Source organism: Comamonas trifloxystrobinivorans, assembly GCF_043359985.1.
GTDB classification, from domain to species: Bacteria; Pseudomonadota; Gammaproteobacteria; order Burkholderiales; family Burkholderiaceae_C; genus Comamonas; species Comamonas trifloxystrobinivorans.
Map to the genome: position 1 here is coordinate 230,687 of NZ_JBHZGV010000001.1, position 56,110 is coordinate 286,796.

51 protein-coding genes and 1 pseudogene (1 of these 52 only partly in view) are annotated in these 56,110 nt (G+C 62.1%); 28 read left to right on the forward strand and 24 right to left on the reverse strand.

Annotated elements, in window-relative coordinates:
- Positions 1 to 223, reverse strand: the beginning of a protein-coding gene (locus tag ACFIQF_RS00955; protein ID WP_393939305.1) for an SDR family NAD(P)-dependent oxidoreductase. It extends 695 nt beyond the left edge of the window; 223 of the gene's 918 nt are visible here — the first part of the coding sequence; the start codon lies at positions 221 to 223; its stop codon lies off the left edge, out of view.
- 243 nt (positions 224 to 466) lie between these two features.
- Positions 467 to 610, reverse strand: a complete 144-nt coding sequence (locus ACFIQF_RS00960) for a hypothetical protein (protein ID WP_393939307.1) — start codon at positions 608 to 610, stop codon at positions 467 to 469.
- 11 nt (positions 611 to 621) lie between these two features.
- Between ACFIQF_RS00960 and ACFIQF_RS00965 the strand changes: the two genes are divergently transcribed.
- From ACFIQF_RS00965 to tolA, 9 genes are all read left to right on the forward strand, one after another.
- Positions 622 to 912, forward strand: coding sequence for a 2Fe-2S iron-sulfur cluster-binding protein (locus tag ACFIQF_RS00965; RefSeq protein WP_393939309.1), 291 nt, complete (start codon positions 622 to 624; stop codon positions 910 to 912).
- Between the two features lie 216 nt (positions 913 to 1,128).
- Positions 1,129 to 2,250, forward strand: coding sequence for a bifunctional 3,4-dihydroxy-2-butanone-4-phosphate synthase/GTP cyclohydrolase II (gene ribBA / locus ACFIQF_RS00970; RefSeq protein WP_393939310.1), 1,122 nt, complete (start codon positions 1,129 to 1,131; stop codon positions 2,248 to 2,250).
- A 3-nt stretch (positions 2,251 to 2,253) separates the two neighbouring features.
- A complete protein-coding gene (ribH, locus tag ACFIQF_RS00975) occupies positions 2,254 to 2,715 on the forward strand; it encodes a 6,7-dimethyl-8-ribityllumazine synthase (protein ID WP_393939312.1) in 462 nt (153 codons plus the stop codon).
- Entirely contained in the window at positions 2,712 to 3,251 is a 540-nt protein-coding gene (nusB, locus tag ACFIQF_RS00980) for a transcription antitermination factor NusB (protein ID WP_393939314.1), read from the forward strand. Before ribH ends, nusB begins: the two co-directional genes overlap by 4 nt.
- A 138-nt stretch (positions 3,252 to 3,389) precedes the next feature.
- The gene (locus tag ACFIQF_RS00985) at positions 3,390 to 4,574 is read left to right on the forward strand and encodes a pyridoxal phosphate-dependent aminotransferase (RefSeq protein ID WP_393939316.1); all 1,185 of its coding nucleotides are present in this window, start codon (positions 3,390 to 3,392) and stop codon (positions 4,572 to 4,574) included.
- A gap of 21 nt (positions 4,575 to 4,595) precedes the next feature.
- Positions 4,596 to 5,009 (forward strand): tol-pal system-associated acyl-CoA thioesterase, encoded by a 414-nt coding sequence (ybgC, locus tag ACFIQF_RS00990; RefSeq protein WP_393939511.1) that lies wholly within the window; start codon positions 4,596 to 4,598, stop codon positions 5,007 to 5,009.
- On the forward strand, positions 5,006 to 5,707 hold the full coding sequence (tolQ, locus tag ACFIQF_RS00995) for a protein TolQ (RefSeq protein ID WP_393939318.1): 702 nt from the start codon (positions 5,006 to 5,008) through the stop codon (positions 5,705 to 5,707). The genes ybgC and tolQ overlap by 4 nt, the downstream gene beginning before the upstream one ends.
- 18 nt (positions 5,708 to 5,725) lie before the next feature.
- On the forward strand, positions 5,726 to 6,160 hold the full coding sequence (locus tag ACFIQF_RS01000; RefSeq protein WP_393939320.1) for an ExbD/TolR family protein: 435 nt from the start codon (positions 5,726 to 5,728) through the stop codon (positions 6,158 to 6,160).
- 11 nt (positions 6,161 to 6,171) lie between these two features.
- Positions 6,172 to 7,458, forward strand: coding sequence for a cell envelope integrity protein TolA (gene tolA, locus ACFIQF_RS01005; protein ID WP_393939321.1), 1,287 nt, complete (start codon positions 6,172 to 6,174; stop codon positions 7,456 to 7,458).
- A gap of 162 nt (positions 7,459 to 7,620) precedes the next feature.
- On the opposite strand, the gene ACFIQF_RS01010 is transcribed toward tolA, so the two are convergent.
- A complete protein-coding gene (locus ACFIQF_RS01010; RefSeq protein WP_393939322.1) occupies positions 7,621 to 8,373 on the reverse strand; it encodes a sulfite exporter TauE/SafE family protein in 753 nt (250 codons plus the stop codon).
- Between the two features lie 263 nt (positions 8,374 to 8,636).
- On the opposite strand from ACFIQF_RS01010, the gene ACFIQF_RS01015 reads away from it, so the two are divergent.
- Both ACFIQF_RS01015 and ACFIQF_RS01020 read left to right on the forward strand, forming a co-directional pair.
- Positions 8,637 to 9,539 (forward strand): LysR family transcriptional regulator, encoded by a 903-nt coding sequence (locus ACFIQF_RS01015; RefSeq protein WP_393939323.1) that lies wholly within the window; start codon positions 8,637 to 8,639, stop codon positions 9,537 to 9,539.
- Positions 9,540 to 9,601: 62 nt separating this feature from the next.
- The gene (locus tag ACFIQF_RS01020) at positions 9,602 to 10,315 is read left to right on the forward strand and encodes a DNA/RNA non-specific endonuclease (protein WP_393939325.1); all 714 of its coding nucleotides are present in this window, start codon (positions 9,602 to 9,604) and stop codon (positions 10,313 to 10,315) included.
- Positions 10,316 to 10,397: 82 nt separating this feature from the next.
- Here ACFIQF_RS01020 and ACFIQF_RS01025 read toward each other — a convergent pair whose 3' ends face one another.
- The 3 genes from ACFIQF_RS01025 to ACFIQF_RS01035 all read right to left on the reverse strand — a co-directional run bounded on the left by ACFIQF_RS01025 (position 10,398) and on the right by ACFIQF_RS01035 (position 14,380).
- A complete protein-coding gene (locus tag ACFIQF_RS01025; protein ID WP_393939327.1) occupies positions 10,398 to 11,546 on the reverse strand; it encodes a CaiB/BaiF CoA transferase family protein in 1,149 nt (382 codons plus the stop codon).
- Between the two features lie 25 nt (positions 11,547 to 11,571).
- Positions 11,572 to 12,558, reverse strand: a complete 987-nt coding sequence (locus tag ACFIQF_RS01030; protein WP_393939328.1) for a Bug family tripartite tricarboxylate transporter substrate binding protein — start codon at positions 12,556 to 12,558, stop codon at positions 11,572 to 11,574.
- A gap of 118 nt (positions 12,559 to 12,676) precedes the next feature.
- Positions 12,677 to 14,380: an acyl-CoA dehydrogenase family protein gene (locus tag ACFIQF_RS01035; RefSeq protein WP_393939330.1), complete on the reverse strand. Its 1,704-nt coding sequence runs from the start codon at positions 14,378 to 14,380 to the stop codon at positions 12,677 to 12,679.
- 200 nt (positions 14,381 to 14,580) lie between these two features.
- Here ACFIQF_RS01035 and ACFIQF_RS01040 point away from each other — a divergent pair, with 200 nt between their 5' ends.
- Complete coding sequence (locus ACFIQF_RS01040; protein WP_393939331.1) at positions 14,581 to 15,495, forward strand: LysR family transcriptional regulator; 915 nt, start codon at positions 14,581 to 14,583, stop codon at positions 15,493 to 15,495.
- A gap of 27 nt (positions 15,496 to 15,522) precedes the next feature.
- Here the strand turns inward: ACFIQF_RS01040 and ACFIQF_RS01045 are convergent, their stop codons facing one another.
- From ACFIQF_RS01045 to ACFIQF_RS01075, 7 genes are all read right to left on the reverse strand, one after another.
- A complete protein-coding gene (locus tag ACFIQF_RS01045) occupies positions 15,523 to 16,338 on the reverse strand; it encodes a nucleotidyltransferase domain-containing protein (RefSeq protein WP_393939333.1) in 816 nt (271 codons plus the stop codon).
- A 16-nt stretch (positions 16,339 to 16,354) separates the two neighbouring features.
- Positions 16,355 to 16,981 (reverse strand): hypothetical protein, encoded by a 627-nt coding sequence (locus ACFIQF_RS01050; protein WP_393939335.1) that lies wholly within the window; start codon positions 16,979 to 16,981, stop codon positions 16,355 to 16,357.
- Between the two features lie 199 nt (positions 16,982 to 17,180).
- Positions 17,181 to 19,766, reverse strand: coding sequence for a bifunctional aconitate hydratase 2/2-methylisocitrate dehydratase (acnB, locus tag ACFIQF_RS01055; protein ID WP_393939336.1), 2,586 nt, complete (start codon positions 19,764 to 19,766; stop codon positions 17,181 to 17,183).
- Positions 19,767 to 19,837: 71 nt separating this feature from the next.
- Positions 19,838 to 20,449 (reverse strand): hypothetical protein, encoded by a 612-nt coding sequence (locus ACFIQF_RS01060; RefSeq protein WP_393939338.1) that lies wholly within the window; start codon positions 20,447 to 20,449, stop codon positions 19,838 to 19,840.
- 53 nt (positions 20,450 to 20,502) lie between these two features.
- Entirely contained in the window at positions 20,503 to 21,489 is a 987-nt protein-coding gene (locus ACFIQF_RS01065; RefSeq protein WP_393939339.1) for an HpcH/HpaI aldolase/citrate lyase family protein, read from the reverse strand.
- An 8-nt stretch (positions 21,490 to 21,497) separates the two neighbouring features.
- The gene (gene tam / locus ACFIQF_RS01070) at positions 21,498 to 22,286 is read right to left on the reverse strand and encodes a trans-aconitate 2-methyltransferase (protein ID WP_393939341.1); all 789 of its coding nucleotides are present in this window, start codon (positions 22,284 to 22,286) and stop codon (positions 21,498 to 21,500) included.
- Positions 22,287 to 22,304: 18 nt separating this feature from the next.
- Positions 22,305 to 23,291 carry a malate dehydrogenase gene (locus ACFIQF_RS01075; protein ID WP_393939343.1) on the reverse strand — a complete coding sequence of 329 codons (987 nt, stop codon included), beginning with the start codon at positions 23,289 to 23,291 and terminating at the stop codon, positions 22,305 to 22,307.
- Between the two features lie 270 nt (positions 23,292 to 23,561).
- Here ACFIQF_RS01075 and ACFIQF_RS01080 point away from each other — a divergent pair, with 270 nt between their 5' ends.
- The 8 genes and pseudogenes from ACFIQF_RS01080 to ACFIQF_RS01115 all read left to right on the forward strand — a co-directional run.
- Positions 23,562 to 24,356, forward strand: coding sequence for a GntR family transcriptional regulator (locus ACFIQF_RS01080; protein WP_393939344.1), 795 nt, complete (start codon positions 23,562 to 23,564; stop codon positions 24,354 to 24,356).
- Positions 24,357 to 24,492: 136 nt separating this feature from the next.
- Positions 24,493 to 24,927, forward strand: a complete 435-nt coding sequence (gene sdhC, locus ACFIQF_RS01085) for a succinate dehydrogenase, cytochrome b556 subunit (protein WP_393939346.1) — start codon at positions 24,493 to 24,495, stop codon at positions 24,925 to 24,927.
- Positions 24,928 to 24,968: 41 nt separating this feature from the next.
- On the forward strand, positions 24,969 to 25,334 hold the full coding sequence (sdhD, locus tag ACFIQF_RS01090; protein WP_393939348.1) for a succinate dehydrogenase, hydrophobic membrane anchor protein: 366 nt from the start codon (positions 24,969 to 24,971) through the stop codon (positions 25,332 to 25,334).
- Between the two features lie 22 nt (positions 25,335 to 25,356).
- Positions 25,357 to 27,162 (forward strand): succinate dehydrogenase flavoprotein subunit, encoded by a 1,806-nt coding sequence (sdhA, locus tag ACFIQF_RS01095; protein WP_393939350.1) that lies wholly within the window; start codon positions 25,357 to 25,359, stop codon positions 27,160 to 27,162.
- Between the two features lie 29 nt (positions 27,163 to 27,191).
- Positions 27,192 to 27,896: a succinate dehydrogenase iron-sulfur subunit gene (locus ACFIQF_RS01100; protein WP_393939352.1), complete on the forward strand. Its 705-nt coding sequence runs from the start codon at positions 27,192 to 27,194 to the stop codon at positions 27,894 to 27,896.
- Positions 27,897 to 27,912: 16 nt separating this feature from the next.
- The gene (locus ACFIQF_RS01105) at positions 27,913 to 28,206 is read left to right on the forward strand and encodes a succinate dehydrogenase assembly factor 2 (RefSeq protein WP_393939354.1); all 294 of its coding nucleotides are present in this window, start codon (positions 27,913 to 27,915) and stop codon (positions 28,204 to 28,206) included.
- Positions 28,207 to 28,224: 18 nt separating this feature from the next.
- The gene (locus ACFIQF_RS01110; protein WP_393939356.1) at positions 28,225 to 29,535 is read left to right on the forward strand and encodes a citrate synthase; all 1,311 of its coding nucleotides are present in this window, start codon (positions 28,225 to 28,227) and stop codon (positions 29,533 to 29,535) included.
- A 116-nt stretch (positions 29,536 to 29,651) separates the two neighbouring features.
- Positions 29,652 to 31,409, forward strand: a pseudogene (locus ACFIQF_RS01115) (phosphoethanolamine transferase); the annotation flags it as partial.
- Between the two features lie 70 nt (positions 31,410 to 31,479).
- On the opposite strand, the gene ACFIQF_RS01120 reads toward ACFIQF_RS01115, so the two are convergent.
- Complete coding sequence (locus tag ACFIQF_RS01120) at positions 31,480 to 32,667, reverse strand: PA0069 family radical SAM protein (protein ID WP_393939358.1); 1,188 nt, start codon at positions 32,665 to 32,667, stop codon at positions 31,480 to 31,482.
- Positions 32,668 to 32,925: 258 nt separating this feature from the next.
- On the opposite strand from ACFIQF_RS01120, the gene rnk reads away from it, so the two are divergent.
- Positions 32,926 to 33,339: a nucleoside diphosphate kinase regulator gene (rnk, locus tag ACFIQF_RS01125; RefSeq protein ID WP_393939359.1), complete on the forward strand. Its 414-nt coding sequence runs from the start codon at positions 32,926 to 32,928 to the stop codon at positions 33,337 to 33,339.
- Between the two features lie 82 nt (positions 33,340 to 33,421).
- Here rnk and ACFIQF_RS01130 read toward each other — a convergent pair whose 3' ends face one another.
- Positions 33,422 to 34,570, reverse strand: coding sequence for an acyltransferase family protein (locus ACFIQF_RS01130; protein WP_393939361.1), 1,149 nt, complete (start codon positions 34,568 to 34,570; stop codon positions 33,422 to 33,424).
- A 267-nt stretch (positions 34,571 to 34,837) separates the two neighbouring features.
- Between ACFIQF_RS01130 and ACFIQF_RS01135 the strand changes: the two genes are divergently transcribed.
- Complete coding sequence (locus ACFIQF_RS01135) at positions 34,838 to 35,434, forward strand: GbsR/MarR family transcriptional regulator (RefSeq protein WP_393939363.1); 597 nt, start codon at positions 34,838 to 34,840, stop codon at positions 35,432 to 35,434.
- A gap of 6 nt (positions 35,435 to 35,440) precedes the next feature.
- Here the strand turns inward: ACFIQF_RS01135 and ACFIQF_RS01140 are convergent, their stop codons facing one another.
- The 7 genes from ACFIQF_RS01140 to ACFIQF_RS01170 all read right to left on the reverse strand — a co-directional run bounded on the left by ACFIQF_RS01140 (position 35,441) and on the right by ACFIQF_RS01170 (position 43,575).
- Positions 35,441 to 36,052 carry a hypothetical protein gene (locus tag ACFIQF_RS01140; protein ID WP_393939364.1) on the reverse strand — a complete coding sequence of 204 codons (612 nt, stop codon included), beginning with the start codon at positions 36,050 to 36,052 and terminating at the stop codon, positions 35,441 to 35,443.
- Positions 36,053 to 36,175: 123 nt separating this feature from the next.
- Positions 36,176 to 37,162, reverse strand: coding sequence for an NAD(P)H-dependent flavin oxidoreductase (locus ACFIQF_RS01145; protein WP_393939365.1), 987 nt, complete (start codon positions 37,160 to 37,162; stop codon positions 36,176 to 36,178).
- A gap of 101 nt (positions 37,163 to 37,263) precedes the next feature.
- A complete protein-coding gene (locus ACFIQF_RS01150) occupies positions 37,264 to 39,057 on the reverse strand; it encodes an acyl-CoA dehydrogenase (RefSeq protein WP_393939366.1) in 1,794 nt (597 codons plus the stop codon).
- Between the two features lie 55 nt (positions 39,058 to 39,112).
- Complete coding sequence (locus ACFIQF_RS01155) at positions 39,113 to 40,258, reverse strand: ABC transporter substrate-binding protein (protein WP_393939367.1); 1,146 nt, start codon at positions 40,256 to 40,258, stop codon at positions 39,113 to 39,115.
- Between the two features lie 131 nt (positions 40,259 to 40,389).
- Positions 40,390 to 41,322 carry an electron transfer flavoprotein subunit alpha/FixB family protein gene (locus tag ACFIQF_RS01160; RefSeq protein WP_393939368.1) on the reverse strand — a complete coding sequence of 311 codons (933 nt, stop codon included), beginning with the start codon at positions 41,320 to 41,322 and terminating at the stop codon, positions 40,390 to 40,392.
- A gap of 31 nt (positions 41,323 to 41,353) precedes the next feature.
- On the reverse strand, positions 41,354 to 42,103 hold the full coding sequence (locus ACFIQF_RS01165) for an electron transfer flavoprotein subunit beta/FixA family protein (RefSeq protein WP_393939369.1): 750 nt from the start codon (positions 42,101 to 42,103) through the stop codon (positions 41,354 to 41,356).
- Positions 42,104 to 42,237: 134 nt separating this feature from the next.
- Positions 42,238 to 43,575: a mechanosensitive ion channel family protein gene (locus tag ACFIQF_RS01170; protein ID WP_393939370.1), complete on the reverse strand. Its 1,338-nt coding sequence runs from the start codon at positions 43,573 to 43,575 to the stop codon at positions 42,238 to 42,240.
- Between the two features lie 859 nt (positions 43,576 to 44,434).
- Between ACFIQF_RS01170 and ACFIQF_RS01175 the strand changes: the two genes are divergently transcribed.
- On the forward strand, positions 44,435 to 46,033 hold the full coding sequence (locus ACFIQF_RS01175; RefSeq protein WP_393939371.1) for a hypothetical protein: 1,599 nt from the start codon (positions 44,435 to 44,437) through the stop codon (positions 46,031 to 46,033).
- A gap of 145 nt (positions 46,034 to 46,178) precedes the next feature.
- Here the strand turns inward: ACFIQF_RS01175 and ACFIQF_RS01180 are convergent, their stop codons facing one another.
- Both ACFIQF_RS01180 and ACFIQF_RS01185 read right to left on the reverse strand, forming a co-directional pair.
- A complete protein-coding gene (locus ACFIQF_RS01180; protein WP_393939373.1) occupies positions 46,179 to 47,300 on the reverse strand; it encodes a helix-turn-helix transcriptional regulator in 1,122 nt (373 codons plus the stop codon).
- Positions 47,301 to 47,305: 5 nt separating this feature from the next.
- On the reverse strand, positions 47,306 to 48,448 hold the full coding sequence (locus ACFIQF_RS01185; RefSeq protein WP_393939374.1) for a helix-turn-helix transcriptional regulator: 1,143 nt from the start codon (positions 48,446 to 48,448) through the stop codon (positions 47,306 to 47,308).
- Between the two features lie 315 nt (positions 48,449 to 48,763).
- On the opposite strand from ACFIQF_RS01185, the gene ACFIQF_RS01190 reads away from it, so the two are divergent.
- From ACFIQF_RS01190 to ACFIQF_RS01210, 5 genes are all read left to right on the forward strand, one after another.
- A complete protein-coding gene (locus tag ACFIQF_RS01190) occupies positions 48,764 to 49,207 on the forward strand; it encodes a hypothetical protein (protein WP_393939376.1) in 444 nt (147 codons plus the stop codon).
- Positions 49,208 to 49,319: 112 nt separating this feature from the next.
- Positions 49,320 to 50,648, forward strand: coding sequence for a tRNA (N6-isopentenyl adenosine(37)-C2)-methylthiotransferase MiaB (miaB, locus tag ACFIQF_RS01195; protein WP_393939378.1), 1,329 nt, complete (start codon positions 49,320 to 49,322; stop codon positions 50,646 to 50,648).
- A gap of 784 nt (positions 50,649 to 51,432) precedes the next feature.
- A complete protein-coding gene (locus ACFIQF_RS01200) occupies positions 51,433 to 53,781 on the forward strand; it encodes a hypothetical protein (RefSeq protein ID WP_393939379.1) in 2,349 nt (782 codons plus the stop codon).
- A 4-nt stretch (positions 53,782 to 53,785) separates the two neighbouring features.
- The gene (locus ACFIQF_RS01205; RefSeq protein WP_393939380.1) at positions 53,786 to 54,916 is read left to right on the forward strand and encodes a hypothetical protein; all 1,131 of its coding nucleotides are present in this window, start codon (positions 53,786 to 53,788) and stop codon (positions 54,914 to 54,916) included.
- On the forward strand, positions 54,913 to 55,587 hold the full coding sequence (locus ACFIQF_RS01210) for a DUF1266 domain-containing protein (RefSeq protein WP_393939381.1): 675 nt from the start codon (positions 54,913 to 54,915) through the stop codon (positions 55,585 to 55,587). The genes ACFIQF_RS01205 and ACFIQF_RS01210 overlap by 4 nt, the downstream gene beginning before the upstream one ends.
- The last annotated feature ends 523 nt before the right edge of the window (positions 55,588 to 56,110 follow it).

Below are 56,110 nucleotides of genomic sequence, written 5' to 3' on the forward strand. Positions count from 1 at the left end.
CGGTCACCGAAGCATGGTTGGCCATGGCGGTGCCGCCTGCGGCCACAATCTCTTGCACCACTTGCTCAGCGGCAGACGAGTTGCCCCGGCCATCGACCGCGCCACCCGGATCATTGACCACTACTTTGGCACCGCGCCGCGCCAGCGCCAGTGCATGCTCGCGGCCCAGGCCGCCGCCTGCTCCCGTGACGATAGCCACCCGATCGCTGAAGTCCAGTCCCATAGCTTTGCACCTCTTGGCTGCGGGGCCCTCGCCCCTTGTTATTGAACAGCTCTATCAACTGAGCTGTAATGCAGCCGCACTGTACGGCAGCAGACCAGCGCAGTCCGCCGCTTGGGCGACAGGCGCAGCACACCGGCGCCGGCTCGCGCTGTTGCCCACCTAGGGTTATCCCGAAATTTGATGAACAACCATGTGGATAAGTGGAGGTTCGGCCCGATTTCAACCGCTAAGCCCATGTTTTTATTACCAGCGTGTTACATTGCCCGCAATTTCAGCAAACGCTGCGATTTCCAGGCCTTCAGGCCGATTGAGCACGCCCAGCATACGCCAGGCGCTATTATTTTTACTTGTTTGATAGACGGTGACCGCGCCCTTGGCGGCGGCCACCGCCCAAAACCATGCCCATCACCCCAGAGCTCTACAACGCACAGATCGACAACGAAGACATCCAGGTGGACGCCTGGGCCGACACGCCCTTGCTGCAGTCGCTGGAGGAAGGCGGTGTGAACTGGCCCAGCAGCTGCCGCAATGGCACCTGCCGCACCTGCGTGGGGCGCCTGAAATCGGGCTCGGTGCACTATGAGATTGAATGGCCGGGTTTGAGCCCCGAGGACAAGGAAGCGGGCTGCATCCTGCCCTGCGTGGCCTACCCCGACGGCAACGTGGTGCTGCTGCGCGGCGAGTATTGATAGCGCGCGCGCAGCGTCACCGCGGTCTGGCTGCGCTTTTTTGCCGCTTTTGCCAAGCGTCAAGCCTGGCCCTATCCGGCTCTCAAGAATGGCCAACTGCCCGCAAACCAGAGGCAGCTGGTCTAAAATTGGGGTTTTTACTGCCTGGCGGCCGCCACCCTGGCCTGCCCGGTGATGTAACGGCATACCCGCCACCTAGTTCTTTAAAGGCAATTCATGAGCAGCACCTTGTCCCCTGCACCGATCTCTCCGGTGGAGGAAATCGTTGCCGAAATGCGCGCTGGGCGCATGGTCATCCTGGTCGACGAAGAAGACCGCGAGAACGAGGGCGATCTGGTGCTGGCCTCGGACCATGTCACGCCCGAGGCCATCAACTTCATGGCCAAGTATGGCCGTGGCCTGATCTGCCTGACCCTGACCCGCGAGCGCTGCGAACGCCTGGAGCTGCGCCAGATGACGGCGCGCAACGGCGCCCCGCTGTCTACCGCATTCACTGTTTCCATCGAAGCCGCCGAAGGCGTGACCACCGGCATCTCCGCCGCTGACCGCGCCCGCACCGTGCAAGCGGCCGTCGCCCCGCACGCCAAGGCCAACGACTTGGTGCAACCCGGCCACGTCTTCCCGCTGCAAGCGGTAGACGGCGGCGTGCTCATGCGCGCCGGCCACACCGAAGCCGGTTGCGACCTGGCCCGCATGGCTGGTTGCTCGCCCTCGTCGGTGATCTGCGAGGTGATGAAGGACGACGGCACCATGGCCCGCCTGCCCGATCTGCAGTTGTTCTGCGCCGAGCACGGCATCAAGATCGGCACCATCGCCGATCTGATCGAATACCGCAGCCGCCACGAAACCCTGGTTGAGCGCATCAGCAGCCGCAGCCTGCAAACCGCGCAAGGCGAGTTCACCGCCCACCTGTACCAAGACCGCGCCAGCCACGCTGTACACATGGCCCTGGTCAAAGGCCCGATCACGGCCGAGGCCGACGTGCCGGTGCGCGTGCACGAGCCGCTGTCGGTGATGGACCTGCTGGAAACCGGCCGCTCCATGCACAGCTGGACGCTGGACGCCAGCCTCGCCTACCTGCAAAAGCAAGCCTGCGGCGTAGCCGTGCTGCTCAACTGCAATGAAAGCGCCGACCAACTGGTGAGCCAGTTCGACGGCAAGGCCCGCGCCGCCCAGGCCCCCGAGCGCGGCCGCATGGACCTGCGCACCTACGGCATTGGCGCACAGATTCTGCGCGACTGCGGCGTGCAGAAAATGCGCCTGCTGGGCACCCCGCGCCGTCTGCCGAGCATGGCAGGTTTCGGCCTCGAAATCACCGGATACATCAGCAAGGAATAAGCCATGTTTGGAGCAGAAAAAGGCAGCGCCACCCACCTCGACGGCAGCAAGCTGGCCATCGGTATCGTGCAGGCGCGCTTCAATGAAAGCATCACCAACACGCTCGCCCAGGCTTGCCTGCAAGAGTTGGCGGCCATGGGCGTGCAGCCCGAGAACATCCGCCACGTCAAAGTGCCTGGCGCGCTGGAAGTGCCCGTGGCCCTGCAGGCCATGGCCGAGTCGGAAGACTACGACGCACTGATCGCGCTGGGCTGCATCATCCGTGGCGAAACCTACCACTTTGAGCTGGTGGCCAACGAATCGGGCGCCGGCGTGACGCGAGTCGCGCTGGACTTCCAGATTCCGATCGCCAATGCCATCATCACCACCGAAAACGAAGAACAGGCCATCGCCCGCCAGACGGAAAAAGGGCGCGATGCCGCCATCGTCGCTGTCGAGATGGCCAATCTGCTAGAAACACTATGACCGACCAAGACTCCAGCGAATCCAGCAGCCCCAAGCAGCGCCCACCGCGCCAGTCCCGCAAGGGCCTGACCTCCACCGGCGCGCGCAAGGCGGCTTCCAAATCCAACCGCAGCCGCTCCCGTGAGTTTGCTCTGCAAGCGCTCTACCAGCACCTGGTCAGCGGCAACAGCGCCAGCGACATCGACAGCTTCACCCGCGACCTGTCGGGCTTTCACAAAGCCGATGCCGCTCACTACGACGCCTTGCTGCACGGCTGCATCGAGAGCGCCGAAGCGCTGAACGCCCAGATCACGCCCCACCTCGACCGCAGCATGGCCGAAATCTCGCCGATCGAGCATGCCTGCATGTGGATCGGTGTGTACGAGTTCCAGAACTGCCTCGACGTGCCTTGGCGCGTGGTCATCAACGAGAGCATTGAGCTGGCCAAAGAATTTGGCGGCACCGACGGCTTCAAGTATGTGAACGCCGTGCTCAACGCCCTGGCGCCCCAGTTGCGCGCCGCCGAAGTGGCCGCCGACCGCAGCAACGCCGCCTGAGCCCTGCCCGAACCGATGCCCCGCACTGCGCCGGCATCGGTTTCTTGTATTGCCGTTTGCTAAGCAGATATTTTTTGACCGCCCCTGGCACTTGCAGCCCAAGCGCCAGCGCGTAGTTTGAGTTGGGATAGAGAGACCATGAAGATTGCCAGCCGTGCCGAGCGTATTGAGCCGTTTTATGTGATGGAAGTGGCCAAGGCCGCCCAGTCACTGGCAGCCCAAGTGGCGGGCACGGCCGACCCGATGATCTTTCTGAACATTGGCGAGCCCGATTTCACCGCCCCGCCGCTGGTGCAGCAAGCCGCCAACCAGGCCATTGCCAGCGGCCAGACCCAGTACACGCCGGCTTTGGGCCTGATGCCTTTGCGCCAGGCCCTGTCCGACTGGTACGCCCAGCGCTTTGGTGTGGACGTGCCGGCCAGCCGCATCGTCATCACCGCAGGCGCTTCGGCGGCTTTGCAACTGGTGTGCCTGGCGCTCATCAACGCGGGCGACGAAGTGTTGATGCCCGACCCCAGCTACCCTTGCAACCGCCACTTTGTGAGCGCTGCCGAGGGCAACGCGGTGCTGCTGCCCACCACGGCGCAAGAGCGTTTTCAGCTCAGCGCCGAGAAAGTGCAAGCCGCCTGGGGCGAAAAAACGCGCGGCGTGCTGCTGGCTTCGCCCAGCAACCCCACGGGCAGTTCGATTGCACCCGACGAGCTGCGCAAGATCCACAACGTGGTCAAAGCGCACGACGGCGTGACCATCGTCGACGAAATCTACCTGGGCCTGTCTTACGACGAAACCTATGGCCAGACGGCGTTGGCGATTGACGAGAACATCATCTCGATCAACAGCTTCAGCAAGTACTTCAACATGACCGGCTGGCGCCTGGGCTGGGCCGTGGTGCCCGAAGCGCTGGTGCCTGCCATCGAGCGTCTGGCACAAAACCTGTTCATCTGCGCCAGTACCATCAGCCAGCACGCAGCGCTGGCCTGCTTTGCGCCCGAGAGCATTGCCGAATACGAACGCCGCCGCGCCGAGTTCAAGGCCCGGCGCGACTATTTCATCCCCGCGCTCGAAGCGCTGGGCATGCCCGTGCCGGTAACGCCCGACGGTGCTTTCTACGCTTGGGCCGATTGCACGCAGGCGGCACAAAAACTGGGTGTGCAAGGCAGCTGGGACTTTGCCTACGCCGTAATGGAGCGCGCCCACCTGGCCATCACGCCCGGCCGCGACTTTGGCACGCAAGACACCGGTCGCTTTGTGCGCTTTTCCACCGCCAACTCCATGGAGCAGTTGCAAGAAGCGATTGCCCGCCTGCAAAAGCTGCTCGCCTAAACCTCGCACACCATGAGCACCATGCCGTTCACCCATCCGATCCGCATCTATTGGGAAGACACCGACGCAGGCGGCATCGTGTTCTATGCCAACTACCTCAAGTTCATGGAACGTGGCCGCACCGAGTGGCTGCGCTCGCTGGGCGTGGAGCAGCAAGCGCTGCGCGACGAGGTGGGCGGCATGTTTGTGGTGAGCGAAGCAAACATCAAATATTTACAACCGGCACGCCTTGACGATGAACTCATCGTCACCGCCGAACTCCAATCGGCAGGCCGGGCATCCATGGCCATCGCGCAGCAGGTGCTCTTAAAACCGAAGCAACCAACAGATACACCTGCGCTGCTGTGTACAGGTACCATCCGTATCGGCTGGGTCGATGCTGCCAGCATGCGGCCCGCAAGAATTCCACCAACCCTGATTCAAATCCTCTCATGAACTCCCAAGAAATGTCCATTGCCAGCCTGGTCTTGCACGCCAGCTGGGTGGTGCAACTCGTGATGCTGATCCTGGTCGGCGCCTCGGTCGCCTGCTGGGCCACCATCTTGCGCAAGGTCGGCATGCTCAAGGCCGTGAAGAACAAGAACGAAGCCTTTGAAACCGACTTCTGGTCCGGCTCCAGCCTCAACGAGCTCTACCAGAACGCCATGCACAACGTCAAAACCTGCGGCCCGATGGAACGCATTTTTGCCAGCGGCATGCGCGAATACCAAAAGCTGCGCGAGCGCCACATCAGCAACCCCGACACCTTGCTCGACGGCACACGCCGCGCCATGCGCGCCAGCTTCCAGCGCGAGATGGACGAGATCGAATCCGGTCTGTCGCTGCTGGGCACCATCGGCTCGGTCTCGCCGTATGTCGGTCTGTTCGGTACCGTCTGGGGCGTGATGCACGCCTTCACCGGCTTTGCCAACATGGAGCAAATCACGCTGGCCACCGTGGCCCCCGGTATTGCCGAAGCCCTAGTGGCCACCGCCATGGGTCTGTTTGCCGCCATCCCCGCAGTGACGGCATACAACCGCTTCAGCAGCGGCATTGACCGCATTGCCAGCACACAAGAGACCTTCATCGAAGAGTTCTCCAACATTCTGCAGCGCAACCTGGGCGCGCAGCCACTGCACGCAAACGCGCACTAAAAGTCAAAGGAAACTGCCATGCCGGCCGTAGCCTCTCGCGGAAAACGCAACCGCCGCACCGTGAACGAAATCAACATGGTGCCGTTCATCGACGTGATGCTGGTGCTGCTGATCATCTTCATGGTCACAGCACCCATGCTCACGCCCGGCGCCATCAATGTGCCCAAGGCGGGCAAGAGCGAGCGCCCGCCTACCAAGAACATCGCCCATGTGCTGCTCGACAAAGACGGCACCATCCAGCTCAAAACCGGCAGCAGCACCAAGGAAATCAGCGTCAAGGAACTGGGCGAAGCTGCCAAAACCTGGCAAAGCAGCCAGCCCGAAGACAGCGCCGTGCTGCTGGTGGCTGACAAAGACCTGAGCTACCAGAAAGTGATGGACGCCATGGGCGCCCTGCAGCGTGCCAACGTGCAACGCATTGCTCTGCAAGTGGCAGGCGGCGCCAGCAAGTAAGAAGATTTTTCATGTCCCCTCGTCAAGAGCACGATCAGTTCGCACCACCCAAACCACCGTCACGGGCCAAATCCTGGGCCCTGGCCTTGGGCGCGCACCTGTTGGTGGTGATCGCCCTGCTGTGGACGGTGCGCAACCCGCGTGACAGCGACCAGCCCGCGGTGGAAGCGGAGCTGTGGTCGCCCACCAACGAGCAGGCCGCGCCTGCGCCCGTGCCAACACCGCCCCCGCCACCGCCGGTGCATGAAACACCGCCACCTCCGCCACCGCCTGCTCCGGTGCCGCCGCCTCCTCCGCCCGCCCCTGCCGTCAAGCCCGTGGTGACGCCGCCGCCCAAGCCGGCAGCCGCGCAAGAGGATGACGACGACCACGAAGCCGAGATCGCCCTGCGCAAGAAAAAAGAGCAGGAGAAGAAGCTGCGCGAGCAAAAAGAACGCGAATTGCAAGCCGAGAAGGAGCGCAAGGAAGCGGAGCACAAAAAGCAGGTCGAACAAGACAAGAAGGACCGCCTGGAGCAGGAGAAAAAAGACCGCTTGCAAAAGGAAAAAGACGCCAAGGAAAAGGCGGAGAAGGCCGAGCGCGAAAAAGACCGCAAGGAAGCTGAGCGCAAAAAGCAAGCCGAGCAGGACAAGAAGGAACGCCTCGAACAAGAGAAGAAAGAGCGTCTGGAGCAAGAAAAGAAGGAACGCCTGGAGCAGGAGAAGAAAGACCGCCTGCAAAAGGAAAAGGACGCCAAGGAAAAAGCCCAGAAGGAAAAGGCCGAACGCGAAAAAGCCGAGAAGGCCGAGCAAGCCGAAAAGGCCAAGGCAGAAGCCGCCGCCAAGGCGAAGGCTGACGCTGCCGCCAAGGCCAAAGCGGCCGCCGACGCCAAAGCCAAGGCTGCAGCCGACGCCAAGGCCGCCGATGCCCAGCGTGCTGCCAATCTGGCCCGCATGCAAGGTTTGGCGGGTGCAGAAGGCGCATCCGGCGCAGCCGGCAGCTCCGCCAAGGGCGGCTCGCCCAGCGGCGGCGCCAAGGGCTCAGGCGGCCCTTCGGGCGGCTACGGCGGCCGGGTGGCTGCCAAGGTGCGCCCCAACATCACCTTCCCCGACGATCTGCAGGGCAACCCGCGCACCGAAGTGGAAGTGAAGGCTGCGCCCGACGGCACCATCGTCAACGTGCGCGTGGTCAAGAGCAGCGGCAACCCCTCTTGGGACCAGGCCGTGGTGCGTGCCCTGCACAAAACCGAAACGCTGCCGCGCGACGTGGATGGCACCGTGCCCAACAGCCTGATCATCAGCTTCCGCCCCAAGGACTGATCCCGGTCGCCCTCCCCTACAAAAGCAGCTTCGGCTGCTTTTGTTTTGGATCCCATGAGCGTGTCCCTGCTTTTTTAGAAAGCTGGATACAGGGCAGATTTTTCGCCAGCAAAAGCCAAACCATCCCCGCTGGAAGAACAGCGCATCTTTCACACTCGGCGCTCAGCCCCGCAACAACATATATCCGCCCAGCCCCAACAGACACAAAAACAAACAACGCTTGAACGTCGCTGCCGACAAGCGAGAACGCAAACGCTCACCCAACCACATGCCCCCCAAAGTAGGCGGCAACCACAGCAGCGACGCCAGCCACTGCTCGGCGCCCATGCTGCCGTGCTGCTGCAAGCTGATGGCCAGCACGATGGTGGATACCGAAAAGCTCAGCCCCATTGCTTGCACCAGCGCATCGCGCTCCAACTGCAGACTTTGCAGGTAAGGCACGGCGGGCACCACGAACACTCCGGTCAAGGCCGTCACACAGCCAGTCAGCGCGCCTACAAGCCCGCCCCACAATGCGGCCCACGTACCGCTCGCCGGCAGCCAGCGCCGCGCAGGCATGCGCCCCCACAAACCCCAAACGGCATACACCACCAAAGCCAGGCCCAGCAACCGGTGCGCCTGGCCCGAAGCCAGGGCACCAAACTGCCAAGCACCCCACAGAGTGCCGACCACCACGCCCAATTGCATGGGCCAGATGCGACGCAGCAAAGGCCCCAGTTGCGCCCAGGGCCGCATCTGCCACCAGTTGCTCACCAGCGACGGCACCACCAGCCACGCAGCGGCCAACGCGGGGCTCACCCAAACCGACAGCAGCGCCATCGACACCGTGGGCAATCCCAGCCCGACAACGCCTTTGACGCCGCCAGCCAACAGAAAAACAGCGGCTACCGCCACGCCCGTTTGCAGCTCCATCATGGTCTGGCTCCTGCGTGCGCCTGGGCCAGCATGCAGCAGCCCAATACGCAGCCTGCTGCGTGGACGATGTAGAGAGTTGTGATTGAATTTTCCATATCCTTAATTTTTCATCAGCCAATCACCTATGGAAATTCGGCATTTCACAATCAACACTATGGAAAATCCATAATCAAATCCACGGCAATCACGTACTATTGCCGTCAGCGCTGGCACGCTTTGCCGGCATGGGCAGGCACCTGCAAGTGCCCGAGAAAGCTTCAGACATGCGATTCGATCTGGTGGATTTGCGACTCTTTGTCCACACAGTGGAAGCCGGCACCATCACCCAAGGCGCCGAGCGCAGCCACATCACTTTGGCCTCGGCCAGCGAAAGAATTCGTGGCATGGAATCCGTGCTGGCTGCGCCCTTGCTGACACGCCACAAGCGGGGCGTGCACCCTACCGAGGCTGGTCAGGTGTTGCTGCAACACGCCCGTCGCATGCTGCTGCAGATGGAGCAGCTGAGCAGCGACATGCAAGCCTTTGGCCAAGGCCTGGGCACGCGGGTGGAACTGCTGGCCAACACCTCCGCCATCAGCGAGCATCTGGTGCAGCCCTTGGGCGAATTTTTGCAAAGCCAGCCACAGCTGCGCCTGTCGCTGCGCGAAGCCATTGTGCAAACCCTGCTGGCCGGCGAGGCGGATCTGGGCGTTGTATCGGACGCAGTAGATATTGGCGCGTTGCAAGCACAGCGCTGGCACGCAGACACGCTGATAGTGCTGGGAAGCACACAGTGTCTGCAAACCTTGCCCGAGCAGCCTCGCTTGTCCCAACTGGCCCAACAACCCTTGCTGGGTTTGCTGCCGCAGCACGCGCTGCAAAAAATGCTGATGGCGCAAGCGCTGCTGGCCGGTTGTCATCTGCACTTTCGCGCTCAGGCTCCGCATCTCGATGCGCTGTGCGACTGGGCCGCCATGGGCCTGGGTTGCGCCCTGGTACCGCAAACGGCCGCCATGCGCTGTTTGCAACGCCACCCCAAAGCGGGCCTGGAGCTGCGTCAATTGCTAGAGCCTTGGGCACAGCGCCAGCTGTTGCTGGTTTACCGAGACCGGCAGCAGTTGCCTACGCACGCGCAAGCCTTGCTGGAATATCTGCTGGCAAGCCGCCCCGAAAAAGCTGCGCGCTAAAACCATGGATTCCATCGGTCAAAGCGCGGCGACGCGGCATCTTGTGCCACACTTGCGCGCTTATGTTTTCTCGCCTCTCTCTCCTTATTGCGCCCGCCCTGCTGTCGTCTGCCGCTACGGCTTTTGCAGCAGGCTTTGACGATTGTCCCCAGTTCTTTGCCGGCAAGCCGCCCACCATCAGCGGCTATGGCCAGCAACGAGCGCTGTGTTTTGAAGAGTTTGCCGTGCTGCATTCGGGCCAGACCAAGACGCCGCTGTACACCGCGCAGCGCCTGAACGCCCAGATGCTGGACAAGGCCAAGGATTTGAAGCGCAATGACAAGTTCTACGAAGAAGCCCGCTTGCCCGAGCGTGAACGCGCCGAGCTTAGCGACTACCGCCGCTCCGGCCTCAGCCGTGGCCACATGGCAGCCGCTGGCGACATGAGCACCAAGTTCGGCAAGGCACAAAGCTATTCGCTGGCCAATATGGTGCCGCAAGACCCGACGCAGAACGGCAAGCCCTGGTCGCAGATCGAGCAGGACACGCGCCGCTACATCCGCCGCGCCAAAGGCGATGTCTACGTGATCACCGGCCCGGTTTTCAGCAGCAGCCAACCGCGCACTATTGGCAACGGCAAAGTCTGGGTGCCCGACGCCGTGTTCAAAATGGTCTACGACCCCGCCACCGGCCAGCGCTGGGTGCACCTGCAAGCCAACGACCCAGCCACCCGCGTAAGCGCGCCGCTCAGCTACGAAGCATTTGTGCAGAAGACGGGGATAAAGCTGTTGGATTGATCAATTCATTGCAGAGGTTCCGCCCATGAATAAAGCCCAAACGGCGTACCGTTTGGGCTTTGTTATTTATGGCTGTGCTGCTTCACGCATCATTCGCAGCATCCAAAAACGCCGTCCCTTCCGTCAACGGCGCAAAGCGGTAAGACGCTGGCGTGCGGCTGAGCTTGACGGGCGCGCCCAGGCCGGTGTAATCGCCCATCTTCACCACCAGCTCGCGGTGCGCGGTGTGCGGCGCTTGCAGGGCTTGCTCTACGTTCAGCACGGGCGCGGCGGGCACGCCGATAGCCATCAGATCATCGGCCAGCTGCACGCCGTCGAGCGAAGCAAAGGCCTGCTCCAGCAGCGGCTTGAGCTGGGCGCGGTTGACCGAGCGTTGGCCGGCGGTGGCGTAAAGCGGATCGTCAGCCAATGTGCCCTGGCCCAGGTGCTGGCACATCAGGCGGAACTGGCGGTCGTTGCCCACGGCCAAGAAGATCGGCGAAGTGCCGGTGTTCACCACGTCGTAGGGGTAGATGTTGGGATGGGCGTTGCCCGAGCGGCCGGGGATTTTGCCGTTCATGAACCAGTTGGCCGCATGCGGATGCAAAAGCGAAATGCCGGCGTCGTACAAAGCGGCATCGACCAACTGGCCTTTGCCGCTGACACCGCGCTCGTGCAGCGCCAGCAATACGCCGATGACCGCGTTCAGGCCCGTCACCATGTCCACCACCGGCAAGCCGACGCGCAGCGGATCACGGTCAGCTTCGCCGTTGATGCTCATCAGCCCGGCCATGGCCTGAATGGCCGCGTCATAACCGGGCAAGCTGCCCAGCGGGCCATCGGCGCCAAAGCCGGTGACGCGGCACCACACCAGGTGCGGAAACTCGTGCTGCATCTGCTCAAAGCCGATGCCCCATTTCTCCATGGTGCCGACCTTGAAGTTCTCGATCACCACATCGGCCTGCGCCATCAGCGCCTTGACTTCGGCCTGGCCAGCGCTCGACGAGAGATCGAGAAACTGGATGCGCTTGTTGCGATTGAGGCCAAAGTAGTAAGACGCTACGCCGTCGCGGAACGGCGGGCCCCAGGTGCGCGTGTCGTCGCCTTGCGGGGGTTCGACCTTGAGCACGTCGGCGCCATGGTCGCCCAAAATCTGGCCGGCCAGCGGACCGCCCAGAATGCGCGACAGATCAAGTACCTTGACGCCTTGCAGCGCGCCGGTGTTGGGGATGGAGGGAGGAGTGGGGCTCATAAAGGCTGGTGAGGGGAGACGGTGTTCAATCCAAGGTCACGCCTGACTGCTGGACCACGGTTTTCCACTTGTCCACTTCGGTGGCGATGAAACGGCTCAAGTATGCGGGCGAACGATCGGGCGAGGCTTCGAGCCCTTGTGCGGCGAAGGCTTTTTTCACATTGTCCGAATCGAGCGCTTTGGAAAACGCCTGGTTCAGCACCGCTATACGGTCAGCGGGCGTGTCTTTGGGCGCCACTACGCCAAAGAACACGCTCACGTCGTAACCCTTCAAGCCTTGTTCAGCCACCGTTGGAATCTCGGGCATGGCGCTGGATTTTTGCGCCGTAGCCACGCCCAGCGCCTTAACCTTGCCGGCCTTGATGTAGGGCATGGCGGTGAGGATGTCGGTGAAAGTCATGTCCACCTGGCCGGCCAGCAGATCGTTGAGCGCCGGGCCCGTGCCCTTGTACGGAATGTGCTGCAACTGCGTGCCCGCCAGCCCGTTGAACAACACACCCGCCAGGTGCGAAGAGGCGCCATTGCCCGACGAAGCAAAATTGAGCTTGCCGGGTTTGCTCTTGTCGAGCGCGATCAGCTCTTGCACGTTTTTCACCGGCAGATCGGGCTTGACCACCAGAATATTGGGCAGATAGCCCACGTAGATGACCGGCGCAAAGCTGGTGCGCGGATCGTATTTGATCGATTTGTACAGGCTGTTGTTGATAGCCAGCGGCCCCGAGGTGCCGAACATGATGTTGTAGCCATCGGGCTTGGCGCGGGCCACAAACTCGGCGCCGATGTTGCCGCCCGCGCCGGCGCGGTTTTCCACAATCACGCTCTGGCCCAGCTCCTTGGTGAGCTCGGTGGCCAGAATGCGGGCCATGGCATCGGTGGGGCCACCGGGCGGAAAAGGCACGGTGAACATGACCGGGCGATCAGGGAATTTCTCTGAGGCAACGGCGATGCCCATGCCTTGGGTGCTGAACACGGTGGTAGCTGCCAGAGCCAGCAGCAGGCGGCGGTTTTTCATGGTTTTGTCTCCTGTTTTTTACTAACTCAGCAACGCCGCCGGTGCCAGCCAGGCGGCGTTGTCTGCTTGATTAGCAATAGCTGGGGGCAAGCCGACCAGCTACTGCGCCACGGGCGCTTTACACCCAGTTGGCGGGGATGGCACTGCTGTCCAGCGGATCGCGTGGCAATACGCGGTGCAGCAACACCAACTGCGACAGGCGCAAGCGCTCGGCCGAGCCGGTTTTACCGGCCTCCCAGGCCATGGCGATGGCCGTGGTGCAGTTGTACAAAGCGGTGGCCGCTTGGCGGGCCAGCACTTCGCCACCGTCTTGCGCGGCGCGTGTGGCCAGGCTGCTGGCGCGGGACAGCGCTTCTTCCAGTGCTTTGCGGTAGCCGGTGCTGCATTTGCTGTCGGCCAGCAAGCCCTGCAGGTAGGTTTGCAGCACAGGCAGAGAGCCTTCGCGCTTGATGGCACGGATCACATCCAAAGCGACGATGTTGCTGGTGCCTTCCCAGATCGAGCCCAGGTGCGAATCGCGCACCAGGCGCGGATCGCTCCACTCTTCGATATAGCCGCAGCCGCCGCGCACTTCCATCGCGTCGCCCGTCACCTTGCGGGCGTCGCGGCAGGCGCGGAACTTGATCATGGGCGTGAGAATGCGCAGCAGCGCGTAGGCGTCTTTTTCGCCGGCGTCGGAGCGCATCAGCGTTTGCGCGGTCTGGAACACCATGGTGCGCGCCTGTTCGGCGGGCACACGCATTTTGTCGAGCTGGCGTTGCATCAGCGGCATGTCTTCGAGGCGCTTTTTGAAAGCGACGCGCTCGTGGGCCACGAACTCGGCCTCGGCCACGGCACGGCGCATCATGCCAGCCGAGCGCACGCCATTGGACAAGCGCGAGTTGTTCACCATGTCGGCCATTTGCACAAAGCCGCGGCCTTGCTCGCCCACCAGGTAGGCCAAGGCGCCTTCCATGCGGATTTCGCCGCTGGCCATGGACTTGGTGCCCAGCTTGTCTTTGAGGCGGATGATGCGGTAGTGGTTGGTGCTGCCGTCGTCCAGAATGCGCGGCAGCAGGAACAGCGAGATGCCCTTCATCCCGGCAGGCGCGCCTTCCACGCGGGCCAGCACCATGGCGAACTCAGCGTCCGGGTTGGAGCAGAACCATTTGTCGCCGCTCAGGCGCCAGGTGCCGTCGGGCTGCGCAGCGGCCATGGTTTGGGTGTTGGAGATGTCGGAGCCGGCGGCCTGCTCGGTCATGAACATGGAGCCTTGGGCCTGCGTGTCCCAGTCGAGCGAGAGCAGCTGCGGCAGGTACTTGGCCACCAGGCTGGGCGTGCCGTATTTCTTGAGCGTGCGCGTGAGCGAATCGGTCATCGACAGCGGGCAGCACAGGCCAAACTCCGACTGCACGAACAAGTAGGTGAGCGCGTATTTGACGATAGGCGGCATCTTGCCTTGCCAGCCCAGCATGTCTTCCCGGTGCGAGATGGCTTGCAGCCCGAACTCGCCGTAGGCGATGCGCTCCAGTTCTTCGTAAGCCGGGTGTTTGATGATGCGCTGCTGGTCTTGCCCGGCGCGGCTGCGGTGCTCCAGTGTGGGCGGGTTTTTGTCGGCAATGCCGGCGAGTTCGTCGATCTTGCCGCCAGCCAGCTCGCCCATGCGCTGCAGATAGGGCTGCAGGTGGGCCAGCAGATCGGCGGGCAGGTAGAGCTGGAGCAGGCTTTGCAGCTCTGCATCGGTGCTGTAGAAGTTGGCACCCTGGCGGTCGGGCACCGGGTGGTCGTTGCCGGGGATGGCCTGGGCTACTGCCAGGCGTTGGGCTTTGTCGTCTGCGGACATGGTCTGCCTCCTGAAAAGCGGGTCGCCCAACAGGCCCCAACACAGGGCCTGCCGCGCCAGCGTTCGTCTGATCTGGCTCTATTGCAACAGCCGCACCTATTCGCGTCAAATATTATTAAAATCTTGCTTCATATTTAATGAATATCAATAGGCCGCTGCAGCGTTTCGCCAGCACTGCGCGCGCCAACCGGAGACTTGCCGTGGAGCTGCGCCTGCTCAATTACTTTGCCACCCTGGCCGACGAGCTGCATTTCGGCCGGGCGGCCAAGCGTTTGTCGATTTCGCAGCCGCCGCTGTCGGTGGCCATCAAGCAGCTGGAAGAGCAAATTGGCGCCCAGCTGTTTGAGCGCACCAGCAAGGGCGTGCGCCTGACGCCAGCGGGCGAGCACCTGCTGCCACGGGCCCGCCAAATGCTGGCCTTGGCGCAGCAAGCGGCGCAGGAGACGCGCGATATCGGCCAAGGCGTGCGCGGCCATCTGCGCATGGGCTTTGTCGGATCGGCCTTGTACCGGGGCGTGCCGCAGGCGCTGGCGGCCTTTCAGCAGCAGCACCCCTTGGTGCGCGTGGACATGCTGGAGCTCAACAGCGCCGAACAATTGCATGGCCTGCAACAAGCGCGGCTCGATCTGGGCCTGGTGCACAGCGTCAAGCTGCCAGAGGGCATTGAGAGCGAGCTGCTGATGGAAGAAGCTTTTGTCGCCTGCCTGCCGCAAGGCCATCCGCTGGCGCAGCGCAGCGCGGTTGATCTGGCCGCGCTGCAGCCCGAGCGGCTGATTCTCTTCTCCAGCGAAGTCTCGCCCGTCTACCACCAGCGCATCTACCAGATGTGCATGGCACATGGCTTTGCGCCCGAGATCCGGCACGAGGTGCGGCATTGGCTGTCGGTACTGTCACTGGTGTCGCTGGGCCAGGGCGTGGCCATTGTGCCGGCAGCGCTGCAGCGCGTGGGCATGCCTCAGCTGGTTTTCAAACCCTTGCTCGGAGAGCAGACCCAGTCCGAGCTGCTGGCCCTCTGGCGCAGCCAGCCGCACAACCCTTTGGTGGCGCATTTGCTGGAATGCCTGCAACAAGCGGTAGGCGCCATGGCACAGCAAAGCAGCCGGGAGAGCGCCTGAGCCGCACCGACGCCAGCTTGAGCCAAGCTACGCAGAATGGCCAGTGACGGTGCGCAAGAGCAGCTCGTCCAGCACCGCAAAATCCACCAGCGTCGACACCGGCGGAGCGGCCTGCTCCAGGCGAGCGAGTTCGCGCTCGATAAACGCGTTGATGACGGGCATGGGCTGGCCGTATTGGCTTTCTTGGCTGGCGCGTTTGATGCGCAGCAGCTCTTCAATCGCCGCCCGCAAAGCGGCATCGCTGACCAGGCCGTCCACCAACTCCTGAAAGCGCATGGGCGCCACGCCCCGGCCCTGCTCTACCCACAAACAAGCCAGCAGCGGACGCAGCACGTACAGGTATTTTTTCAAACGCACTGTCTCGCCCTGCAAATACTCGCGGTAGTTTTTGCGAGCCATATGCAGGTAGTGGTAGTGCGTGCGCTCGGGCAAATGCACTTGCTGAGCGGCAGCACGTATCTGCGCCAGAAACTCCAGATCAGCGCGGTACACCACCGGCGAATCCAGCCATTCGATGAGCGTGGCGTTGCCTTTTTTCAGCAGGCCCAGCGCTTTGCGTAGCTCCCAACCGCTGACGTCAAACACGTTGGAGATGGGCAGCTCGATCACATCGCGCTGCGGACTGACCGTCAGGTACCAAGGCAGGCGCTGCACATAGAGAAAGCGCACGTCGTAATCACTGTCGGGCGAGGCAAAGCCCCAGCCACGGCTGCCCGATTCGCAAGCGAACAGCACGCGCACACCAAACTCTGCCTCCACTTCGGTCAGCTTGGTTTCGATAGCGGCGCGCACGGCCGGGTCGATGGGGTGTTCTTGCTGCTGCCAATCTGTGCTGTTGATCACGCCGCCCTCCTGCTGCTTATGACTGCTTGGGCAGATAGCCAAAGTTGAACAGCGAGCGCTGCGGCCCCACGGGCACAACCACCAGCCACACCTCGCCTGCGGCAATTTGCCAATCGGCCCGGGCCGACAGGCCTGCGGGCGTGTCCTTCACTTCGTGGGTGGCCGGGCTGCCATAACGCTGGCGCAGCGTGTCCACCAGCTTGTCAAAAGCCCGCTTGTTGGAAGCATTGTCGTTACCCATCGGGCCCGAGAAATTGACGCGGTGGAACTTGTCGCCCAAAAAGAAAAAGTTGGGTGAAAAATCCAGCCCCACCACACTGACGGGCGCCACGGTCAGCAAGGCTTTGGCCCCGTTTCTGAGCGTGTCGCTGTTACCTGTTTGCGCTTGCGGCACCAGGCGCTTGACTTCGCCCACCGTCATGCCCGCCTTGAGGTCCGTCCACAAATTGGGGTTGGCAGGCGCCTTGTTGGCTAACTGCACGGACGTTGCCGCGCCCTGGCACGCCTGCTGCTGGTAGACGATTTTTCCCCCAACTTCGCATTTGAAAACCTGGGCGTTGCCCAACGCTGGCGCCAGCGCAAATGCTCCACCGAGCAAGAAGGTGAAAACGGCAGCAGAGGCAGAAGGTGCGAGCAGTTGCATGGAACAAAGCGAGTCATCAACCATTCCACCCGCAAACGCGCAGGCAGCCATGGCAGCGCCCCGGATGCTAGCATTGCGCGCCTGCTGTAACAACTGGTGTTTTTAGGCGCTGCACTGGCACCACAGCCATGCAAAGAGACAATAAAAAAACCCGCCGAAGCGGGTTTTTGCAGATTGCGCTGGGCGCTAGCGGCAAGGCTTACACCTTGGCAGCGACTTCCGCGTACTCTTCGATCTGGTCGAAGTTCATGTAGCGGTACACAGAGGCCTTGTCGGCATCGATCACGCCCATTTCCTTCAGGTACTCTTCCTTGGTAGGCAGCTTGCCGATGCGCGATGCAATGGCAGCCAGCTCGGCCGAGCCCAGGAACACGTTGGTGTTCTTGCCCAGACGGTTGGGGAAGTTGCGGGTCGAGGTGGAGATGACGGTTGCACCTTCACGCACCTGGGCCTGGTTGCCCATGCACAGCGAGCAGCCGGGCATTTCGGTACGGGCACCGGCGGTGCCGAAGGCGGCGTAGTGGCCTTCCTTGATCAGCTCGCTCTGGTCCATCTTGGTGGGCGGAGCCACCCACAGCTTGACAGGAATGTCGCGCTGGCCGCCCAGCAGCTTGGCTGCGGCGCGGAAGTGACCGATGTTGGTCATGCACGAGCCGATGAAGGCTTCGTCGATCTTGGTGCCGGCCACGTCGGACAGGAACTTGGCGTCGTCCGGGTCGTTCGGGCAGCAGACGATCGGTTCCTTGATGTCGGCCAGGTCGATCTCGATGACGTGGGCGTACTCGGCGTTCTTGTCGGCTTCGAGCAGGTCGGGCTTGGCCAGCCAGGCTTCAACCTTCTCGATGCGGCGCTCCAGCGTCTTGGCGTCGGCGTAACCGTCGGCGATCATGTTCTTCATCAGAACGATGTTCGAGGTCAGGTATTCCTTGATCGGCTCAGGGTTGAGCTTGATCGTGCAACCGGCGGCAGAGCGCTCGGCCGAGGCATCAGACAGCTCGAAAGCTTGCTCGACCTTCAGGTTGGGCAGGCCTTCGATTTCCAGGATACGGCCCGAGAATTCGTTGATCTTGCCAGCCTTGGCCACGGTCAGCAGACCTTGCTTGATGGCGTACAGCGGGATTGCGTGCACCAGATCGCGCAGGGTCACGCCGGGCTGCATTTCGCCCTTGAAGCGCACCAGGATCGACTCAGGCATGTCCAGCGGCATCACGCCGGTAGCAGCACCGAAAGCCACCAGGCCGGAACCGGCCGGGAACGAGATGCCGATTGGGAAACGGGTGTGCGAGTCGCCACCGGTACCGACGGTGTCAGGCAGCAGCAGGCGGTTGAGCCAGCTGTGGATCACGCCGTCGCCAGGACGCAGGGCCACGCCGCCGCGGTTGCTGATGAAAGCAGGCAGTTCGCGGTGGGTCTTGACGTCCACGGGCTTGGGGTAAGCGGCCGTGTGGCAGAACGATTGCATCACCATGTCGGCCGAGAAGCCCAGGCAAGCCAGGTCTTTCAACTCGTCGCGGGTCATGGGGCCGGTGGTGTCTTGCGAGCCCACGGTGGTCATGCGGGGTTCGCAGTAGGTGCCGGGGCGAATACCTTGGCCTTCGGGCAGACCGCAGGCACGGCCCACCATCTTTTGCGCCAGCGTGAAGCCGGCGTTGGAAGCAGCAGGCGCCTGGGGCAGACGGAAAGCGGTGGAAGCTGGCAGACCCAGGGCTTCGCGCGCCTTGGCGGTGAGCGAACGGCCGATGATCAGGTTAATACGGCCACCGGCTTGCACTTCGTCCAGCAGGACGTCGCTCTTGAGCGAGAAGTCAGCAACCTTGGCGCCGTTCTTCTCGATCTTGCCGTCGTAGGGGTAGACGTCGATCACGTCACCCATTTCCAGCTTGGACACGTCCACTTCGATAGGCAGAGCGCCCGAGTCTTCTTGCGTGTTGAAGAAGATGGGAGCGATCTTGCCACCCAGCGTCACACCACCAAAGCGCTTGTTGGGCACAAAGGGGATGTCCACGCCGGTTGCCCAGATGATGGAGTTGGTTGCCGACTTGCGCGAAGAGCCGGTGCCGACCACGTCGCCCACGTAGGCCACGAGGTGGCCCTTTTTCTTCAGGTCGTCGATGAACTGCATCGGGCCGCGCTTGCCGTCTTCCTCAGGCTTGAACTTGGCGTCGGGACGCGTGTTCTTGAGCATGGCCAGGTAGTGCAGCGGGATGTCAGGGCGGCTCCAGGCATCGGGTGCGGGCGACAGGTCGTCTGTGTTGGTTTCGCCAGGCACCTTGAAGACGGTGACGGTGATCTTTTGCTCGACCTTGGGACGCGAGGTGAACCACTCGGCGTCCGCCCAGCTTTGCATCACTTCCTTGGCCTTGGCGTTGCCGGCCTTGGCCTTGGTAGCCACGTCGTTGAAGTAGTCGAACATCAGCAAGGTCTTCTTCAGACCTTCGGCGGCGATGCCGGCGACTTCGGCGTCGTCGAGCAGCTCGATCAGCGGATGCACGTTGTAGCCACCCACCATGGTGCCGAGCAGCTCGGTGGCCTTGGCCTTGGAGATCAGGGCCACCTGGATGTCACCGTGGGCCACAGCGGCCAGGAAGGAGGCCTTGACCTTGGCTGCATCATCCACGCCCGGGGGCACGCGGTGCGTCAGCAGGTCCAGCAGGAAGGCGTCTTCGCCAGCGGGCGGGTTCTTGATCAGCTCGATCAGCTCGGCGACCTGCTTGGCATCCAACGGCAGCGGGGGGATGCCCAGTGCAGCGCGTTCGGCCACATGGTCGCGGTAGGCTTTCAACATACGTTCTCCGGTTCTCTGTTTCAATAGTGGGGCGCTCGCCGTGCCTGGGTCAGTCGCTCCGCCGATGGGGATCAGCGGCCGTTGCCCTCAAACAAGGTAGCGGGTGGGTTTTTCTTGATGGCTTCGGCCACCTGGTGTTGCTCGGGGCTCATGCAGTCATCGGCCATGCGCTGGCCGAGCTTGCGGTTGATCAGCATCGACTTGTTGGCCACTTGCAACCACATGGCGCCTGCGTGCTGGTCTTCCAGACGCACGGTGCCGGTGGAGGTGGCCACGGGAGCCATGTGGTACTTGAAGCCCTTGCCTTCGATAAAGAAGTAGCCGGGGTTGACCGAGTCACGGGCGATGTTCACCGTGGCGCCCAGTTCGCAATTGATGCGGCCTTGGTAGACCTGCTCGGCAATGGCCAGCTCGGCGGGCGTCAGAGTTTGCTGGGTGGGGATGGCTGCCGCAGAGCCAACGGCCACTGCACCGGCGCCAGCGGCTACCGCAGCGCCCTTCTTGGCGGTGGATTTTTTGGCCGTGGCCTTTTTGGCAGGGGCCTTGGCGGGAGCCTTGGCAGCACTCTTTTTGGCGGCGGTGGCCGCCGGCTTGGCCGCTTTTTTGTCTGTCGTCTGGGCTTGCACCTGGGTTAGCGCCAAAGCCGGCAAAAGAACCATCAAAGAGATCACACGATTTTTCATAACAACTCCCGCGATACGACGCAAGAAACAGGAATAAAGCTGCCCGGAACTGGTTACAGCCATTCCCTCACTGTACCCGGCAACGGCACACCTGTTTGTGCGGCACGTTCCAAAACTTGCCAAAAGTAACGATAACTGGCTCGGTCATGCAACACCCCGTCAACGCTGATGGGCGCCCATTGGGCATCGGCGGCAGCTCGCACAATGCGCGCGGCCAAGGCCACTTCGGCCTCGGCAGGCGCAAAAGCCTGCAAGATGGGGCGAATCTGCGCCGGGTGAATGCTCCACATGCGCGTGTAGCCAAACTCACTGGCGGCTTTATGCGCAGCCTGCTGCATGGCATCGGGATTTTTAAACTCTGTTACCACGCAATGCGACGGCACCTTGCCGTAGGCATGGCAGGCGGCGGCAATTTCGAGCTTGGCGCGCACCACCAGCGGGTGCGTGAACTGGCCTTGCACGCCCATGGCGCTGGAGGGGATGGCGCCACCGTGGGCCGAGACAAAATCCATCAGCCCGAAGCTGATGCTTTGCACGCGCGGGTGGGCCGCAATCTCGAAAGCGCGGTGTACGGCTTGCGGCGATTCGATCAGCACATGCAGCGGCACTGGCGCTGTGGTGGCGCGCTGCAGCAGGGTTTCGGCGCGCACCACGTCGTCCACCGATTCCACCTTGGGCAGCATGATGTGGCAGAGCTTGTCGCCAGCTTCGCCAGCGATGATGGCAATGTCTTCGGCAAACGAGGCGTGATCGACCGCGTGCACACGGGCGGCGACACGCGCACCTTCGGCGGCCGCGTTGACCAACGACACTACCAGCTTGGCATGGGCCTGCTCTTGGCCCACTGCAGCGCCATCTTCGCAATCGAGCGTGACGTCGAACACGCAGCGGCCGAACTCCTGCATCATCTCGGCCTGCAGAGCCAGGCTTTTGCGCATGCGCTCTTCCACGCCGCTGTAGTGGTCGCACACCGGCAAGGCCTGGCTGCCGCCTTGGGCACCAAGCAGAACCTGTGCGGGATGAATTGCAGAAACGCTCATGTCAGCTATCAAATGGGGCGCTGCGCCACCAAAAACAAGCGCGGGAAAGCAAGCAGGCGCTTGCCGTCGCTGCGCTGGTCGTAGGCCGCATCGATGCGGCGGGTGTATTCGGCCACAAAGCTGTCGGCCAGCTGCGGGCTCAGAGGCTGGAGAAACGGCCGCAGGCCGGTTCCACGAACCCATTGGACAATGGCCTCGGCACTGTCCATTGGGTGCTGGTAAGCCGTACGCCAGGCATCTACCTGCGCATGACGGGCCAACAAATCGTAGTAGTGGTTGAGCGTGAGCAAATCAGTGCGCACTGCGTTGGGATCGCCAATCTGCGCGGCCCAGGGCTGCTCGCTGGCGACGGCACGCATCAGGCGGTGCGTCGGCTCTTCGCGGTTGTCGGGCATCTGCACGGCCAGCACACCACCGGGCGCGAGCATGTTCAGCAGGCGCGGAAACAGGGTTTCGTGCTCGGGCACCCATTGCAGGGCCGCATTGGCAAAGATCAGATCAGGCAGGCGGCCGTTGATTTTTTCGGCTTGCCAGCTGGCGATATCTGCGTACTCAAAACGGCAATTCGCAAGCCGCTCGCGGGCAGCCACGAGCATGTCTTGCGAATTGTCTATACCCAGCACTTGCGCATGCGCAAAGCGCCGGGCGAGCAGCTCGGTGGAGTTGCCAGGGCCGCAGCCGATGTCGACCACATAGGCGGCATCATCAGCCAGCGGCACGCGCGCCAGCAGCTCGGCGGCCGGGCGCGTGCGCTCGTCCTCAAAGCGGCGGTAGAGCTGGGCGTTCCACTCAAGCATGCTTTTCTCTGCGACGGATTACAGCAGGTGCTTGACGCCGTCTTGCTCGCCTTGCAGCTCGGCCAGGGTCTTGTTGATGCATTCTTGCGAGAAAGCATCGATTTCCAGGCCTTCGACGATCTTGTATTCGCCGTTTTCGGTGGTCACAGGGAAGCCGAACACGATGCCGGCAGGAATGCCGTATTCGCCGTTCGAAGGCACGCCCATGGTGACCCATTCGCCCTTGGAGCCCAGAGCCCAGTCACGCATGTGGTCGATGGCAGCGTTGGCAGCCGAAGCAGCCGACGACAGACCACGAGCGGCGATGATGGCGGCGCCACGCTTGCCCACGGTGGGCAGGAACACGTTGGCGTTCCACTCTTGGTCGTTGATCATTTCCTTGACCGACTTGCCGTTCACGGTAGCGAAGCGGTAGTCAGCGTACATCGTGGGCGAGTGGTTGCCCCACACGGTCAGGTGCTTGATGTCGCCCACGGCGAAGTTGGCCTTGGCAGCCAGTTGCGAGGCAGCGCGGTTGTGGTCCAGGCGCAGCATGGCGGTGAAGTTCTTGGCTGGCAGATCGGGAGCCGACTTCATGGCGATGTAAGCGTTGGTGTTGGCAGGGTTGCCAACCACCAGCACCTTGACGTTGCGCGAAGCAACGGCGTTCAGTGCCTTGCCTTGGGCGGTGAAGATCTGGGCGTTGGCAGCCAGCAGGTCAGCACGTTCCATGCCTGGGCCACGTGGGCGAGCACCCACGAGCAGAGCGTAGTCGGTGTCCTTGAAAGCTTGCAGCGGGTCGCTGTGGGCTTCGATGCCGGCCAGCAGAGGGAATGCGCAGTCTTCCAGCTCCATGATCACGCCCTTCAGAGCGTTCTGGGCCTTTTCGTCAGGGATTTCCAGCAGTTGCAGGATGACGGGCTGGTCCTTGCCCAGCATTTCGCCGGAGGCGATACGGAACAACAGGGCGTAACCAATTTGACCAGCGGCGCCGGTGACGGCAACACGTACGGGCTTCTTGCTCATGGGAAAACTCCAGAAAATAGATGAGGGGTGTCCATCCAGGCCAGCACCGGTCAAGCATGTCGCTTTACGGCTGGCAGTGCCCCAGTTACGGGCCTGTAAACAGCATGCAAGTGTACTCTTGAACAGATCACTCAGTCAATTTGTCTTATGTCTTATATAAGATATGATTGCAGCTTCGCTTGCTACAATGTGGCCAACGAAATTCGAATCGACAGGCGCCACTCCAGCAGAGCGGCGCCACGGAGAGTAAAGCTCTCCAGAGACAAGCGCATGACATCCTCCACCCCCAATGCAAACGATAACGGCATCGCGTCCGCGGGCGAAGGCGTGGGCGGTGGCGCTCCCGCCTTCAGCCCGCTCTACCAGCAGATCAAAAGTCTGATCCTGCAAAGCCTGCAGGCCGGCGCCTGGAAACCTGGCGAGATGATCCCCAGCGAGATGGAGCTGGCGGCCCGCTACCGTGTGAGCCAGGGCACGGTGCGCAAGGCGATTGACGAGCTGGCCGCCGAAAACCTGCTGCTGCGCCGCCAGGGCAAGGGCACTTTTGTGGCCACCCACGCCGAGCGCAATGTGCAGTACCGCTTTTTGCGCCTGCTGCCCGACAGCGGCGACCGCAACGAAGAAGGCCCGACGCAGCGCAGCATTATTTCGTGCCGCAGCGTCAAGGGCCACAGCGAAATCTGCAAGCTGCTGCAACTGCCCACCGGCGAATCGCTGATCCATGTGCGCCGTGTGCTGGTGCTCGCTGGCACCCCCGCCATCTTGGAAGACATCTGGTTACCAGGCAGCAACTTCAAGGGCTTGACCGCCGAGCAGATGCGCGATTATCCCGGTGCCACTTACGCGATGTTCGAGGTGGAGTATGGTGTCCGTATGGTGCGCGCTGAAGAGAAGCTGCGCGCCGTTCTGCCTGACGCCGCGCAGGCCAAACTTTTGCAAATTGAAACCAGTACGCCGCTGCTCAGCGTTGAGCGCGTGGCATACACCTACAACGACGTTCCCATGGAATTACGACGAGGCCTTTATCGCACGGACACCCACCACTACAGCAATACCCTGAGCTAGTGCGCCGGTCAAGCCAGAGCGATCACCCCGGGGGTTACTGAGAAACCCTTAGACCTTCGCGCTGCATTGCAATAAAATTTTGCCGGTTTGAGCAACCCGATTACATAGCAGTTACATCCACGAAAGATTCATTACCATGTCAGACACCACGAAAAAGCGGCCAGAGTTCCGTAATATCAACGCGTTAACGGACCTTCCGAGCTACCGCCTGCCGGTGGCCGCCAAGCTGTCGATCCTGCACCGCGCCAGCGGCATGATCATGTTCCTGTTGCTGCCTTTTGTGGTCTGGCTGCTGGATACCTCGATTTCGTCGGAATATTCCTACGCCCGTTTTGCCGCCGCCTTCAACACAGGTGCCGGCATTTTTGCTGGCTGGTTCATCAAGCTGGTGGTGTTGGTGCTGATCTGGGCTTACCTGCACCACTTCTGCGCCGGTCTGCGCCACATCTGGATGGATGTTTCGCACAAGTCGGTGAACAAGGAATTTGGCAAGAGCTCGGCCCTGGCCTGCTTTGCCATCAGCCTGATCCTGACCGTGGCCCTGGGCGCCAAGCTGTTTGGCCTGTACTGATCGCTCGCGATAGCAACGAATAACTGAGAAAGGATTCCCCCATGTCCGTCAATTACGGCTCCAAGCGCATCGTGACCGGTGCCCACTACGGCCTGCGCGACTGGCTGGCCCAGCGCGTCACCGGCCTGCTGATGGCTCTGTTCACCGTGGCCTTGCTGGTGCAAGTGCTCATGATCAAAGGCCCCATCGGCTACGAACAATGGGCAGGCATTTTTGCCCACCAATGGATGAAGTTCATCACCGTGGGCACGCTGGTCGCCCTCGCCTACCACGCCTGGGTGGGCATGCGTGAAATTTTCATGGACTACATCAAGGCCGCGGGTCTGCGCATCGTGCTGCAGGTTTTCGTGCTGGTGTGGTTGGTTGGTTGCCTCGGCTGGGGTCTCCAGGTTCTGTGGCGTCTGTGATCCCTGCGATTGAAAGAGAACAATGAGCTATACAAAAGAGAACATCACGAAGCGCAAGTTTGACGTTGTCATCGTCGGCGCTGGCGGTTCTGGCTTGCGCGCTGCCTTGGAGCTGTCCAAGGCCGGCCTGTCCGTGGCCTCCCTCTCCAAGGTCTTCCCTACCCGCTCGCACACCGTAGCGGCGCAAGGTGGCGTGTCCGCCTCGCTGGGCAACATGTCGCCCGACAACTGGGAATGGCACTTCTACGACACCATCAAGGGCTCGGACTGGTTGGGTGACCAGGACGCCATCGAGTTCATGTGCCGCGAAGCACCGAAGGTGGTGTACGAGCTGGAACACTTCGGCATGCCTTTCGACCGCAACCCCGATGGCACGATCTACCAGCGTCCGTTCGGCGGCCACACCGCCAACCACGGCGAAAAGCCGGTGCAACGCGCTTGCGCTGCGGCTGACCGTACCGGCCACGCCATGCTGCACACGCTGTACCAGCAAAACGTCAAGTCCAAGACCAACTTCTTCGTGGAGTGGATGGCGCTGGACCTGATCCGCGACGAAGCGGGCGACGTGATCGGCGTGACCGCCATTGAGCTGGAAACCGGCGATCTGTACGAACTGCACGCCAAGGCTGTGCTGCTGGCTACCGGCGGTGCTGGCCGTATTTTCCAAGCGTCGACCAACGCCTTCATCAACACCGGTGACGGCCTGGGCATGGCCGCTCGCGCTGGCATCCCGCTGCAAGACATGGAGTTCTGGCAGTTCCACCCCACCGGCGTGGCCGGTGCCGGCGTGCTGCTGACCGAAGGCTGCCGCGGTGAAGGCGCCATCTTGCGCAACAGCGAAGGCGAGCGCTTCATGGAGCGTTATGCACCGACCCTGAAGGATCTGGCTCCCCGCGACTTCGTCTCGCGCTCGATGGACCAGGAAATCAAGGAAGGCCGTGGCTGCGGTCCCAACAAGGACTACATCCTGCTGGACATGACCCACCTGGGCGCCGACACCATCCACAAGCGTCTGCCTTCGGTGGAAGAAATCGGCCACAACTTCGCCAACGTCGACATCACCAAGGAACCGATTCCTGTGGTGCCCACCATCCACTACCAGATGGGCGGCATTCCTACCAACATCAACGGCCAGGTCGTGGTGTGGGACGGTGAGAAGAACAACGTGGTCAACGGTCTGTACGCCGTGGGCGAATGCTCTTGCGTGTCGGTGCACGGCGCCAACCGCCTGGGCACCAACTCGCTGCTCGACCTGCTGGTGTTCGGCAAGTCGGCGGGCAAGCACATCGTCAACTTCGTGCAAGGCTACGGCGAGTTCAAGGACATGCCGGCCAATGCGTCGGACTTCTCGCTCGAGCGCCTGAACAAGCTCGACGAATCGAGCAGCGGCGAATACGCACAAGACGTGGCCAACGACATCCGCACCTGCATGCAGCAACACGCTGGCGTGTTCCGTACGCAAAAGAGCATGGACGAAGGCGTCAAGAAGATCGCCGAAATCCGCGCCCGCGTCGGTGGCGTGACCTTGAAGGACAAGTCCAAGGTCTGGAACACCGCCCGCATGGAAGCGCTGGAAGTGGCCAACCTGATCGAAGTGGCACAAGCCACCATGGTCTCGGCCGCAGCGCGCAAGGAATGCCGTGGCGCCCACACCGTGGACGACTACGAACACCCCGCAGACGATCCGAAGTACCCACTGGGCCGCAACGATATCGACTGGCTCAAGCACACCCTGTGGTACAGCGCCAATAACAGCCTGGACTACAAGCCCGTGCAACTCAAGCCACTGACCGTGCCTTCCGTGCCTCCCAAGGTCCGTACGTTCTAAATCCACGCAGCCCACGAAAGAACATCCAAATGAAGCGTACTTTCAAAATCTACCGTTACGATCCCGATAAAGACGCCAAGCCTTACATGCAGACGGTTGAGGTGGAACTCGACGGCCACGAGCGCATGTTGCTGGACGCCCTGGTCAAGCTCAAGGCCATGGATCCTTCGATCTCGTTCCGCCGCTCGTGCCGCGAAGGCGTGTGCGGCTCGGACGCGATGAACATCAACGGCAAGAACGGTCTGGCCTGCCTGACGAACATGAACACCCTCAAGGGTGACATCGTCCTGAAGCCCCTGCCCGGCCTGCCCGTGATCCGCGACCTGATCGTGGACATGACCCAGTTCTTCAAGCAGTACCACTCGATCAAGCCGTACCTAATGGCCGACAGCTTTGTCGCCAACGACAAGGAACGCCTGCAGTCGCCCGAAGAGCGCGAAGAGCTCAACGGCCTGTACGAGTGCATTCTGTGCGCGAGCTGCTCGACCAGCTGCCCCTCGTTCTGGTGGAACCCCGACAAGTTCGTCGGCCCCGCCGGTCTGCTGCAGGCTTACCGCTTCATCGCCGACAGCCGCGACGACCACACCAGCGAGCGCCTGGACAACCTGGAAGATCCGTACCGCCTGTTCCGTTGCCACACCATCATGAACTGCGTCGACGTGTGCCCCAAGCACCTGAACCCGACCAAGGCGATTGGCAAGATCAAGGAACTGATGGTTCGCCGCGCGGTGTAAGAACCAGGTAAAGCAAATGATGGATAACGAACTGCTGGATGAACGGGCCCGTGATCTGCTGCGCTGGCGCAGCCGACGCGGCTTGGTGGAGAACGACATCTTCATCGAGCAGTTCTTCCACACCTACGGAGCAAGCCTGAATGTCCGCCAGGCACAAGGGCTGACCGCTTTGATGAACCTGTCTGATAACGACCTGCTGGATCTCCTGCTGCATCGCAAGGAGCTCACAGGAGATCTCGACAGGGCGGATGTTCATGAAGTATTGGGGATGCTGCGCAGCCGTCAACACCGCGCATCCCTAGCGGACTAACTCGATAAGGAACCAGTTATGAAACTCGCAGACAACAAGGCCACGCTATCGTTTAGCAATGGCGCACCCAGCATCGATCTGCCCGTCTACCAGGGCAGCGTTGGCCCAGACGTGGTGGACATCCGCAAGCTGTATGCGCAAACGGGCATGTTCACCTATGACCCGGGCTTTATGTCGACGGCAGCTTGCCAGTCGGCCATCACCTACATCGATGGCGACAAGGGCGAACTGCTGTACCGCGGCTACCCGATCGAGCAATTGGCCAAGAATTGCAACTACCTGGAAACCTGCTACCTGCTGCTCAACGGCGAACTGCCCAACGAAGCACAGAAGGCCGACTTCGAAAACCGCGTGACCCAGCACACGATGGTCAACGAGCAAATGCAGTTCTTCCTCCGTGGCTTCCGCCGCGACGCACACCCCATGGCTGTGCTGACCGGTCTGGTGGGCGGCATGTCGGCTTTCTACCATGACAGCACCGACATCCATAACCCCGAGCACCGCGAAATCGCCGCGATCCGCCTGATCGCCAAGATGCCTACCCTGGTTGCCATGGCGTACAAGTACGGTGTGGGCGCACCTTACATGTACCCCAAGAACGACCTGTCGTACGCTGGCAACTTCATGCGCATGATGTTCGGCAACCCTTGCGAAGAGTACAAGGTGAACCCCGTGGTCGAGCGCGCGCTGGACCGCATCTTCATCCTGCACGCTGACCACGAGCAAAACGCGTCGACCTCGACCGTGCGCCTGTGCGGCTCGTCGGGCACCAACCCGTTCGCAGCCATCGCTGCCGGCGTGGCCTGCCTGTGGGGCCCTGCCCACGGCGGCGCCAACGAAGCAGCCCTGAACATGCTGGAACACCTGCAAGCCAACGGCGGCGTGGCCAAGGTCGGCGAGTTCATGGAACAGGTCAAGGACAAGAACAGCGGCGTCAAGCTGATGGGCTTTGGCCACCGCGTGTACAAGAACTACGACCCCCGCGCCAAGCTGATGCAGGAAACCTGCAACGAGATCCTGGCCGAGCTGGGTCTGGAAAACGATCCGCTGTTCGCTCTGGCCAAGAAGCTGGAAAAGATCGCCCTGGAAGACGACTACTTCGTGCAACGCAAGCTGTACCCCAACGTCGACTTCTACTCCGGCATCGTGCAGCGCGCCATCGGCATCCCTGTCAAGCTGTTCACCGGCATCTTCGCCCTGGCTCGCACCGTCGGCTGGATCGCCCAGCTCAACGAGCAAATGGCTGACCCCGAGTACAAGATCGGCCGTCCACGCCAGCTGTACACCGGCTCGGTGGCTCGCGACGTCAAGCCTCTGGCCCAGCGTTGATCCACGCCGCCCGGTGCTCTGTGCACCGGGCTCCGCTCAAAAACCCGCCGCTGGCGGGTTTTTTCATGGGCGTTTCATTAATGCCGTGTTAAGCCAGGCCGGCAACCATGGCTGTTATGAAATGGTTTGCCCGGCTCTCCGCCTCTCCCTCGATCCACCATGCGGCAGGTTCCGTGCTTGGCGGTCGCAGCGCCTCTGACAGCTTTTCGCTGACCTCCGCCGCCCACGGGCGCGCAGCTCTCAAAGTCTGGCAAGCGGCGTTCTTCATCAGCCTGTGGCTGGCCACGGTGGGCAATCTGGCGCTCTGGAAAACCATTGCCAACCTCGGCAGTCTCAGCCTGGGCGGGCGCTGGGCGCTCGGGCTGAGCCTGGGGGCCGCCATCACCTGCGCTTGCTGGGCCATCACCAACTTGTTCAGCTGGGGGCGCGCCAGCAAAGCCGTCATGCTGCTGCTGTGCTGGGTGGCGGCATTTGCGGCCTATTTCATGCTCAACTACGGCATCGCCATTGATGCCAGCATGCTCACCAACGTGCTGCAAACCGACCTGCACGAAGCCGGCGACCTGCTGCATTGGAGCCTGTTTGTCACCGTGGGTGCCATTGCCATTCCGCCCACCTGGTGGCTGAGCCGGCAAAAACTGCAACGCAACGGCTCGTGGAAGGCGCTGCTGCGCCAGCTGGGCATGGTCTTGCTCGCAACCGCCGCTATGGTGCTGGTGGTGCTGGCGGGCTTTGCGCCTATTTCCTCGGCCATGCGCAACCACACGCAGCTGCGCTTCATGATGAACCCGCTGTCCAGCCTGTACGCCGTTGGCAACCTGGTGGCGCAGCAGGTCCACCGTCGCGACACCACCATCTACCCTATCGGCGAAGACGCCAAGCTCGGCGCCAGCTACGCCAGCCAGGCGCAATTCCCCATCTACGTGCTGGTGGTCGGCGAAACCGGCCGGGCGGTGAACTTTGCCGTCAACGGCTACGAGCGCCCCACCACGCCCGAGCTCTCGGCCCGCAAAGACCTGGCCGTGGCGCAAAACGCCTGGGCTTGCGGCACCAGCACCGCCGTCTCGCTGCCCTGCATGTTCTCGCACCTCGGCCGCGCCGGGCAATCGGGCAGCAAATCCTATGAGAACCTGCTGGATGTGCTGCAGCGCGCCGGCCTGGCCGTGCTGTGGGTGGACAACCAGTCGGGCTGCAAAGGCGTATGCACCCGTGTCAACAGCGCCAGCACCATGACCAACCCCAAGACCCCAACAGGCAGCAACGCCAGCATTGGCCTGTCGGCCGAACAAGTTGCAGCCCTGTGCAATGGCGGCGAGTGCGTGGACATGGCCCTGCTGGATAACCTGGACAACCGCATCAACGCCCTGCCCGCCGACCTGCGCGCCCACGGCGTCGTGCTGGTGCTGCACCAGATGGGCAGCCACGGCCCGGCCTACTTCAAGCGCTCGCAGGCGCAAGACAAGAAGTTCGGCCCCGAATGCACCAACGTCGCCCTGCAATCCTGCGAGCGCCAGGCAGTGGTAAACGCCTATGACAACAGCATTGTCGCCACCGACCGCATGCTGGGCGGCCTGCTCCAATGGCTGGAGCACAAGAGCGAACGCCAGCCCACGGCCATGATGTATGTGGCCGACCACGGCGAATCGCTGGGCGAGAACAACATCTACCTGCATGGTCTGCCCTACTCGGTGGCGCCCGATGTGCAAAAGCACGTGCCCTGGATCACCTGGCTCTCGCCGCTGATGCAGCAGCGCATGGGCGTGAGCACCGCCTGCCTGCAGCAATCGGTGGCCCAGGCCAAGATCAGCCACGACAACTATTTCCACTCGGTGCTCGGTCTGGCCGATGTGAAGACTGCGCTGCACGACCCCAAGCTCGACATCTTCGCCAGCTGCGCAGGCAGCATGCGAGCAGCTGCACCGCTGGCACAGACTGCCGAGCCGGCTAAAACAGCTCCGTCTGCTGCTGCCCCGGTCGGCTTGCTGGCCGCTGCTGGTGCTGCTGCCACGCCTCAAAGCGCGCCCAGTCCAAAACCGTTCGCTCCCGCCCAAAGCCCAGCCGCTCGCAAGCCCGTGTAAAACGCTGGCGCACCAGATCGGCCCACAGGCCCTGGCCTTTCATGCGTGCGAAAGACTGGCTGTCGTAACTCTTGCCGCGCTGCCGGTCGGCCTCGCTCACCTGGTGCAAATCGCGCACCCGCTGCATCACCCGCGCCGCCCTGTCCGGGTAATAGGCTTGCAGCCACTGCTGGAACACCGTGTTCAGCTCCCACGGCAGGCGCAGCACCGTGTAAAAAGCGCTGCTTGCGCCGGCTTGGCGTGCTGACTCCAGCACTTGCTCCATATCGTCGGTCAGAAACGGGATGTGCGGCGCCACGCTCACCCCCACCGGAATACCCGCCGTCACCAAGCGCTCGATAGTGCGCAAACGCCGGTACGGCGCAGCCGCGCGTGGCTCCAGGCGGCGCGTCAACTCGGCATCCAGACTGGTGATGGTGATGTAGACAGCTGCGCCCTGCTCTTGTGCCGCCGCGGCAATCAAATCGATATCGCGCTCCACCGTGCTGCTTTTGGTGATGAGCGAGAAAGGGTGGCCAGCCTCGCCCAGCACTTCGATCACCTGGCGCGTCAGGCACAGCTCACGCTCAATGGGCTGGTAGCAATCAGTGGCCGAGCCAATATTGAGCGATGCCCGCTGGTAACGCGGGTGGCTGATCTCGCGCCGCAGCACCTCGGCAATATTCGTCTTGGCAAACAGCTTGGTCTCGAAATCGAGGCCTGGCGAGAGATTCAGATAGCTGTGGTAAGGCCGCGCATAGCAATAAATACAGCCGTGCTCGCAGCCTCGGTACGGATTGACCGAGTGGTCGAAGTAAATATCGGGTGAGTCGTTGCGCTGGATGGCGCTGCGGGCTTTTTCCTCGCGCACCTCGGTCACCGGCGCAGACTGCGCAGCGGCCCAGCCACCGCCCTCATCTGCTGCATCCGCTCCATCAGCCTGCGCACCAGCTGCCTGCGCTTGCCAGCCATCATCCAGCCACTCGCGCTGGTCGCGCGCAAACCGGTGTGGCGGCGCGCTGACTGCACCCCGCCCTTTGTACAGCGGCAACACCGGCAGCTGCACTGCGGGCACAGGCTCCACTTCTTCCGCACTGCGCTGCCAAGCCAAGCTCTCTGGCTTTGCAGTACTTGCTTGAGAAGGTGTACGGGCTGGCGACATATCTGTTTATTTATACAGTACTTTGCGCCAAATACTGGGAGAAATCGGCTTTTTCCACGAGCACAAAAGGGGAAAAAGCGCTGCGCCTGCAAGAGCGCTCTATTCGCACCAAGTTGGTGCGAGATTGCGAATCGCCTACAGTCGGCTTTTCACCATCCGGAGGAAGTTTTGATGTCTCGCAAGCCCCATCTCATCTTGTCGTCGTTGGACGTGGATCGCCTGGAGGCTTTGCTCGCGCAGATGTCGCCCACCGCTTTCCCTGGAAAATCCGACCTCGAAGCCGAAATTGCCCGTGCCGATATCGTTGAGCCCAGCGACATTCCGCCCGATGTGGTGACGATGAATTCCACCGTCACCTTCGACATGGCCGAGTCCGGTAAACAGTTCCAGCTGACCCTGGTCTACCCCAAGGATCTCGATGGCAGCGCAGACAAGGTGTCGGTTTTCGCGCCCGTGGGCAGCGCCCTGCTCGGCCTGTCGATTGGTGACGAGCTGGCCTGGCCGTCGGTCGGCGGCAAGAACATGACGGTGCATGTCACCGGCATCGTCTACCAACCCGAGCGAGCCGGCGAACTGCACCGCTAAAGCGCCCGGTCAACAGCCAGCCTGGCTGAGCCCACAAACTGAAAAGCACGCCGAGGCGTGCTTTTTCAATGGGCGCTGGGATTCAAAGCGCGAAACGGGCACTCACCAGACTCACCAGCAAACCGGCGCTGATAAAACCCAGCTCCCAGCGGGCGACACCGCGCAGGCTCGGCGTTCTGGCTTCGACAAAATGGTAGAGCAAGCGCCCGGCCAGCAGCGACAGCGCAAAGGCCACGCACATGCCCAGCCAGTTGAGCCAAGGCTGGTCCGGAATCAGCTTTGCCGCCACCGCGTTGCACAGCACCACGATGGAAAAGTGCACCAGAAACACCGAGTAGGAGAACTGGCCCAGCGCTTGCAGCCAGCGTACCGGCGCCACATGGCTGAGCAGCCAATTGCCGACGCGGCCGTCGGAAGGCACGCGCATCAGCCACAGCAAGCTAATGGCGCTGACCAGCGCTACGGCGATGCGCAGGCGGAACTCCACCTCAAAAGACACCAGGCCCAGCACCAGCAGCAGCGCTGTCCAGGCCCAGGGTTTGGCGCTGCTTTTGCCCCAGTAGGCCAGCATACCCATGCCGTAGGCGCCCAGGAAGTAGACAAACCACATGTCCAGATCGCTGTTGCGGTTCAGGTGCCAGAGCGACAGCGCGGTCAGCCCGATCACCAGGTACTGGCCAGCAGACAGGCCCAACCAGCGCTGGCCCCAGTTGCGCAAAGCGGCAAACAGCAAGGTGACAGCGGCAAACAGCTGGAAATCGATGGCCACATACCAGACGCCGGCCGACAGGGCGCCTTCGCCGGTAATGTCTTGCAACATCAAGGCATTGGCTATCAACTGGTGCCAAGTGGGCTCTTCGGGCACGGATTCGTGCGCAAACCAAGGGCGAATAAAAGCCGCCACCAGCACCGCAAACAACAAGGCCACCGAGTAAGGCGCCAGCAGGCGCAAGGCCCGTTTACCAATTTTCTCCAGCGGCTGGCCGCTGCGGGCCACGCCTTGGGGCGCCAGACTGGCGGCGGCCAGATAGCCGCCCATGACCAGAAAGATCTGTACGGCAATACGGGCGTATTCGGACAGCCAACCGATGATGCCGGGCGTGACGCGGGCGGCCACATCAGACATGGGGCCGTAAAAAGCCATGTGATGCCAGACAATGGCAGCACAGCAGGCCCCTTTGATGACGTCCAGCCACAGATTGCGGTTGTTATGCGTTGTTGTTGAAGACAAGGTCGTCAGGTCGGCAGCACGGCACGGCGGGCTTGCGCCCACTGCGCAGGATGTCGGCAGTGGTGAAACAGTTTGCGCTCCTGCACAGACAAGAACGCACAATGTTTAACGAGCCCCGCCCAAGAAGGGTTGACGGCCTGCAGCGAAAAAACTGCCCACTTTACACAAGCGCACAGCAACGGCGGCGCCCGCTTCCACCTTGTCAGTCGTATGGGTGGTCTGGCCACGATAGTTCAGCATTTTCTGAAAAGACCGATAATCCCTGCCATGAAAACGTCTGACTCTCCGCTGCCTGAACTCACCCGCCAATTCGTATCGCACTTTGGCGAAATGGGCAGCCGCTGGGGCATCAACCGCACGGTCGGGCAAATTTATGCGCTGATTTTTCTCTCGCCACGCCCTATCAATGCCGACGAGATCGCCGAAGGCCTGTCTTTTTCGCGCTCCAATGTGAGCATGGGCCTCAAGGAGCTGCAGTCGTGGCGCCTGGTGCACATGCGCCACCAGCCCGGCGACCGGCGCGAGTATTTCGAGGCGCCCGCCGATGTTTGGGAGATATTCCGCACCCTGGCCGAAGAGCGCCGCCGCCGCGAGATCGAGCCCACGCAATCCATGCTGCGCTCAGCGCTCTTGCAAGAGGCCAACTCCGAAGACGAAAAATACGCCCAGCAACGCATGCAGGAGATGTACGAGCTGATCGACCGCCTGATGAAGTGGTTCGACGACGTACAGCGCCTGAACCCCGAAACCGCCATGCAACTGATGGGCATGGGCAGCGCCGTCACCCGCGTGCTCAACCTCAAAGACCGGCTGACCGGCAAATCACCCGCCAAGAAAGAGGCCCGCAAAGAAGCCGGCGAATAAGCGCCTTCAAGGCTGTTTGGCGTTGTTGTTGGCCGCCGTTTTGGGTGCCAGCACAATGCGCAGCTCGGCAGCTTGCACCTCGATGCGCTGCACCGTATAGCCCAGGCCTTGCAAAAGCAAGCGCTGGCTGGCGGGCAACTCGTACACCACCAAACCATTGAGCACCTGCTCGGCCAAGCTGGGTGCATAGGTTTGAAAAAGCGGCTGGTATTGCTGAGGCACACCTTGCATCTGCAGTTGCTGCACGCGCACGCGGTGCATGCGGATGGTGGCGTCTTCGTCACGGTAATACAGGCCAAAATCCAGCGCCAGCTGGCCGGGGTATTCGCCGCCCATCAGCTTTTCGGTCAGCCACACTTCCAGCGCCGCGCGCAAGCTGTTGCTCTCGGCCTGCAACTGCACCGCCGGTTTTTGCAGCTGAATTACCACCATGCCTTGCCAAGAGCGGGCCAGCGGGAACTGTGCCGCCACCGCGCTTTGCAGTTGCGCTTGCGGGATACGGATGCTGCGCTCGCCGGCAGCCTGCGCCCACGGCGCGGCCGCGCTCGCCGCCACGGCCAACAAGCCGGCCAAACACTGGCGGCGCAACCACAGAGGGTTGGGAGATGGGGAATCCATAGGCATACAAAACAATAGCAGCTAGCGCTTGTTGGGAGAGCGCTAGCTGCTAATAGTTCTGCTAACAGGCGGGAATATTGGTATCGGCGCGTTACGCCGCTACCGCCCTCTTCGCTGGCCGGCTCAGGCCGGAACCAGATCGGGGCGCACCGCCGCCGTACGGGCTGCCAACTCGTCACGCGCAGCAAAATACTCTTGCTGCAGGCGTGCCACCAGCTCGGCAGCGGGCACCACCTGTTTGATGGCGCCAATGCCTTGGCCGCTGCCCCAGATGTCTTTCCAGGCCTTGCGCTCCTTGCCAAAGCTCATCGAGCTCGGGTCAGAGACGGGCAGGTTCTCCGGGTCCATGCCGGCGCGGCGGATCGACGGACTGAGGTAATTGCCGTGCACGCCGGTGAACAGATTGCTGTAGACGATGTCGTCCGAGTTGGAGCTGACGATCATCTGCTTGTACTCTTCCACCGCACGCGCCTCTTCGGTGGCAATGAAGGCAGAGCCAATGTACGCAAAATCCGCACCCATGGCCTGGGCGGCCAGGATAGAGCGGCCGCTGGCAATGCTGCCTGAGAGCGCCAGCGGGCCATCGAACCACTCGCGGATCTCTTGCACCAGCGCAAACGGGCTCTTGATGCCAGCGTGACCGCCAGCACCGGCTGCCACGGCGATCAGGCCATCAGCGCCTTTGTCGATGGCTTTGTGCGCAAACGTGTTGTTGATGATGTCGTGCAGCACCACGCCACCCCAGTTGTGCGCGGCCTGGAAGACATCTTCCCGTGCGCCCAGCGAGGTGATGAGGATGGGCACCTTGTACTTCTCGCACAGCGCCATGTCGTGTTCCAGGCGCTCGTTGGTGCGGTGCACGATCTGGTTGATGGCGAAAGGCGCGGCCGGCTTGTCCGGGTTGGCCTGGTTGTAGGCGGCCAGCTCTTCGGTGATCTCGGCCAGCCAGTCGTCCAGCTGCTCGGCCGGGCGGGCATTGAGCGCCGGCATGGAGCCGACGATGCCCGCCTTGCACTGCGCGATCAGCAGTTTGGGGTTGCTGATGATGAAGAGTGGCGAGCCGATCACCGGAAAAGGCACGTGTTGCAACGCGCCGGGGAGTTGAGCCATCGAGGTCTCCTTAACAACAAAAGCTGTTTGCGCCCAGGTGTTGCGCAAACAGCTTGTTCCAACAAAACACCAGGCCGCCAGCGGCCTGGATGCACGCAGCTTTAGAAGCTGTCCAGCGGCAAAGCCATCACCGAGGCGCCGCCATGCAGAATTTCATCACGCAATGCCAAGGTTTTTACCAAAATATGCTCGCCGTAGAAACGGGCGGTTGTCACCTTGGCTTCCATGAAGGCCTTGTCGCTGTTGCCTGCCGTGATCTGCTCTTGCGCAGCCAGCAGAGCGCGGCCCATTTGCCAGCCCGCGACCAAATTGCCCGCCAGCATCAGGTAAGGCACGCTGCCGGCAAACACCTCATTGGGCGCCTGCTTGCTTTGGGCCACGACAAAATCCACCACGTCCAGGAAAGCCTTGCGTGCTTTTTCCAGGTTGATCGCCAGTGATTTGGCACCGACCGTGTCGCTGGCGATCAGCGCCTTTTCGGTGGCCTCGATCTGGCTGGCAATGCCCTTGGCCGTGCGGCCGCCTTCGCGCGCGGTTTTGCGGCCCACCAGGTCGTTGGCCTGGATGGCCGTCGTGCCTTCGTAGATGGTCAGGATTTTGGAATCACGGTAGTACTGCGCGGCGCCCGTCTCTTCGATAAAGCCCATGCCGCCGTGCACTTGCACACCCAGACTGGTCACCTCGTTGCTCATCTCGGTGCTGTAGCCCTTGATGAGCGGCACCAGAAATTCGTAGAAAGCCTGGTTCACCTGGCGCACCTCGGCGTCGGGGTGGTGGTGGGCGGCGTCAAACGCGGCCGCACCCGTCAGCGCCATGGCGCGGCAGCCTTCGGTGTAGGCGCGCATGGTCATCAGCATGCGGCGCACATCGGGGTGGTGGATGATGGTGGCGCTGCCGGCCACGCTGCCGTCGACCGGGCGGCTTTGCACGCGCTCTTTGGCGTAAGCCACGGCGTGCTGGTAAGCGCGCTCGGCAATGGCCACGCCTTCTACGCCCACGGCGTAGCGAGCGGCGTTCATCATGATGAACATGTACTCCAAGCCGCGGTTTTCCTCGCCCACCAGATAGCCCACTGCGCCGCCGTTGTCGCCGTACTGCAGCACGGTGGTGGGCGATGCCTTGATGCCGAGCTTGTGCTCGATCGACACGCAGTACGCATCGTTGCGGGCGCCAAGCGAGCCGTCTTTGTTGACCAGGAACTTGGGCACGACGAACAGGCTGATGCCCTTGACGCCTTCGGGCGCGCCCGCCACACGGGCCAGCACCAGGTGGACGATGTTGTCCGCCATGTCGTGCTCACCGTAGGTGATGAAGATCTTGGTGCCGAAGATTTTGTAGGTACCGTCGGCTTCTTTGTCGGCACGGGTTCGCACCAGCGACAGGTCCGAGCCCGCTTGCGGCTCGGTCAGGTTCATGGTGCCGGTCCACTCGCCGGAAATCAGCTTTTCCAGGAAGGTCGCCTTGAGCTCGTCGCTGCCAGCGGTGAGCAAGGCTTCGATCGCGCCGTCGGTCAACAGCGGGCACAGCGCAAAGCTCATATTGGCGCTGTTGAGCATTTCAATGCAGGCTGCCGCAATCGTCTTGGGCAGGCCCTGGCCGCCGTAATCGGCCGAGTGCTGCAGGCCTTGCCAGCCGCCTTCCACGTACTGCTTGAAGGCTTCTTTGAAGCCCGGGGTCGTCGTGACTACGCCGTCCTTGAAGCTGGAGGGGTTCAGATCGCCCGGCACATTCAGCGGCGCCACTACTTCCTGGTTGAAGCGCGCGCACTCCTCCAGCACGGCCTGCGCGGTTTCCAAGCCGGCATCTTCAAAGCCGGGGATCTGCGCGACCTGGTCGATACCTGCCAGATGCTCCATGGCAAACAGCATGTCTTTCACGGGTGCGACGTATGTCATAGGGATTCCTTTTTATCCAGAGAAACGGGTAAGCGCCAACAGCACGCAGCGCTCCTTATTGCGTGATGCGGCCGAGGTTGTTGACCATCGACAGATCCACATACTTCGAGCCAATCTGTGATCCGCCAGCATAGCCCACCCAGTAGCCGCCAGCGTCAAAACCGTCGAGGCTGCGCATGGTTTGCGCCAGGCGCTCGGGCGTCAGCGGCTTGGTGCGGCGCATGGCTTCGACAATGACTTTGGCGGTGACAAAGCCCTCCATCATCGTGAAGCTCACGCCCACATCGGCCGGCTTGCCAATGCGGGACAGGGTGTCCTGAAACTCCTTGTTCAGACGGATCGAAATCTTGAAAGGGTTGGGCACGACTTGCGCAATGGACAAGCCGCTCATGTACTGCGTGGGCAGGCGCGTGGCCAGTTGCTCGGCATCGGCCTCGGCCAGGGCGTAGACCTGCGAGCGCCCGCCATCCATGCGGTAAGTCTCGACAAATGCCGCTGTCGCCGCGCTGGAGGCCACTACCAGCACCGATTGCACATCCAGCTTGGGCTGGAGCAGCTCGGTCACAGCAGCATCCACCTCACGCTTGCGGCCTGCACCCAACGGCTGCACGCTCACCAGCTGTACCCCGGCACTGGCCAGGTTGATGGAGGCCAGATCGGCCAAATCCTTGGCATCGGGGCGCTCGTCGTGCACCAGCGCCACGCGTTTCTCGCCCACCACGTTCATGTGCGCGGCGATCTTGCTCACTTGCTCGCGCAAACCGGCGCGGGTGCTGAACAGTGCGGGCGCAGACTGCACCCGCGTATCCGTGCTCTGGTAGCCCACTACGGGCAAGGCCGTGTTGTCGAGCAGCTTGCTGTCGAGCAAAGCCTGCACATTGCGGTTGCCCATGTAGCCGGCCAGCAGCAGAGGTTTCTTGTCGCGCAGCAGCGCACGGGTTTTCTCGACGGTGTCCGTCGCCTGGCCGGCGTCATCCATGGTGACCAGCTCGATGTTGCGGCCCTGCACGCCGCCGTCCAGGTTGACCTGGTCGAAATACAGCAGCATGCCTTGCGCATAAGCGCGGCCTTGTTTGGCAGCCGGGCCCGAGAGCGGAGCCACCTGGCCCACCACCCAGTCGGCAGCCTGGGCCGCGCCCATGGTTGCCACCAGCGCCAGCGCAGCGCAGCGCCCGCCCAGCCGCAAGCCTTTGTGTTGCATGTTTTGTCTCCTGGGATGTGTCTCGCTGCTCCGGCGGCAGCGGCCATCCTTTTTTGGGAATGATGCGGGTTGTCAAAGGCACAAAGAAAAAAGAGAGGCTGGATGTTCCTCTCTTTTATAGCTGTGCAAGATTACAGCGACCTGACCATCTCCGGCACGGCCTCAAACAGATCAGCCACCAGGCCATAATCAGCCACGCTGAAAATAGGCGCTTCTTCATCCTTGTTGATCGCCACGATCACCTTGGAGTCCTTCATGCCTGCCAGATGCTGGATGGCGCCCGAGATGCCGGCTGCCACGTACAGCTGAGGCGCGACGATCTTGCCGGTTTGGCCCACTTGCAGGTCGTTGGGTGCGTAGCCTGCGTCCACTGCAGCGCGCGATGCGCCGATGGCAGCGCCCAGCTTGTCGGCCAGAGGCGTCATGACTTCCTGGAACTTCTCTGCCGAGCCCAGCGCGCGGCCGCCAGAGACAATGATTTTGGCGGCCGTCAGTTCGGGGCGGTCGTTCTTGGTCACTTCGCGGCCGATGAAGGCGCTCTTGCCGCTGTCAGCCACGGCTGCCACGGTTTCGACGGCAGCGGAGCCACCGGTGGCGGCTGCTGCGTCAAAGCCGGTGCCGCGCACGGTGATGACTTTCTTGGCGTCTGCGCTTTGCACGGTGGCGATGGCGTTGCCGGCGTAGATGGGGCGCTCGAAGGTGTCAGCCGAGACCACCTTGGTGATGTCGCTGATCTGGCCTACGTCGAGCTTGGCTGCCACGCGGGGGGCCACGTTCTTGCCGCCTGCCGTCGCTGGGAACAGGATGTGGCTGTAGTTGCCAGCGATGGCCAGCACTTGCGCAGCTACGTTTTCTGCCAGGCCGTCCTTCAAGGAGGCGCCTTCGGCCAGGATGACTTTGGTCACACCGGCGATCTGTGCTGCGGCTTGGGCTGCAGCGGCTGCGCCTTCACCGGCTACCAGCACGTGCACATCGGCATCGCACGCCTTGGCGGCGGTGACGGTGTTGAGCGTGGCGGTTTTGATCGATGCGTTGTCGTGTTCTGCAATAACGAGAGCGGTCATGTCTTTGTCCTTTCTTTTCTTGTTGTTGTAGTTAGATTACTTTGGCTTCATTTTTGAGCTTGTCGATCAAGGTGGCCACATCGGGCACCTTCACGCCAGCGCCGCGCTTGGCAGGCTCAGCGACCTTCAAGGTCTTGATGCGGGGAGCGACGTCGACGCCCAGATCTTCAGGCTTGACGGTGTCCAGCTGCTTTTTCTTGGCCTTCATGATGTTGGGCAAGGTGACGTAGCGGGGCTCGTTCAGGCGCAGGTCGGTGGTGATGACGGCTGGCGTGTTCAGGGCGATGGTTTCCAGGCCGCCGTCCACTTCGCGGGTCACATTCACTTTGAAGCCGTTGACTTCGACCTTGGAGGCGAAGGTGGCTTGGGGCATGTCGGCGAGAGCCGCCAGCATTTGGCCGGCCTGGTTGCAGTCGTCGTCAATGGCTTGCTTGCCGCAGATCACCAGGCCCGGTTGCTCTTTGTCGACCAGGGCCTTCAGGAGCTTGGCCACCGCCAGGGGCTGCAGCTCTTCGGTGGTTTCCACCAGAATGCCGCGGTCGGCGCCAATGGCCATGGCCGTGCGCAGCGTCTCTTGGCATTGCGCCACGCCGCAGGAGACGGCGATGATTTCGGTGACGACGCCCTTTTCCTTCAGACGCACGGCCTCTTCCACCGCGATTTCGTCAAAGGGGTTCATGCTCATCTTGACGTTGGCGATGTCCACGCCCGTGCCGTCACTCTTGACGCGCACTTTGACGTTGTAGTCCACCACGCGCTTGACGGGTACCAGTACTTTCATAGACCAAGGCTCCTGAGTTGTATAAACAGACCGGCGCCAGCGTGGCGCAGACGCGCCGCCGCTGGTCGCAGCAAACAATCAAACCATCATCGCATACCGCCGCAGCGTGGCAGCTGCGGTACCCGAGCGATTTTTCAGACTTGATTATCTGCGCTCGGAGGCACGCCTCCAGGCATTTTCTGCGAACTCGGCAACACTTCTTTGTTGCTGTCCGTATTTGCACCATGGTTGCTGGCCTGGATATGCACTACGCGTTGTGGTGAAGGAATGTCGACACCGGCCTTGCGCAAACCTTCGAGCATGGCAATGTGCACGGCGGAGCGCACATTGATCTGGCCATTGCTCGGGTCGTTGATGTAGTAGCTCAGACTGAATTCCAGACCATCAGCAGCAAAATTGACCAGATAAGCCGCCGGCGCCGGCTTGGGCAGCACGCGCTCCTGGGCCAGGGCGGCGTCTTGCAGAATTTGCTGCACCTGGGCCACGTCGCAGTCGGATGCCACGACGATATTGCTGGTGAGGTTGAACTTCTGGTCGAAATCGGTCAGGTTTTCCACCGGTTGGGTGATCAAGGTCTCGTTGGGCACGATGGATTCGCGGCCGTTGCCAGCACGGATCACGGTGTAGCGCGTGCGAATATCGGTAATACGGCCTTCAAAACCGGCCACGCGCACGTTGTCACCAATCCGCAGAGCGCGCTCGATCAGCACCAAAAAGCCGCTGACGTAGTTGGAGGCAATCTTCTGCATGCCAAAACCCAGGCCCACACCCATGGCACCGCCGAGCACGGACAAAGCAGTCAAATCCACGCCTACCATGGACAGCGCCACCAGCAGGCCGATGGTGATGAGCACGATGCGCGTCAGATTCACCGCCATTTTGCGCATCGACAGGTCGCTGACCATGTCGTCGATCACGCGCTGCTCGAAGGTGGCCGAAATCCACAGCACCACAATCATCACAATGCCTACCGACAAGGCACCTTGCAGCATGTCGAGCACCGAGATCGAGGTTTTGCCAAAAGCAAAGCTGATGCTGTTCAGCTCGGCCGTGACCATGGGCAATACGCCCAAGATTCCCAGCACCGCCACCACCCAGGCCAGCCAAGAAAAAATGCGCTCAATCAGCCGCACTAGGGTGGAGTGGGGAAAGGTTTTAGCCAGCACCCGCGCCACCAGGCGAATCACCGCCAAGGACAGCAGAATCTGCACCGCCAGCCGCAAGAGGAACACCGGCTGAGAATGCTCGACCACCATGCGCGCACCGGCCGTCAAAGCCAAGGCCAGCATGGGGAACAAAGCGCCACCTATCGCGGTATTGCCAAACCAGACCGAAGGCTCGTCACTGCGGTAGCGCTGGAAGAGCGCCCGCGCCAGCAACCAGGCTACCAGCAGGCAAGCGGCCAGCACGCCCAGCTCCAGCATGGTGCTGGCCTGGTGAAACTCGTCGAACAAGCTGTCAAAAACATTCATAAATCCGTCTTGGCTTTCTTCTGGGTAGACCTCATCCCGAGCCGGCACCCGCCGCCCCGACCGGGCCAGCCCCCGATTTTGCCGTGGCCGGCAGCGCCCCGCTGTCGGACAAGGAGAAGCGGCGTAGTGAGCGACAAGAAAATATCGCTCCTTCTCGGATCACCGGCACACTTCCGCTCTTCACGACGGTGGACTGTTTTCTGCCATGGCTTGTTAACGCTGAACGACAGGCAGCCACCGTACGCAGCTCATGCAGGCTGTTGGCTGTTGGCTGTTGGCTGTTGGCTGTTGGCTGTTGGCTGTTGGCTGTTGGCTGTTCAGGATGTCCCCCACCCCTTTCAGCCAGCGCCTGCGATCGGAGTAAACGGCGGCGGTTTGGCTGCCGAAGGACAGCCAAACTTCGTGCTCTGACTCGCAGACGCTGTTTGAACGGAGCGCCTTGGCGCGCAGTGAGTTCGTCTGCGCGCCGGCGTTTACTCCGAGCGCAGGTTGCCCCGAAAGATTCGCCACGCGAAGCTTTCGGGGACGCTGGATGTAGGGCACGTTTTTTCCCCTAGCTTTTTGTCGTGCAACAAAAAGGTAGGTCGCTCGCCGGGGCGAGACCCGGCCAGCTGCAGCATGCAAGCCCCACCAACGCCAGTTAAAAAACTGGCCTGCCACAAGCCGCCCGCGCAGGCCAGCGCTCAACCCCTCCACCATCGCCAGAACACGAAAATTCCAGCCAACACCATCCCCCATTTGCGGGATGGCGCCACACCGCCCAACTCAGGACACTGCACAACAGGCGTAAGGAAACTGGAGGCGCACTGTGTGGCTCCGCTTCGACGCCCAGTAACCCACCCTCGAAAGGCGGCTCCCCATGAACTCCCGGACATTGCGACATTCCACCCTCATGCTGTGCGCTCTGGTCGCGCTCACCGCCTGTGGCGGTGGCGGCAGCGACGACAACAACGGCAGCACCCCGGCACCAGCGCCCGCGCCAACACCGGCTCCTACGCCTGCCCCCACCCCAGCGCCAACGCCGGCTCCAACTCCTGCACCTACGCCAGCACCCACGCCTGCACCAACCCCCGCTCCTACGCCAGCGCCCACGCCGGCACCAGCGCCTGTGGCCAGTACGCTGGAGCGGGTACAAAAATACATGGCCGATTCCCAGCAAGTGTTCGCCAACGGCGTGCCAAGCACGGGAGCAGCCCGCTTTGCTAGCTACGATTCCTGCTACCTCGGCGGTGGCCGCAGCAAAACCTTCCAGATCAGCAACTGGGACAACAATCTGGAACAGGCCAAGATCAGCAATGCCTACCTAGTGGGCCGCGTGTTCAGCAACATCGAGATTGTGCAAGAGCGCAAAACCACCAACGCCGATGGTTCCGAGCGCCTCGAAGTCGATGTGCGCTTCGATACCCTGTACAAAGACGGCACCAAGGCCATCGGTACCGTCGACACTCTGGTTGCCGGCAGCACCAGCGGCACCTGCGCCACGCCCCAAACCGGCACGGCCATGCGCTTTTTGGGCAACCAGCAGAAGTTTGGTGTCGAGTTGACGGCGCGCAACCGCATCGAGGTCTATCGCCAGTTGGCAGACGGCAGCCTCCCTGCCGCAACGGCTAACCAGTTCCGTATACGCCGCGAAGTGGCATTTGGCGTCACCGACCCCAACCAGATGGCCACCTACGCGGTGGTCAGCTGGGGGACGAAGTCGATGAAGCTGCTGTCGCCGCGCCTCTTGCGGGACGCACCTGAGATGAAGGAATCCCCTGGCAGCGGCACCTTCCTCGATACCGCCGCTTTCCGCCAATGCCGCACCAGTGCTAGCAACACCGAGGCCAATGCAGCCATTGCCGATTGCGTCAAACTGGGCACACAAGGCGAAATCTGGGGAACCGGTGGCGGCTACAACAAAACCGATGCTGCGAGTCTGGCAGCCATCGATACCGCCTATGAGCAGACCGGTCTGGCCCAGGGCACGGAAGTCACCTTTGCCATTTATGCCGATGATGGTTGGAAAACCATCAACGGCCAGCAAGGCAAGACACCGATTGCCACTTACAAGCGCACGCTCAAAAACATTTCGTACCCGGCCGCGCAAATGTCTGTGGACATGTACCCGATGATCAAGACCATCAGCCCACTGGAGCCCGGCCTGGCGGCCAGCTTCAAGAGCACGGGCGGTACCGCCACGGCCAACCTGCAAGCCGGAAAAGCACCTGCTGGCGGGCTGCCTGTGGCACTGAACCAGGTATTCTCGTTCCGTCAAGGCGTCAAATCCGACTCCACCTCGGGCAACTACCTGATCCGAGCCAGCAAACCGGCGGCTTTCGATACCGGTGCCACCACGGTCACGATTCCGTTTGACGGCGTTCCTACCGGTGCCAAGTCCACCAACTACGGCGAGTTCACCATCGTCTACGCCGACCGCAACGGCCGCGAGCTGTACTACGGTCTGCAGTTCCGTTGAACACAGAGCGAGGGAAGCGACAGCGCTGGGCTTTGGCCCAGCCCATGGCGGGCTGGGTCAGACCCCAGCGCTTCGCATTTTTTACCGGCCCGCAAGGGCCGGCTTTGTTAGAGCGTGTTGACGATCTCTACGCTCTTAGAGGCGCTCAACCCAGCTGCAAGGCCTGCAGCAGTTGCACCAATTCCAACTGCCGGTGGCAGCCGGTTTTGCGCATCAGGTTTTTCAGGTGCGAGCGGGCGGTGTGCCAGCTGCAGCCTTCGACGGCGGCAAAGTCTTTGACCGATTTGCCCGCCACCAGCAGCAAGAGCAAACGCGCCTCGCTGGGCGAGAGGCCCAGCATGTCGCAAACCACGCGGTGGTCCAGCGCGCTGATGGCGCCGGGCACCACCAGCACCACCAAGGCCAACGGTTTTTGCCAGCTGCTGCTCAAGGCATGGCTGGCTTTGAGGGGCAAGACGGTTACCACCAGGCGCGTGGCCTGGGAGCTGCCCATCAACGAATCAAACGCGCCCGCCTGTGCCGGGCTGGCGCAGGCCTTGGCCAGCAACTGCTGCAAGCGCGCCTGCAATACCGGGTTGCGGCACAGCAAGCGCCCTTGCGCTGTGCCCATGGGGCTGGGCAACTGCGTCAAGCGCTCAGCGGCCGCGTTGGCGTAGTGGATGCGGGCTTGCGCATCAACCACCGCAATGCCTTGGGCCAAGGTCTCCAGCGCCGCCATGCCCAAGCTGGCTTGGCGCGAGAGAGTGGCCATGTGGGCACGCAAACGTGCAGCGCCCATCAAGCTGGGCATCAGTTGCTGGATGAATTGCTTTTCTCGGCTGCCGTACTGTTTGTGATCGGCCGGGCGGATAAGACCGATGAAATCCCGTACCCCATTGTCATCGCGCACCAAGGCACCAACGGTGTACTGAAATCCGGCTGGACGCAAAAAATCGGCATACACCGGATGGCGTGCGATATCGCGCGCACTGATGCGCTCGTGGTCACACATCACCTCGCCCAATGGCATGCCCATCAGCACCTGCATGCGAATATCGGTGTCGATCAAATGCTCCTGATAGTCGCGCAATTTGTCGGCCAGCGCACCCACCTGCCCCAAGTTGTCCACACTGTCCAGCACGCCAGCACTTCCGCTGCCGAGCGTGAAAAAATTAAAGAAGCCGGCACCCAAAGCGTTCCGCATGGCATCCAGGCCCGCATACCAGTCTTCTGCCGACAACACACCGTCGTATAGCTGGCTCGCAATGGTGTCGATCGGCTGTTTCATGGCGCTTACCCCAGCTGCAAAGCCTGCAGCAATTGCACCAATTCCAACTGCCGGTGGCAGCCGGTTTTGCGCATCAGGTTCTTCAGGTGCGAGCGGGCGGTGTGCCAGCTGCAGCCTTCGACCGCAGCAAAGTCTTTGACCGATTTGCCCGCCACCAGCAGCAAGAGCAAACGCGCCTCGCTGGGCGACAAACCCAGCATGTCGCAAACCACACGGTGGTCCAGCGCGCTGATGGAGCCGGGTACCACCAGCACCACCAAGGCCAGCGGTTTTTGCCAGCTGCTGCTCAAGGCATGGCTGGCTTTGAGCGGTAAGACGGTTACCACCAGGCGCGTGGCCTGGGTGCTGCCCATCAGCGAATCAAACGCGCCCGCCTGGGCCGGGCTGGCGCAGGCCTTGGCCAGCAGCTGCTGCAAGCGCGCCTGCAATACCGGGTTGCGGCACAGCAAGCGCCCTTGCGCTGTGCCTATGGGGCTGGGCAACTGCGTCAAGCGCTCAGCGGCCGCGTTGGCGTAGTGGATGCGGCCTTGCGCATCGACCACTGCAATGCCTTGGGCCAGGGTCTCCAGCGCCGCCATGCCCAAGCTGGCTTGGCGCGAGAGAGTGGCCATGTGGGCACGTAAACGCGCAGCGCCCATCAAGCTGGGCATCAGTTGCTGGATGAATTGCTTTTCTCGGCTGCCGTACTGTTTGTGGTCGGAAGGGCGGATAAAGCCAATGAAATCGCGCACGCCGTTGTCATCGCGTACCAAGGCGCCCATGGTGTTCTGCAAGCCAAGTGGGCGCAAAAACTCGGTATAGACCGGCTGGCGAGAAATTTCGCGTGTATTGATGTGCTCGTGGTCACACATCACTTCACCCAGCGGCATATCCATCAAGACTTGCATGCGGACATCCGTCCGAATCCAGTGGTCCAGGTAATCACGCATCTCCTTGACCAGGCCGCCTACCTGCTCTTGGTTGTCCACACTGTCCAGCACTCCTGCGCTGCCACTGCCCAGGGTAAAAAAATTGAAAAGTACAGCCCCCAACTGGTTGCCTATGGCATCGATGCCCGCATACCAGTCTTCTGCATTCAACACACCGTCATAAAGCAAAGCAGCGACCTGCTGTCGCTTGCTTTCTAGACCGCTGGCACTGTTTTTCATGGTTCTGCCCTGGTCGTGGCTGGTGGGCGGATTGTATTTACACAAAATTTAAGTAACTTTACAGAGTAACCCTCATTCCGTGTCGACCACCAAAGTGCTAGCGCGGCCTGAGGCCATAGCGAGTGCTGACATTGGTCAAGGTTTTTTGTGCAACAGCCCAGCCGCCGGACAGCTACCCGACCCGGCCATGGCCACGGCGCCCATGCGGCCATCTGCCCGCCGTTGTTGCCGCCAGGCATCAGCCCAAGCCCCAGCAAGCGGCTGCGACAAGGGCGGGCTTTGTAGAATGCGGCTTCCAGCCCCTGGATATACACCATGCAACGCTGCTCAACACCCCCACTTTCTGCCCCTTCCACCAGCCGCTTGCGCCGCGCCAGCTGCGCTGCGGCTGCCGCCCTGGTTTTGGGCCTCGGCGCGCCCGTTCTGCCCAGCTTTGCGCAGACGGCCACCTTCGCACCTTTCCAAGGCTCGGTACGCGCATTTCCCAAGCACGCGCTGCGTGGCACCTTGGTGGTCACCAGTACCACCCAAGGCACGATCGACGGCAACCAGGTGTTGCTGGCGCCCGCTTTCAAGCTGTACAACCAGAAAAACATGATGGTGCGCCAAGGCACCGTGCTGGGCGAACAGCTGAACGTGAACTACGTGATCGAAAAAACCAGCGGCCGCGTGCATGCCGCCTGGGTGTTGAACAGCGAAGAAGCCGCCCTCAAGCGCGACCGCGCCGACAACGGCTTCTGGAGCAACCTGCTCAAGTAAGCAGGCCCCCCCACTCTCTTCATTTTTATAACTGCCGGCGCTGGGCTCCAGCGCGGCAGGCTTTGATGACCACGGCCTCTGCTGCAGAGCCCGTGGCGCTATGGATTCCACGATGAGCAAAAAAGTCTTTATCAAAACCTTTGGCTGCCAGATGAACGAGTACGACTCGGACAAGATGGCCGATGTGCTGGGCGCCGCCCAGGGTTACGAGCCCACGCAAGATGTGGAAGAGGCCGACCTGATTCTGTTCAACACCTGCTCGGTGCGCGAGAAGGCGCAAGAGAAGGTGTTCAGCGATCTGGGCCGCGTCAAGCACCTGAAGGAAAAAGGCGTGCTGATTGGCGTGGGCGGTTGCGTGGCCAGCCAGGAAGGGGCCGAGATCATCAAGCGCGCGCCCTATGTGGACGTGGTGTTTGGCCCGCAAACCCTGCACCGCCTGCCCGAGCTGCTGAACGAGCGCGCCGCCAAGGCCAAGCCGCAGGTCGATATCTCTTTCCCCGAGATTGAGAAGTTCGACCACCTGCCGCCAGCGCGTGTGGATGGTGCGACGGCGTTTGTGTCGATCATGGAAGGCTGCTCCAAGTACTGCAGCTACTGCGTGGTGCCCTACACCCGTGGCGAAGAAGTGAGCCGCCCGTTTGAAGACGTGCTGGTAGAGATTGCCGGCCTGGCCGACCAGGGCGTGAAAGAGATCAACCTGCTGGGCCAGAACGTGAACGCCTACCTGGGCAAGATGGGCGACACCGCCGAGATTGCCGATTTTGCGCTGCTGCTGGAGTACGTGGCCGAGATTCCCGGTATCGAGCGCATTCGCTACACCACCAGCCACCCCAACGAGTTCACGCCGCGCCTGATCGAGGCCTACGCCAAGATCCCCAAGCTGGTGAACCATTTGCACCTGCCCGTGCAGCACGGCAGCGACAAGATTCTGATGGCCATGAAGCGCGGCTACACCGCTATGGAATACAAGAGCACCGTGCGCAAGCTGCGCGCCATCCGCCCCGATCTGGCGATGAGCAGCGATTTCATCGTGGGCTTCCCCGGCGAGACCGAGGAAGACTTCCAGAAGATGATGAAGCTGATCGACGACGTGCGCTTTGACAACAGCTTCAGCTTCATCTTCAGCCCGCGCCCAGGCACGCCCGCCGCCAACCTGCCCGATGACACGCCCTACGAGGTGAAGCTGCGCCGCCTGCAAGAGCTGCAAGCCGTGATCAACCGCAACATCAAAGAAATCAGCGAAGAGCGCCTGGGCACCGTGCAGCGCCTGCTGGTGGAAGGCAAATCCAAGCGCGACAACGGCGAGCTGATGGGCCGCACCGAATGCAACCGCGTGGTCAACTTCCCCGGCCAGGAGCGTTTGATCGGCCAGCTGGTGGATGTGCGCATCACCGAAGCCATGGCCTATACGCTGCGCGGCGAAGTAGTGATAGCGCAGTAAGCCACGCCGCCCAACACCGAGCCGCCTGCGGGCGGCTTTTTTCTTCATCACTGATTTTCGAGGTGCGCAAGCGTGGTGACGAAAGCAGCCGCAATGCTCACGTGGAGAGTCTTCGTCTTGGGGTGGCGATATGAGCCCCTATGCGTTGTTGCTGCGGGGCAGGCCATTCTGGCCTTGCCGTACATTGGCGCAACTCCTGCAGGCTGTTCGGCTGTTCAGGATGTTCTCCCCACCCTTTCAGCCAGCGCCTGCGATCGGCGTCAACGCCGGCGGTTTGGCTGCCGAAGGACAGCCAAACTTCGTGCTCTGACTTGCAGACGCTGTTTGAACGGAGCGCTTTGGCGCGGAGAGAGTTCGTCTGCACGCCGGCGTTGACGCCGATCGCAGGTTGCCCCGATTGCCCCGCTTCGCGGGGCGGTCGGGGACGCTGGATGCAGGGCAGATTTTTCGCCTCCCTTTTGGCTGCTCAAAAGGGAGGTCGCCTGCCGGGGCGAGTCCCGGCCAGCAGCTGCCAGCAAAGGCCACTAACACCAGTTAGAACAAGAACCAGCAGCAGCGTCGCGCCCGACGCCCTCAAAACAATTGCTAACAAATAGCAACATCAGCTAGCTAGCAATATTGATAGCAGCCAACGCCTTTTCCACTTGGCTTTTTACGCGTTTTCAAAGCGCAGAAAACGCGCCAAGCGCCACGCCGCGCTATCGAGATGCATGCCGAGCCATTAGCATGCTGTCTGCGCACAGGGGATGCGCAGACCAAAAGCTACAGAAAAAGGGCAACACCGATGGCTTCCGTTTCCGATTCGTCCACCGCCTTGCATGGCGACTCACTTGACGCCTACCTTGACCAGGTGGAAGCCATTTACGACAGCGAAGACGAGGAGCAACAGCAGGAATGGAGCGCGCGCCAAGCGGCAGCCAACGAGCGCCTGGCGCAGCAAAGCATGCTGCCCGACGACCTGGACCAGCTGCGCCGCCTCTACCGCCTGTGGGCCATGGGCGGCCAGCCCGCGCAAGCCCTGGCCAGCGTGCAAGAGCACCAGCCGCGCCTGCTGAACGACCTGAGCCACCTTGCGCAGCGCGACGCCGCGGTGACCATGGCGATGATGCAAGCCGACGTGGCCGAAGACGTGCCCGAGATGCCGCCCGAGCAATACCGCGCCGTGGTGCAGAACGCGATCAGCGCCGTCGACCAGTGGGGCGAGCAAGGCGACCCGGAGCGTGCCTGGCGCTTTCTGGCGCGGCACGCACAGCAGGCCAAGGCTTTTGATCTGCAAGAGCAGATCTACCGCAAGCAGCACCAACACAAATCGCGCCAGCCCGAGCGCGCCAGCTTCCGTGCCTGGGACGACGCCGTGCTGGCCACGCGCCTGGGCGGCATCGAGGCGGCCAAGGGCAATGCCACATCGGCCCGCGATTTTGGCCACTACGCTTTTGCCAAGCTGCAGCAACCCGGCGCAGGCCAGGACATTGATACCGACGATTGGCTGAAGCTCGCCGACGAGGTAGTAACGCTGGCGCCCGATCTGCAAACCGCTTACAGCGACCACACGCTCGCCAGTCTGCCGCCCAGCGCATCGCCCGCAGCGCGGCGCGACACCTTGGCACAACTGGCGCGGGTGCAAGCGCGCAGCCTGTACCGCCAAGGCCAGATCGACGCCGCCATTGCCAAAGGCCTGGAAGGCCGCTTTGCACTGACGCAGGACAGCAGCGACGAGATGAGCGCCCAGCTGATCGACTGGCTGGTGCAAGCCGGCCGCCTGCCCGAGGCCGCGCACATGGCTTTCGAGAGCACGTTGCACAGCCGTGGCACATCGAAACAAGCGGGCGCACGCCAAGCGCTGGCACACCTGGGCGAAAACGCCGGCGCGCCTTACTGGGCGCTGTGCCTGATGGCCGCCAGCCAGGACGACGAGATGGGCGAGTTTCTGCCCGCCGGCATGGAGCCCGAGCAGGCCTGCGCGCACTTCAGCGCCATCGTGCAGCAGCAATCGCCCAACCATCCGCTGTGGCGGGTGCTGCAAGGCAACACCTTGTTTGTGGCTGAGCGGTACGCCGAGGCGCTGCCGCTGCTGGAGACTTTGCGCGACCTGCCGCAGTACGCGAACGGCGAGTTGAGCTACCGCCTGTTTGTCGCCCGCGCGCGCAATCTGGGCTTGGCGGCTGCGCTGCAAACGCCGTACATCCGCACCGATGCCGCCAGCTGGTGCTATGCGATGGGTGTGCATCTGGACGATGACTGGGAGCTCAAGCAAGCCATTGGCGTGCCCGGCGAAGAGCTGCCCGAGGACTGGCCTTATGACGAGCTGCTGCGCTGGATCAAGCACTATTACGAGACCGGGCAGGCGCGCTTCGAGCACTGGTTTGCCACCGGCCAGGGCAGCTACAAAGATGGCGATCTGCACGACTACTCGATGCTGTGCAACAACCTCGCCATCAAGTACCGCTACAACGACGAGAACTACGACGGCGCACTGGCACTGCACGCCAAAGGCATTGCCACCAGCCCGTTTGCCGAGCACTACAACGGCATCGTCTCCACCTATATCGCCACCGACAACTACCCGCAGATCATCAGCGCCGGCGAGCAGCTGTGGCACTACAGCAAGGAAAACGGCTACGGCCGCCACGACCCGAGCAGCTATTTCCCCAAAGTGGCCTATGCGCTCTACCAGCAGAACCGCAATGTGGAGAACAGCATCTGGCTGGAGCGCCTGGACGAATGGTGGAGCACGCTGGACGAAGAGGAGCAGAGCGAGTCGCGCTACGACTACCTGAGCAGCCTGCTCAACCAGCTCGATTACTACTCGGCCACGCATGGCGCCGAAGTGCTGCCACGCCTGCAAGCCTTGCTGCCCGAGCTGGTGAAGCGCAAAAACGCCTACCTGCTGCGCCGCGCTGGCGATGCCATGCAAACCTCGGGCAGCGCCACCCAGGCCATGCAGATTTACCAGGACGCGCAACGCTTTTCTGCCGACAGCCACCCCGACGAGCGCCAGCGCCTGGAAGAGAGCATTGCCGAGCTGCGCCCCCAGCTGAGCAAAGCCGACAAAGCCAGCCTGGCCAGCAGCAGCGCTGCCAGCAACGCGCCCAACGCAGGCGGCAGTGGCAAGCCGTGGTGGAAGTTCTGGTAACGCCATGAGCGAGCAGGCGGTATACCAGGCGCGCAATATGCTCAACGCGCCCGAGATCAAGGCAGCCATTACCCGGCGCAGCGAGCAGCGCGGCGACAACGCCGAGATCAGCGCCTGGCTGCAAAACCATTTTTACCGCTACCTGGTGGGCAACTTCCGTGCGCCGCCGCCAGCGCTGCAGCCCATTACCAGCATGGACGAGCTGCAACAACGCTACCGCAACGGCCCGCCGCCTTGGGCCGTTGCCTTGCTGGCGCGGGCGGGCAGCCGCAAAGACAGTGACGAGCCGCTGCTGTGGTTCATCAACCCCGGCGACGAAGCGGTGCTGGCGTTGGAAACCAGGCTGATCGAGTTCTTGCAAACGCGCAAAGGCACATCGCTCGAAGGCAAGCTCATGCGCATCAACTGCCCGCAGGCGCTGGAGCGCTGGGAGCAAGAGCACCAGGCCTTCGCCACCAAACAATTGGCCGGTTGGCGCGAGCACAACCCGCAAGCCACCACGCCGCTGTGGCAAGGCAGCAATGGCGAGTTTGTCGAGCTGCTGCCCAGCAGCCAGGCGCTGCGTGCCGAGATGGCCTACGAAAGCCAGATGATGCGCCACTGCCTGGGCCAGTTTGCCAACCGCCGTTTTCTCACCGGAGGCTACGGCGAGCACTATGCCGAAAACTGCGAGCAAGGCCGCATGCGCATCTTCAGCTACCGCACCGGCCAGCAGCAGCCGCGCATCACCATCAGCGCCTGGGTGCAAGACGACGGGCGCTTGCGCATTGACCAGATCAAGGGCAAGCAGAATCGCCCGCCGATCGACCGCTACCGCAGCGATGTGCTGGGCTTTCTGAACCAGCTGCCCAGCGCCGAAACATCGCCTGACGATGCGCTGGCCATGCGCCTGGTGCGCGTGGCCGAAGGCTGGCGCGCCGTGGAAGAGCTGGTGACAGAAGCCGAACAACTGCAGCTGTGGCAGCGCCAGCCCGCGCTGCTGGCCCATGTGCGCCAAACCACGGCCTTGGTGCAGTGGCTGGCTGCGGCACGCGACAGCTCGGTACTGGCCGGGCAGCAGATTTCGCCGCCGCTCGCCTACGCCTTGCAGCAAGCGGGCAAGCCCGTGCCGGCGCAAAAGCGGGCCACGCCATGATCCAGTTGCTGTTTTTTGCGCTGGCGGTATGGCTGGTGTGGAAGTGCGTGAAAGCATTTGGCCAGCAGTTCGGCAAAAACGCCAACCCTGTGGGCGCTGCCAGTGCTGCGAGCCAAACCTACCGCCTGCAGCCCGAGCAGAACTGGGCGCTGGCGCTGGCCCACCCCATGGCTTTCCACGCCATCAAAGGCGGCTTTGCCGACAGCGATCTGCCCGAGCCCACCGACGAGCTGGCCGCCTCGCTGCGCCCGATGGCGCTGCACGAGTTTGGCCTGCGCACCGACCTGGACAACGCCAGCGTGCGCCAGCAATTGCCCGATCTGCTGCGTACGCGCTGGTGGTGTTTTGACCTGGACAAGCTGCAACCCGGCGACGACCCACGCGCCGCCATGGCCTTTGCCTGCGCACGCATCAGCTTTTTTGTGCGCACAGCCGCCATGCTGGGCTGGCTGCCGCCCGAACAGCAGTGGCTGCTGCTGCAGCTCAACGCCGCCCGCGCCCGCGATTGTTTTGCCAGCTGGCAAGACTTTGGCCAAGCCTACGTGCAAGGCCGCGCCCAGTGGGTGGCCACGGGGCGCGCTGACGCCATGGGGCGTGCGCTCAGCCAGGAAGAGCTGCAGGGCTGGTTGCTGAATCCGGCGCATCCATGGAGTGCGTTTGCTTGGCGGTGACGGTTGGATATTTGTGCTTTGCGCGGATGGTGTGCAGGCTGTTTTCTCACTGGCGTTGTGCTGCTTGGCTTGCAGTTGCTGGCCGGGTCTCGCCAGCAGAAGTAGCCAGTTGGCGCAACTCTCGCAGGCTGTTGGATATTCCGGCTGTTTGGCTGTTCCACAACCCCTTCAGCCAGCGCCTGCGATCGGAGTAAACGCCGGCGGTTTGGCTGCCGCAGGACAGCCAAACTTCGTGCTCTGACTTGCAGACGCTGTTTGAACGGAGCGCCTTGGCGCGGAGAGAGTTCGTCTGCACGCCGGTGTTTGCTTCGAGCGCAGGTTGCCCCGAAAGATTCGCTCCGCGAAGCTTTTGGGGACGCTGGATGTAGGGCACGTTTCTTTGCTGACTTTCTTCTGGGCCGGCACACCGGACGTGCAGCAAGAAAGTCAGTCGCCTGCCGGGGCGAGACCCGGCCAGCTGCGGCAAGCAATGCCAACTTGCTGCAAGCATTGCCAGCCCTACTCCGTAGGCAACTGCGGCCTT

Bases quoted from the DNA above. Each gene is read 5' to 3' on its own strand.
- nusB (WP_393939314.1), top strand. From the start codon at position 2,712: ATGACCGACCAAGACTCCAGCGAATCCAGCAGCCCCAAGCAGCGCCCA.
- ACFIQF_RS00965 (WP_393939309.1), top strand. From the start codon at position 622: ATGCCCATCACCCCAGAGCTCTACAACGCACAGATCGACAACGAAGAC.
- ACFIQF_RS01185 (WP_393939374.1), bottom strand. From the start codon at position 48,448: ATGAAAAACAGTGCCAGCGGTCTAGAAAGCAAGCGACAGCAGGTCGCT.
- tolA (WP_393939321.1), top strand. From the start codon at position 6,172: ATGTCCCCTCGTCAAGAGCACGATCAGTTCGCACCACCCAAACCACCG.
- ACFIQF_RS01030 (WP_393939328.1), bottom strand. From the start codon at position 12,558: ATGAAAAACCGCCGCCTGCTGCTGGCTCTGGCAGCTACCACCGTGTTC.
- ACFIQF_RS01020 (WP_393939325.1), top strand. From the start codon at position 9,602: ATGTTTTCTCGCCTCTCTCTCCTTATTGCGCCCGCCCTGCTGTCGTCT.
- ACFIQF_RS01200 (WP_393939379.1), top strand. From the start codon at position 51,433: ATGGCTTCCGTTTCCGATTCGTCCACCGCCTTGCATGGCGACTCACTT.
- rnk (WP_393939359.1), top strand. From the start codon at position 32,926: ATGTCTCGCAAGCCCCATCTCATCTTGTCGTCGTTGGACGTGGATCGC.
- ACFIQF_RS01160 (WP_393939368.1), bottom strand. From the start codon at position 41,322: ATGACCGCTCTCGTTATTGCAGAACACGACAACGCATCGATCAAAACC.
- ACFIQF_RS01190 (WP_393939376.1), top strand. From the start codon at position 48,764: ATGCAACGCTGCTCAACACCCCCACTTTCTGCCCCTTCCACCAGCCGC.
- ACFIQF_RS01150 (WP_393939366.1), bottom strand. From the start codon at position 39,057: ATGACATACGTCGCACCCGTGAAAGACATGCTGTTTGCCATGGAGCAT.
- ACFIQF_RS01155 (WP_393939367.1), bottom strand. From the start codon at position 40,258: ATGCAACACAAAGGCTTGCGGCTGGGCGGGCGCTGCGCTGCGCTGGCG.
- ACFIQF_RS01210 (WP_393939381.1), top strand. From the start codon at position 54,913: ATGATCCAGTTGCTGTTTTTTGCGCTGGCGGTATGGCTGGTGTGGAAG.
- ribBA (WP_393939310.1), top strand. From the start codon at position 1,129: ATGAGCAGCACCTTGTCCCCTGCACCGATCTCTCCGGTGGAGGAAATC.
- ACFIQF_RS01100 (WP_393939352.1), top strand. From the start codon at position 27,192: ATGAAGCGTACTTTCAAAATCTACCGTTACGATCCCGATAAAGACGCC.
- ACFIQF_RS01105 (WP_393939354.1), top strand. From the start codon at position 27,913: ATGATGGATAACGAACTGCTGGATGAACGGGCCCGTGATCTGCTGCGC.
- ACFIQF_RS01140 (WP_393939364.1), bottom strand. From the start codon at position 36,052: ATGGATTCCCCATCTCCCAACCCTCTGTGGTTGCGCCGCCAGTGTTTG.
- ACFIQF_RS01035 (WP_393939330.1), bottom strand. From the start codon at position 14,380: ATGTCCGCAGACGACAAAGCCCAACGCCTGGCAGTAGCCCAGGCCATC.
- ACFIQF_RS01165 (WP_393939369.1), bottom strand. From the start codon at position 42,103: ATGAAAGTACTGGTACCCGTCAAGCGCGTGGTGGACTACAACGTCAAA.
- ACFIQF_RS01145 (WP_393939365.1), bottom strand. From the start codon at position 37,162: ATGGCTCAACTCCCCGGCGCGTTGCAACACGTGCCTTTTCCGGTGATC.
- ACFIQF_RS01010 (WP_393939322.1), bottom strand. From the start codon at position 8,373: ATGATGGAGCTGCAAACGGGCGTGGCGGTAGCCGCTGTTTTTCTGTTG.
- acnB (WP_393939336.1), bottom strand. From the start codon at position 19,766: ATGTTGAAAGCCTACCGCGACCATGTGGCCGAACGCGCTGCACTGGGC.
- tolQ (WP_393939318.1), top strand. From the start codon at position 5,006: ATGAACTCCCAAGAAATGTCCATTGCCAGCCTGGTCTTGCACGCCAGC.
- ACFIQF_RS01205 (WP_393939380.1), top strand. From the start codon at position 53,786: ATGAGCGAGCAGGCGGTATACCAGGCGCGCAATATGCTCAACGCGCCC.
- ACFIQF_RS01075 (WP_393939343.1), bottom strand. From the start codon at position 23,291: ATGAGCAAGAAGCCCGTACGTGTTGCCGTCACCGGCGCCGCTGGTCAA.
- ACFIQF_RS01170 (WP_393939370.1), bottom strand. From the start codon at position 43,575: ATGAATGTTTTTGACAGCTTGTTCGACGAGTTTCACCAGGCCAGCACC.
- ribH (WP_393939312.1), top strand. From the start codon at position 2,254: ATGTTTGGAGCAGAAAAAGGCAGCGCCACCCACCTCGACGGCAGCAAG.
- ACFIQF_RS01000 (WP_393939320.1), top strand. From the start codon at position 5,726: ATGCCGGCCGTAGCCTCTCGCGGAAAACGCAACCGCCGCACCGTGAAC.
- ACFIQF_RS01080 (WP_393939344.1), top strand. From the start codon at position 23,562: ATGACATCCTCCACCCCCAATGCAAACGATAACGGCATCGCGTCCGCG.
- miaB (WP_393939378.1), top strand. From the start codon at position 49,320: ATGAGCAAAAAAGTCTTTATCAAAACCTTTGGCTGCCAGATGAACGAG.
- ybgC (WP_393939511.1), top strand. From the start codon at position 4,596: ATGCCGTTCACCCATCCGATCCGCATCTATTGGGAAGACACCGACGCA.
- sdhC (WP_393939346.1), top strand. From the start codon at position 24,493: ATGTCAGACACCACGAAAAAGCGGCCAGAGTTCCGTAATATCAACGCG.
- tam (WP_393939341.1), bottom strand. From the start codon at position 22,286: ATGCTTGAGTGGAACGCCCAGCTCTACCGCCGCTTTGAGGACGAGCGC.
- ACFIQF_RS01135 (WP_393939363.1), top strand. From the start codon at position 34,838: ATGAAAACGTCTGACTCTCCGCTGCCTGAACTCACCCGCCAATTCGTA.
- ACFIQF_RS01175 (WP_393939371.1), top strand. From the start codon at position 44,435: ATGAACTCCCGGACATTGCGACATTCCACCCTCATGCTGTGCGCTCTG.
- ACFIQF_RS01065 (WP_393939339.1), bottom strand. From the start codon at position 21,489: ATGAGCGTTTCTGCAATTCATCCCGCACAGGTTCTGCTTGGTGCCCAA.
- ACFIQF_RS01180 (WP_393939373.1), bottom strand. From the start codon at position 47,300: ATGAAACAGCCGATCGACACCATTGCGAGCCAGCTATACGACGGTGTG.
- ACFIQF_RS01050 (WP_393939335.1), bottom strand. From the start codon at position 16,981: ATGCAACTGCTCGCACCTTCTGCCTCTGCTGCCGTTTTCACCTTCTTG.
- sdhD (WP_393939348.1), top strand. From the start codon at position 24,969: ATGTCCGTCAATTACGGCTCCAAGCGCATCGTGACCGGTGCCCACTAC.
- ACFIQF_RS01015 (WP_393939323.1), top strand. From the start codon at position 8,637: ATGCGATTCGATCTGGTGGATTTGCGACTCTTTGTCCACACAGTGGAA.
- ACFIQF_RS01060 (WP_393939338.1), bottom strand. From the start codon at position 20,449: ATGAAAAATCGTGTGATCTCTTTGATGGTTCTTTTGCCGGCTTTGGCG.
- ACFIQF_RS01110 (WP_393939356.1), top strand. From the start codon at position 28,225: ATGAAACTCGCAGACAACAAGGCCACGCTATCGTTTAGCAATGGCGCA.
- sdhA (WP_393939350.1), top strand. From the start codon at position 25,357: ATGAGCTATACAAAAGAGAACATCACGAAGCGCAAGTTTGACGTTGTC.
- ACFIQF_RS01025 (WP_393939327.1), bottom strand. From the start codon at position 11,546: ATGAGCCCCACTCCTCCCTCCATCCCCAACACCGGCGCGCTGCAAGGC.
- ACFIQF_RS00985 (WP_393939316.1), top strand. From the start codon at position 3,390: ATGAAGATTGCCAGCCGTGCCGAGCGTATTGAGCCGTTTTATGTGATG.